Genomic DNA, 56,551 nt, shown 5'->3' with positions numbered 1-56,551 from the left:
CAGCGCCACCCTCAAGGGCAGAAGTACATCTTCAAGCGCGGAGGCCTTAGCGAGTTCGTCCAGTTTGTCCAGCGATATCGCGGACGTGAGGTCGAACGGACCGGCCTTGGTGCGGCGGAGCATTGTGACATGGCCGACCGTGCCGAGGGCGATCGCGATGTCGCGCGCGAGGGAGCGGATGTAGGTGCCCTTCGACACATGCGCGGTAAACGTGACCTCCTCCAGTGGGGAGTGGGGAGGAGGCGCCTCTTGCAATTCCTCCCCGGCACGGGGAGTGGGACCGCCGTCCACTTGGACGGGGGTGGAGGAGGGCTCGCCACCAACGGTACGCTCGCGGAAGCCCCCCTCCACCAGCTGCGCTGGTCCCCCTCCCCGTACCGGGGAGGATAGCGAATGGATCGTCACATCCCGGCTCGCGAGCACCACCTCATGCCCAGCCCGCGCCAGATCATAAGCCCGCTCCCCATCAATCTTCAGCGCAGAGTACGCCGGCGGCACCTGAGAAATCGGCCCGGTAAACTGCGCCAGAACCGCCTCCACCGCCGCCAAAGTCGGCCGCACGTCGGACGTGGCTATGCCCACGCCTTCAGCATCCAACGTATCCGTCTGAACCCCGAACATCACCGTAAAATCATAAATCTTGTCACTATCGAGCATCCGCCCAGCCAGCTTGGTCGCCTCCCCAACGGCGATCGGCAGCACGCCGGTGGCGAGCGGATCGAGCGTCCCCCCATGCCCCACCTTGAACTTTCCATACCCGCCGCTCCGCAAGGCACGCTTCACCGCCGACACCCCCTGCGTCGAGCCAAGCCCCAGCGGCTTGTCGAGAATGATCCAGCCATGCATGCGCGTAAGTCCTAGAATATTGGCCCCCCGTTCGTCCTGAGCGAAGTCGAAGGACATGGGGCAAAGGTGCTTCGACTTCGCTCAGCACGAACGGGCAGGGGAGTAAGGTTCAGCCCAAAGCCTCACAAAAATGGCGCCGACACAGCGCGACATAGCGGTCGTTCCCGCCAATCTCGGTCTGCTGCCCCTCGGCAATTGCCCGCCCGTTCCCATCGACCCGAAGGTTCATCGTAGCTTTCCGCCCACACCCGCAAACCGACTTGATCTCCACCAGCGAGTCCGCCAGCGCCAGCAACCGCGCCGACCCCGGAAACAGCGCCCCCTGGAAATCGGTCCGCAACCCGTATGCCAGCACCGGAATCCCGACCACATCACAGATATGCGCAAGCTGATCCACCTGCGCAGACGTCAGAAACTGCGCCTCGTCCACCAGCACGCACGAGATCGCGTCCTCGCCAAGCTGCCGAACCACGCAGGCCCCGATATCCGTCCCCGCATCGAACGCGATCGCCGGCGCCTCCAGCCCGATCCGCGACGTGATAGTCCCCGCCGCGAACCGATCGTCGATCGCCGCCGTAAATAGCATCGTCCGCATCCCCCGCTCGCGGTAGTTGAAGTCCGCCTGCAACAGGTTCGTCGACTTCCCCGCGTTCATCGACGCGTAGTAGAAATACAGCTTGGCCATCAGATCAGCGTCTCGACAGGTACGGGCGATTGCCCTGCATGGGTCGCAATCCCCCGATCGAACGTAACGAAGCCGTCCGCCACGGAACGCGCAGAAACGAGGTGGATCATGTCAGCCCAATCAGCTCCTTCGCGATAGCGCGTGACAGCCCAGGACAGGCCATCGCGATCCGCGGTATGGATAGTTCCCAACTGGAGCAGCGCTTCAATCGCATCGGCCACCATCGCACGACCGAGCGCGGCGCGCTTCGATAGCACCCATCCGAGTTCGAGCCAGACGGTCAGGCTCACCCAGACTGGTGCGCCAAGTATTTCAGATGCCATTGCCGACTGATGCTCGTCGTCTGCCAGGATAAAACGCGCGAGAATATTGGTATCAACGGCCTTCACGCGGAAAGACCGTCCTCGTCGAAATCGGGCGACCAACTCAGTTGCTCGATAGGAATGGCCGGCCCCTCGTACCGAACGCGCGCACGCAGATCGGCCATTACCTCGGCGACGCTCTTTCCGGTCGTCCTACCCGTCGGTCGCAACACGATGTCACCACCCGCTTGCAGGACCTCGAACTGCTGGCCAGGGTTCAAGCCGAGCGAGTCGCGCACATCCTTTGGGATTACGACTTGGCCTTTTTCCGACATTTTCGTCTGGGCATTCATCACGGTAAGATGCGTCTTACCGTGATCAAAGTCAATCTTCGGTCAGATCCCGCGCAACATGTGGATTGCGCAACAACGTGTCGATATGCGTACCCTCGTCGAAGCTCTCGTCCGCGAGGAACTTGAGCTTGGCGGCATACCGCATCTGTACCCGGTTCGCGACTTCGCGCTGGAGGTAGGCGGTGTTGGTCCGCAGCGCCTTCAGTACCTTTTCCTCGTCCTTGCCGAGCAACGGCTTCACGAAGACGGTGGCGTGGCGGAGGTCGGGGGACATGCGGACCTCGGTGATCGTCACGAGGTGCTTTTCGAGCACCGGATCGTGAACGTCGCCGCGCGCGAGGATGTCGGACAGCGCATGACGCGCCTGTTCGCCGACTCGTAGCGAGCGGACGGCTTTTGCTTCTGGGGTATCGGTCTTCATTCTTCTAACTCCCTCGCCCCTCCGGGGAGAGGGTGGGGGTGGGGGGCTGCCACGAACGCTGTCGCGCGGTACTGCCCCTCACCCAACCCTCTCCCCGCAGGGGAGAGGGCTCTCGGCCTCAAAGCGTGCGTTCGCGCATCTCGACTTCGAACGTCTCGAGGACGTCGCCGGCCTTGATGTCGACGAAGTTCGACGTGAACGTCACGCCGCACTCGAGCCCAGCACGGACCTCCGCGACATCATCCTTGAAGCGACGCAGCGATGCGATTTCACCCTGGTAGATGATGACGTCGTTGCGCGTGATACGTGCCTTGAGCGCCTTGCGGATGTTGCCCTCGGTGACGAGCAGACCTGCTGCCTTGCCGTGCTTGCCCGCCGAGAAGACCTCGCGGATATCGGCACGACCGACGACTGTCTCGAACGCTTCCGGCCCAAGCTCGCCTGCCATCCCCGCCCGGATCTCGTCGATCAGGTCGTAGATCACGTCGTAATACTTGAACGCGACCTTCTGGCGCTCGGCGATCTCGCGTGCCTTGGCATTCGGGCGAACGTTGAAGCCGATGATCGGAGCCCCCGAAGCGGCCGCCAGGGTGACGTCCGACTCGGTGATGCCACCAACGCCCGAGCTCAACACGCGCGCCTTGATCAGGTCGGTGGAGATCTTGTTGATCGCCCCGACGATCGCCTCGACCGTACCCTGCGTATCCGCCTTCACGACCAGCGGATATTCGATCGCCTGCTTTTCCTTCAGCGCCGAGAACATGCTCTCGAGGCTGGCAGGAACCGATGCGGTCCGCTTGTCGGTCTTCACGCTGCGACGATATTCCGCGACTTCGCGGGCGCGTGCCTCGTTCTCGACGACCTGGAACGGATCGCCCGCCTGCGGAACACCCGACAGACCGAGGACCTCGACCGGCATCGCCGGACCCGCTTCCTTGATCTGCTTGCCCTTGTCGTCGACCAGCGCACGGACCTTGCCGCTCTCGCCACCGACCACGAAGATGTCGCCGACCCGCAGCGTACCGCGGTTGACGAGGATCGTCGCGACCGGGCCACGACCCTTGTCGAGCTTGGCCTCGATCACCGTACCCTCGGCGGCGCGATCCGGATTGGCGCGCAGTTCGAGCAGTTCGGCCTGGAGCTGGATCTTCTCGATCAACGCATCGAGACCGATCTTCTTGGTCGCGGAGACTTCGACGTCCTGGACGTCGCCGCCCATGTCCTCGACCACGATCTCCTCACTCAGCAGGCGCTCGCGCACCTTCTGGGCATTGGCGCCTTCCTTGTCGATCTTGTTGATCGCGACGATCATCGGCACGCCAGCCGCCTTGGTGTGGGCGATCGCCTCCACCGTCTGCGGCATCAGGCCGTCGTCCGCCGCCACCACCAGGATGACGATGTCGGTGACGTCCGCGCCACGCGCACGCATCTGCGTGAACGCCTCATGGCCTGGCGTGTCGAGGAAGGTGATCTTCGACTTGTCCTTCAGGGTCACCTGATACGCGCCGATATGCTGGGTGATGCCACCCGCTTCGCCGCGCACCACGTCGGTGCCGCGCAGGGCATCGAGCAGCGACGTCTTGCCGTGATCGACGTGACCCATGATCGTGACGACCGGGGCACGTGGCTTCAGCGTCTCCTCGGCATCGTCGATCGTGTCGTTGGCCAGATCCTGGTCGACATCGCTGACGCGCGTCAGGTTGTGGCCGAACTCGGTGACGAGCAACTCGGCGGTATCCTGGTCGATCGTCTGCGTCATCGTGACGGGCATGCCCATCTTGAACAGCGCCTTGACGAGGTCGGCACCCTTCTCGGCCATGCGGTTCGCGAGTTCCTGGACCGTGATCGCCTCTGGGACGACGACGTCGCGGATCTGCTTGGCCTGCGCCTCGCGCGGACCACCGGTACCACGACGCTCCTTCTCGCGCGCGCGCTTCAGCGCGGCGAGCGAGCGAGCACGTGCACCATCACCATCGCCGAGCGCGCGGTTAACGGTGAGCTTGCCCGAAGTGCGACGATCGTCACCCTTGCGGTCACGCTGCTGCGGACGCGCTGGCACTGCGTCGCGACGGACACCACCAGCCGGAGCATTGACGCCGGTCGCGCCGGGGCGCGCCGCGGTCGTGCCGGCATTCGCAGCCGTGGTCGGCGCTGCGGCAGCGGGTGCTGCGACAGGCTTCGGCGGCGGCGGAGGACGCTCTGGACGCGCCACCGGCGAGAACCGGCGCGGTGCCGGGAACGCCGGATCGCGGGTCAGTTCGATGACGGGCGGCGGTGCCGGCGGAGCAACGGGGGCGGGCGCGGGCTTGGGAGCCGGTGCAGGAGCAGCCGCGACTGGAGCCGGCGCGGGCTTCGGTGCAGGTGCAGGCGTTGCAGCAACTGGAGCCGGGGCAGGAGCCGTAGCGACGGGCGCTTCGACCGGAGCCGGCGCAGGCGCCGGCGTCGGTGCAGCGACCGGAGCGGGAGTCGCTTCGACCACGGGTGCCGGTGCGGGCGCAGGGGCCTCGACGGGCTTCGGCGCCTTGGCTTCGGCCTCGGCGCGCGCACGATCGGCGACGCGATTACGCTCGTCTTCGATCGCCTTCGCCCGCTCGGCTTCCTGGCGACGACGCCCTTCCTCGAGCGTGTTCATGCGCTGCTCTTCAGCCTCGCGGAGCAGCTTGGCCTGGCGCTCCTGCGGCGACAGATTGCTCTGCTGCTGACGCACGGGGGCGGGCGCAGGCTGCGGTGCGCGCGCCTGTGGTGCCGGCGCTGCAGGTGCAGCCGCCGGGGCGGGCGCAGCAACCGGTGCGGCATCCGCGACCTGCACGTCGGGCTCGCCCGGACGGCGCAGCACGCGCGCGCGCTTGGTTTCCACGATCACCGTATTCGATCGGCCGTGGCTGAAGCTCTGCTTCACCTGGCCGGTCTCGACCGTGCGCTTCACACCCAAAGGTGCGCGCATGCCAAGTTTCGGCTTCTCGTTGTCCGTGTCGCTCACTCAAATTCCTCAGTCATGTCCACGGCCGGGCGTGTTCCGGTCGATCCGGACGCCTGTTGTATCGGTGGCGCCCCATTTTGTGGTGACGCCGATGCGCCCTGCGAGGCCGTTTCGCAAGACACGGAAGAAGGTTCGGGGCCGATAAAATGCAGCCAACGGTCGAGCGCTTCGCTCACCCGCTTTGCTGCAGCGCGGTCGGTCAGGCCAATGTGTACCACATTTTCCCGCCCCAGCGCCAACGCCAATATGGTGCGTGACACAGGGAGTGCCAACCCCCGCAAACCCGAGCCCTCGACATCGTTGCCGATGCGCCACGCCTGATCGAGCTTCCGGTTGCCGTCCTCGGCCGCATCGGACGCGTGATACAGCGCCTTCAGCTTGCCCTGGCGTGCGTTCTGCTCGATCCGGTCGGAGCCGATCAGCACCGTGCCGGAGCGCGATTCGAGCCCGAGCCGGTCGAGCGCGTTACGCTCCAGCGCGGCTTCGATCTTGGCCGGAAGCTCGGGATCGATGGTGAACTCGCCGGTCTTGAACGCGCGGGAAAGAGCGCCCTTGAGCTTGCCCTTCTTGATCGCGGCTTCGAGCTCGACTCGAGTCACGCCGATCCACGCGCCACGGCCGGGAGCCTTGGCGCGAACGTCGGGAAGGATCTGCCCATCGGGCGACAACGCGAGACGCACGAGATGCGGCCGCACGTCGCGCTCCCCCGAGAGGATGCATTTGCGAACGGGCAAGTCGTCATCCCCCTCCCGCATGCGGGAGGGGCTAGGGGTGGGCTCGCGCTCACCTCCATTGCCGCCCTTAGCTTTAGCCTTGGAAGCGTGAGACTTAGCTGAAGCGTCGCCTTTAGCCGAAGCCGGGCGCCCACCCCTCGGTCCCCTCCCGCTTGCGGGAGGGGAGGAAGGTAGGGTTTCGGTAGCGCCTAGCGTCTCATCGGGAGGGTTCCGCATGTGCGTCCTCCTGCGCCGGAGTCTTCGGAGCGTCGCGGTCGACCAAGAGCTGACCCCCCGCGCCATAATTCTCGGTCGAGACCTCTTCGATAACGATCTGCACCGCAGCCGGGTTCTTTCCCAGCCGCTGCACAAGCGACTGGGTGACGTCGGCGACGATGCCGGACTTCTGGTCCTTGGTGGCGGACCCCGAGATGCGGATGCTGACGAAGGGCATCAGGCCTTGTCGCCCTCGCTCTTCGCGTCGGTCTTGTCCGCCGCGTCTTCATCCGAAGCGTCGTCCGCCGAAACGTCCTCAGCAACGGCTTCGTCGGCAGTCGTCTCTTCAGTCGCAACGTCCTCGACCACGGCGTCATCAGCCGAAGCCTCTTCCACCGGAGTCTCGTCCGCCTCGACTTCGTCAGCCGAAGCCTCCGGAGCCTCGTCCTCGAACCAGTGCGCGCGAGCGGCCATGATGATCTCGTTGCCCTGCTCGTCGCTCAAACCATACTCGGCGAGAATCCCGCCCTTGGGCTCGGGACGCTTCGGCGCGTCCTCGTTGCGACGGCGTGGCTCGACGCGCTTCTTCTCGACCAGTTCGTCGGTCGCGAGATCGGCGAGGTCGTCGAGCGTCTTGATGCCCGCCTTGCCGAGTGTGACCAGCATCGCCTCGTTGAGATACGGCATGCCAGCAAGCGCATCCTCCACGCCGAGCGCGGTACGCTCTTCGCGGCTCGCGGCGTCGCGACGCTCCAAAGCCTCGGTAGCGCGGTTCTGCAACTCGCCCGCCAAATCCTCGTCGAAGCCTTCGATGCCGGCGATCTCCTCGACCTCGACATAGGCGACCTCTTCGAGGTTCGTGAACCCTTCGGCGACCAGCAGCTGTGCGAGCGTCTCGTCGACGTCGAGCTCCTTCTCGAACATCGCCGAACGCTCGACGAAGTCCTTCTGGCGCTTCTCCGACGCATCCGCCTCGGTAAGGATGTCGATCGCCTTGCCGGTCAGCTGCGACGCAAGCCGCACGTTCTGGCCACGACGACCGATCGCCAGCGAAAGCTGGTCATCGGGAACGACCACCTCGATGCGCTCTTCTTCCTCGTCGATCACGACGCGCGACACCGACGCCGGCTGCAACGCGTTGACGACGAAGGTCGCGATATCGGGCGACCAGGGGATGATGTCGATCTTCTCGCCCTGCATTTCCTGGACGACGGCCTGGACGCGGCTACCCTTCATGCCGACGCACGCGCCGACCGGATCGATGCTCGAATCATGCGAGATGACGCCGATCTTCGCGCGTGAACCCGGATCGCGGGCCGCGGCCTTGATCTCGATGATGCCGTCGTAGATCTCGGGCACTTCCTGCGCGAACAGCTTCTTCATGAAGTCGGGGTGCGCGCGGCTGAGGAAAATCTGCGGCCCACGGTTCTCGCGACGGACGTTCAGGATCAGCGAACGGATGCGGTCGTTGACGCGCACCACTTCGCGCGGGATCTGCGCGTCGCGGCGGATCACGCCCTCGGCGCGGCCCAGGTCGACGACGACATGGCCGAACTCGACGCGCTTGACGACGCCGGTGATGATCTCGCCCGCGCGGTCCTTATACTCTTCGAACTGGCGCTCGCGCTCGGCGTCGCGGACCTTCTGGAAGATGACCTGCTTGGCGGCCTGTGCGGCGATGCGGCCGAACTCGATCGGGGGCAGCGGATCGACGATGAAGTCGCCGAGAGCGGCGTCCTTCTGCAGCTTCTGCGCGCCCTTGACGTCGACCTGCTTGAAATAATCGTCGACCGCCTCGACCACTTCGACGACGCGCCACAAGCGCAGATCGCCCGTGTTCGGATCGAGCTTCGCGCGGATGTCGTTTTCGGCGCCGTAGCGCGAGCGGGCGGCGCGCTGGATCGCGTCCTCCATCGCCTCGATCACGATCGCCTTGTCGATCATCTTCTCCGACGCGACCGAATTCGCGATCGCGATCAGTTCCGCGCGGTTTGCGGTGACTGCCGTGGCCATCAATGCTGTCCTTCTTCGGTGTCGGCCTCGTGAGCATCGGGCTCATCGGTGGGCGTATCTTGATAGAAAACCTCGTCCGCGCCTTCGATCGAAAGCGGCGCGGTCGCGGCGATGAGTCGGTCGGTCATGACGAGCTTGGCGTCGGCGACCTGCGAAAAGTCGATCGTCATGAGCTTGTGCTTGTTGACGTCGACGGTGATCTTCGTCCCCTCGACGCCCATCAGATTGCCCGAGATCTGCTTGCGGTCCTCGAACGGCTCGACGAGGCGGATGCGCGCCTCCTGGCCTTCCCAGTCGGCAAAGTCCTGAAGCCGGGTCAGCGGGCGATCGATACCGGGGCTCGACACTTCGAGACGATATGCGTCCTCGCCGACCGGGTCCTTGCCCTCGGCTTCGAGCGCATCGAACTTGTCCGAGATGCGGCGCGACAGCTCGGCGCAATCCTCGATCACCAGCTGGCGGGTGTCGGGGCGCTCGGCCATCACCTGCAACGTCGGATCGGACTTGCCGCCCTGCATGCGCACGCGCACGAGGCTGAGGCCGAGCGCGGTCGCCTCGGGTTCGATCAGGTCGGTCAGCAGGGCGATATTCGCCATCGAAATTCCAAACAGGGCCAAAGCACAGGTGATTGCCGCCGCGGAGCAAGCCCCGCAGCCTCTTCATCTGGCGATGTAGAGAAGTGGTGCCTCTATACGCGGGGTAGCGCCCGTCCGCAAGCGGGAGCAACCTTCGTTTAGTACGCTGCGTTAGCGCAGGGATTTCCGGGAGAAGATCATGATTCGCAAAACGCTGTTCGCCACTGGGTTGCTGACAACCACGCTGCTCGCCTCGACTGCCTGTTCCGCGCAACCGGCAGCGGCGGACAAGCCGTTCAAGGAGACGGTGGTCGCCGATTTCGATTCGCCCTGGGCGATGACGTTCCTGCCCGACAAGCGCATGCTCGTCACCGAGAAGAAGGGGCAGATGCTGCTGGTCTCCGCCGACGGCAAGTCGCGCCAGACGGTCGCGACGCTCACCGTCGATTCGGCAGGGCAGGGCGGGCTGATGGACGTCGTCCTCGCGCCCGACTTCGCGACCAGCAACCGCGTGTATTTCAGCTATTCGACCGCTGGCGAGGGCGGCAAGGGCGTCGTCTTGGCGCGTGGTCGCCTGCGTCCGAACGGTGGCGGTGGCGAGCGTCTCGGCGAGATCGAGGTGATCTTCAGCGCGCGGCCCTTCGTAGAGGGCAATGGCCATTACTCCGGCCGCATCGCCTTCTCGCCCGACGGCAAATATCTGTTCTTCACCAACGGCGAGCGCCAGAAGTTCACCCCCGCCCAAGACCCCAAGATGACGCTCGGCAAGGTGCTGCGCCTCACGCTCGACGGCAAGCCCGCCCCCGGCAACCCGCTAGTTGCGAAAGGTTTCGCACCCGAAATCTGGAGCTACGGCCACCGCAACCTGCTCGGCATCGCGTTCGACAAACAGGGCAATCTCTGGGAGCAGGAGATGGGTCCGAAGGGCGGCGACGAGGTCAATCTCATCAAGCCGGGCCTCAACTATGGCTGGCCCAACGCCTCGAACGGCAGCAACTACGACGGCACCGACATCCCCGATCACAAGCCCGGTGACGGTTACGAACCGCCCAAGGTATTCTGGAACCCGGTCATCTCCCCCGGCGGCCTGATGATCTATTCGGACAGCATGTTCCCGCAATGGAAGGGCGACGCGTTCATCGGCGGCCTGTCCTCGAAGTCCCTCGTCCGCGTGCACTTGACCGGCACGAACGCCGCCAAGGGCGACCAGTGGGACATGGGGGCAAGAATCCGCGAAGTCGAACAAGGCCCCGACGGCGCGATCTGGGTCCTCGAAGACGGCGGCGACTCACAAGGCCGCCTGATCAAACTGACCGCGAAGTAACCGAAATTCCCCTCCCGCTTGCGGGAGGGGTTAGGGGAGGGCGCGACGTACGTACTGGCGTCCGGTCTGTGAGGCACGCCCCTCCCCCGACCCCTCCCGCAGGCGGAAGGGGAGCAGAAGCAGCTAGTCGCGCACGATCAGGTAGTTCATCCGCGCAGCCGCAATCGGCTTGTCGCGCTCGTCCTGCCAAGCGGTCGCCTCGACATTGGCCACCCGCGTGCCCAACCGGGTCACAACGCCCGCCGCCCGCGTAGGCTTGTCCCGACCACCCCGCATGAAATCGACCGTGACGTTCACCGGCTTGATCCGCCCGCCACCCTCAGCCTCCAGCGCATGTTGCAACGCCGCGATCGCCGCCATTTCCAGCAGCCCCGAGATCGCACCGCCATGCAGGAACCCCGGCCGCCCCAACACGTCATCCGCAAACGGCATCAGCAATACCGGCGGCGCGCCGTCCTCGGCCTCGACCGACACGCGGAGGATCTCCGCATAGGGCGGCAAACCGATCGTCACGCCTCGATCCTTCTGTTGAGACCCATGCCGGCGACGTCGCCCACCACCATGAACGTCCCCGCGACATGCGCCAGCGGATCGCCCGGGTCGCCGTCATGCGCCTGCCCGCGCACGAACGCGATCGACCGCGTGATTCGGTAGCACTCCCCGCGCCCAATCACCGTCTTTCCCGGAGTCGCCGGCCGCAGGTAATCCACTCGCAGGTCGAGCGTCGCGTGCGGCACGAACGCCTTGCGCTTGATCCAGATCGCCAGACTCGTCGCCATGTCCATCATCGTGATGATCGGCCCCGACGCGATCACGCCGCTCGCGGGATCGCCGATCAGCCGCTCGTCATAGGGCAGCGCAAGCTCCGCCCAGTCGTCGCCATGCGCGTGATAGCGCATCCCCAGCGCGGCGCCGTGCCCGCCGAACCCGCGCGTCGCAAACCATTGTGGATCAAAACCAGCCATTGCCCGCCTCTACACGCCGGGTGGCCGCGCGCAACATTGCGGGCGGGCCCAGGCGCGGTTAGCGTTCGCGCAAAGATCGAGAGGATCGCCACTATGAACGACCGGGTCACCATCACCGTCACGGACGGCATCGCCGACGTCCGTCTCTCGCGCGCCGACAAGATGAACGCGATCGACCCCGCAATGTTCGAGGGCATCGCCGCGGCAATCGACCAGCTCAAGGGAATGACGGACGTCCGCTGCGTTGTCCTTTCTGGCGAAGGCAAGGCGTTCTGCGCCGGTCTCGACATGGCCTCGATGGCGAACGGTGGTTCCGGGCTGGCGCTCGGCGACCGGACAGGGGAGGGCGCGAACCTCGTCCAGCAGGTTGCCTGGGGCTGGCGCACCTTGCCGATGCCGGTCATCGCCGCAGTCCACGGCGTCGCATTCGGCGGCGGCTTCCAGATCATGTCCGGCGCCGACATCCGCATCGCGCATCCGCAAGCCCGCTTCGCGATCCGCGAGGCGTATTGGGGCTTGGTCCCCGACATGGCCGGCATCGCGTTATGGCGCACGCTAGCCCGCGACGACGTGCTCCGCGAGCTCACCTACACCGCCCGCGAATTCGACGGCGCGGAGGCACTACGGCACGGCTTCGTTACGCGTCTATCCGAAGACCCGCTCGGCGAGGCGATGATGCTCGCCCGCGAGATCGCGGCGAGGAACCCCCACGCGATCCGCGGGTCGAAGGCGCTCTACAACCTCGCGGCGGATGCGGACGCGGCGGCAGTGCTTCATGCAGAAACCGAAGAGCAGCTCAAGGTCATCCGCACGCCCAACCAGGTCGAACAGGTACGGGCCAACCTGGAAAAGCGTGCGGCGGTGTTCGAGGACTGAGCCCTTCCGTCATCCTGAATGTCGTCAGGATGACGGAAGGGGGGCGACGTTCCGCCCCACTTCTACCACCCCGGCGCAGGCCGGGCTCCAATTGGAAAGGTCGATCTACCGGGGCGCCGTCCTCAGTCAGCACCGTCCCCCAATTGGGCCCCGGCCTCCGCCGGGGTGGTGCAACAAACGGGGCGGCGCGTTGAGGCGGAACGAGCCTCCCTACTTCACCTTGTCATACGGCGTGAAATCCCGAAACCGGCAGTACCCCGATGGGATCGACATACCCACCGACACCGTCCGAAACCGGTCGTTTCGGCACAATTGCCCGCCGTAAACATCAACGATCAACGTATCGAGCGGCCGCAGCGAAGGGCATTCGCCGACCGGCCCAGTCTTCCAGATCCGCTTGCCCGACTGCCGATACAGGATCGTCTGCGAATCGACGATCTCAGGCCCGTTGAGCTGTTGAAGATCGATGCAACGCACCGGCGCCCCCGCAGTCCGTCCCGCCAACGGGTCCGACTTGCCCGCCCCGAGCATCCCCACCGTCAACAGCGCCGCCGCCGCCAGAACCGCTCCGCGCATCAAGGCTTCCGATACGGCACGAAGTCGCCGAAGCTGCAACTCCCGGTCGGGAAGCGCGAGGCCTGGTCGAACGTCTGCGCAATGTCGCCGCGGCACAGTTGCCCGGTCGGCGTCCGCGTCACGAGGATATCGCCCCGCGCGATCCCCTCGCATCCGCCGACGGTATCGCTGCGGTACACGAGCCCGCTATTCACCCGGTACAGGATCGTCGCGCCGTAGCCCGAACTCTGCTTCTGCGGGAACTGGCTGATGCACGACTCGGGCTTGCCCGGCACGAGCCCAGCGAGTTCCTTAGCCAGTTTCTCCTGCACGCCCGCCTCGCGCACCTGCGCGCGCTCGACCTCCGCCTGGGTCTGCGTACACGCAACCAGCAAAATCGCCGGCAGCATCAAGAGTGGCAGGGTCCGCATACGCATCGCAACGCTCCTCAAAATCCGATCACCGTTGTACGCGCTTTACCCGCGAAACGCATCCTTGGCCGCACGATAGTCCGCGAACTGCTCAAGCGAAGTTGCGCGCAGGAAAGGATTGGTCGCCCGCTCGCGCCCGATCGTCGTCGGCACGGTCGGCTCGCCCTTCGCCCGCGCCGCATCGACCTCGATCATTCGCGTCGCGATGTCGGCATTGTCCGGCTCGGCAACCAGCGCATAGCGCCCGTTGCTCTGCGTATATTCATGCCCGCAGAACACCTCGGTCTCGTCCGGCAGCGTCGCATAGCGCTGCATGTTCGCGAACATGTCGGCGGGCGTCCCCTCGAACAGCCGCCCACACCCCATCGCGAACAGCGTATCCCCGGTGAAGATCGCCGCATCATCGGCAAAGTGGAACGCGATATGCCCCTGCGTATGCCCCGGCACCGTCATCACGGTCGCCTCGTGCGCACCAAGACGCACGACATCGCCTTCGCCGACCTGCTCGTCGAGAGACGGGATCTTGTCCGCCTCCGCCGCCGGGCCGACTATCGTCGCGCCATAGGCCTTCATCTCGGGGTTCCCACCGGTATGATCGGGGTGCCAGTGCGTCGTCCACACCCGGTCGACCCGCCAGTCGCGCTTCTTCGCGGCGGCGATCACCGGCCCGGCCTCGCCCGGATCGACCACCAGAGTCTCGCCCGAGACGGTGTCGTGGATCAACCAGGCATAATTGTCGGAGAGGACGGGCACGCGGACGATATCGAGCATCAGCGGGTCACCACTTGCCGGTGTTCGGCATCGACGCCCAAGGCTCGACCGGATCGAGCGCGCCATCGGCCTGCAACAGCTCGATCGAGATGTTGTCGGGCGTCCGCACGAACGCCATGTGGCCGTCGCGCGGCGGCCGATTGATCGTGACACCCGAGTCCATCAGCCGCTGGCAGGTATCGTAGATGTTGTCGACACGGTAGGCGAGGTGACCAAAGTTGCGACCCTCACCATACTCCTCGGGGTCCCAATTGTGCGTCAGCTCGACTTCTGCGCCCTCGTCGCCGGGGACCGACAGGAAGATCAGCGTGAACCGACCCTTCTCGTTCTCCATCCGGCGGACCTCCTTCAGGCCCAGCGTCTCGAAGAACGCGATCGTCTTCGCCGGGTCGCTCACGCGGATCATCGTGTGGAGATATTTCATGCTGGCTCCGAGGGTTGTTCGGAACCGCAGATAGGGACGGGGGCGGTGGCGTGAAAGGGTGTGACCGACCTGCGGCGTCCTATTCCTCCGACCGGATCAGCACCGCCTCGCCAATGAAGAAGAACAGCAGGAACGGCGCCCAGGCGGCGAGGAACGGCGGGTAGGCGCCGAGATTGCCCATCGCGAGCGCAAAATTGTCCGCGACGAAGAACGCGAAGCCGAGGCCCATGCCGATCACGGCGCGCACGAACAGCTTGCCCGATCGCGCGATGCCGAACGCCGCGACCGCGCCCAGCAGCGGCATCAGCACCGACGACAGCGGCCCCGACAGCTTGTGCCACAACGACCCTTCAAGCGCCTTGGTCGGCCGCCCCGCGTCGGACAGGTCCGCGATCGCCGCCTTCAACGCGCCGAACGACAGTCCGTCCGCATCGACGCTCGCCAGCGTGAACTGGTCCGGCCGCACGTCCTTTGCGATCACGACGGCGCCCAAGGGGCGGACGGTGCCGCTCTTCACATCGAACCGGTTCGCAGGGCTCACCTCCCAGCCGTTCGCGACTCGCCTGCCGTGATCCGCACGCAGGATCGCCACCAGGTTGCCGCCGGTACGATCGTACAGCGTGATCCCGCCAAGCCGAGTCGCGTCACCGCGCCCGCGAATCTGCGCGACCTCGATCAGGTCGTCGCCGTCGCGCACCCACACGTTCGCGCGGTCGCCGCGATCGATCGGCAACTTGCCGTAATTTACCTTCTGCCACTGGTTCAGCGTCGCCGTCGCTCGAGCCACGACCCGGTCGTTGAACACGAAACTGATCATCGCCACACCCAGGCTCGCGACCAGCAGCGGTGCGAGCACCTGATGCGCGGAGAGGCCCGAGCCCTTCAGCGCGATGATCTCGCTGTTCTGGTTCATCGTGATCAGCGTCAGGATGGTGCCGAGCAGGACCGAGAAGGGCAGGAAGCGCGAAACGATCTGCGGCGCCCGCAACGAGACGTAATGCCAGACCTGCGCATCGCCATTGCCGGGGAAGGCGAGGATATCGCCGGAGTTGCTCAGCAGGTCGAGCGCCTGGAGCACCAGCACGAGCGCGGCGAGCACTGCGAACGTCCGCACCAGGAACATCCGTCCCATGTAGATCGCGACCGTGCGCGACGGGAAGAAACTGACGAGGTTCATGCGGCTTTGCTCTTACGGAAGCCCGGGATACGCTTGGTGATCGCCTTGAACGTCTTCGAGAAGACGCGTTCGAGCGCACCGATCGGTTGCCCGCCGGGGACATAGGCGATCGTGTAGTACATCCACAGGATCAGCCCGGCGAAGATCGTGAACGGCACCCACAGCGCGATGATCGGGTCGATCCGCCCGAGTTCGCCGACGTCCGCCGCGTACTGGTTCACCTTGTGATAGGTGACGATCATCACGATCGACAGGAATACGCCGAGCGCGGACGAGGATCGCTTGGGCGGCACGCCGAGCGCGAGCGCGAGCAGCGGTAACAGGAACATCGTCGCGACTTCGGCAAGCCGGAAGTGGAACTCCGACCGGCTGCCGTCGCGTTGCTCCAGAGTCGCGCCACGCTGGCCCTGCTTGGCGAGTTCAGGCAGCGTATATTCGAGATTGCGCCCGCCGCGACTGCGGAAGCTCTCGAACTTGGGCAGGTTGATCGGCAGATCGTGGCTGCTGAAAGTCAGCACGCGCGGCGTCTTGAACTCGGGCCGGTTGTGGATCAGCGTCCCGTTCGCAAGGCGGAAGATGATGACGTTGGGATCGTCGGTCGCGAGGAACTTGCCCTTCTCCGCGGTCACCCCCAGCCAGTCGCCATTCTGGCTCGACGCATGGACGAAGATCCCGGACAGCTCGCGGCCCTTGTCCTTGCTCTCTTCGATCCGCAGCGTCATCCGGTCGCCCAGATTGGTGAACTCGCCGACCTTGATCGACGCGCCGAGCGCACCCGTGCGCAGCTCGAACCGCAGGCCCTCGTAATAATAGCGTGCGATCGGCTGGACATAGCCGACGATCGCGAGGTTCAGCAGCGCCAGCGCGATCGTGTACATGTACGGCACGCGCAGCAGCCGGTTGTAGCTCATCCCGACGCCGCGCAGCACGTCCAGCTCGGACGAGGTCGACAGCCGGCGGAACGCGAGCAGGATGCCGAGCATCAGCCCGATCGGGATGCCGAGCCCCAGATATTCGGGCAGCAGGTTGGCGAGCATCCGCCACACGACGCTGATCGGGCCGCCTTGCGTCGCGACGAAATTGAACAGCCCGAGCATGCGATCGAGCACGAACAGCATGACGGCGATCAGCAGCGTCGAAAATAGCGGCACCGCGATCAGCCGGGCCATGTAGCGGTCGATGGATTTCATGCGCGGGTTGGGCTCGGTATGCTGGGTCGCGCGGGTATAGGGGCGCACGCGCTAGGCGTCATCCTCAATCGCAACGCATCAATGAACGATCATTCCGCGGCGATCGGGTGGTTCGTCTCGCGGCGCTCCGCGGCCATCGCCGTCACGACCGCGCGCTCCAGCCCGTTGAGCGTGAAGGGTTTACGCAGCACCTCGTGTCCGCCGAACTGCGCGACGTTCACCTCGCCGGCAAACCCCGTAACGAACAGCACCGCGACGTGAGGATATAGCGGGGAGAGCGCCGCGATCATCTCCGGCCCGGTCTGGCGCGGCATCAGCACGTCGGAGATGATCAGCCCGATCCCCGGGTTCGCCGCCAATAGCGCGGGCGCCGCGAGCGGATCGTCGCACGCGATCGGATGATGGCCGATCTCCTCCAGCGCGCCGGTCGTCGCGGCCAGCACGCGCGGATCGTCCTCGACCACCAGGATCTGCAACCTCTCGGGCATCGTCGGCGCGATCGGCTCGACCATCGCGATCGGCACGGTCGGCAGGGGCGTTGCGACCAGCTCCGCGGCGCGCGGGAAATAGAGCGTCACGGTCGTCCCTTCGCCCGGCGCGGAGACGATGCCGACCTCGCCGTGCAACTGCTGGACCAGCGCGAAGATCTGGCTGAGCCCGAGCCCGGTACCCTTGCCGACGTCCTTTGTGGTGAAGAACGGCTCGAACACGCGCTCGGCGACGTCGGGCGCCATCCCGCAGCCGTCGTCGCCGACCATGATCGTGACGTAGTCGCCCGCCGCGCACCGTCCGACTTGGTCCGCCGCTAGCGTCGTCGCGCCGGTCGCGACAGTCAGCGTGCCGCGCCCGTTCATCGCGTCGCGCGCGTTGACCGCGAGGTTCAGAACCGCGTTCTCCAGCTGGACGCGGTCGGCGCGGACGCACCCGCCTGCCGCATCGTCGCGCACGATGACGGTGATCGCGTCCCCTAGCGTGCGGTCGAGCAGGTCCGACATCCCCGCGACCAGCGCGGCGGCGTCGATCGTCTCCGCCTTCAGCGAATCCTCGCGACTGAAGGCGAGCAGCCGGCGGGTCAGCGCCGCCGCGCGGTTCGCGCCCTCGGTCGCGCTGTCGATATGGCGACGGACGCTGGCCGGATCGCTCGCGAGGTTGCGCCGCGCGAGTTCCAGGCCGCCCAGCACCACCGCCAGCATGTTGTTGAAGTCATGCGCGATCCCGCCGGTCAGTTGTCCGACCGCCTCCATCTTCTGGATCTGGCGAAGCTTCGCCTCCTGCACGCGCAGTTCGGCGGTGGCGGCGGCGACCGCGGTGGTCAACTCGTCCGCGCGCTCGCGTTCGAGTTCTGCATCGGCCAGCGCGGTCGCCCGCTCGCCGACCGCGCGGATCGTGAACCAGCCGAGCAGGATCGCGCCCAGCACGATCAGCACGCCGAATATGGCCAGCACCCCCGCGACCCAGCTCGACCGCTCGACCGACCCCAAGGCCGCCGCCGTCCGGTCGTCGAGCAACGCGCGCTCGCGTGCAATCAGCGTGTCGAGCGTCGTGTTGATCTCGATGAGCGTCGGCGCCTTTCGCCCCTGGTAATAGCGTGCGAGCGCCTGGCCGTTCTTGCCGTAGCGCGTGTTGAGCGCGGTCAGCGACAACTCCAGCCCGCGCGCGTCATAGGCGGCGCGAAGGCGATCGACTCGCGGCTGCTGCTCGGGATTGTCGTTGGTGATCTGGTCGAGCCGGTCGATCTGCGTCCCCGCGAGCAGCCATTCGTCGAAATAGAGCTGCCCCAGCTGCTTGTCGCCGCTGATGACATAGCGCCCCAGCGACGCCTCCGATCGCGCGATCGTCCCGGACAGCGTCCGCGCGAGGATCATCACGTCATAGCTGTGCGCCTGAAGTTCGAGTGCCCGATCGCGCTGGCGATTGGCGTGGCCGAGCGTCACGATCAGCGCAATGAGCACTGCAGCACCGAGCAAGCCCATCACGACCAGCATGGCTATGCGCCATCTCGCCCCGCCCCCCTGGGCCGCAGTCTCGACCTCGTCTTGCGTCACGGCCGGCATCCTAACGCGTCGTTGCCCACACGCAATGACCTGGAATGCCGGTACCGATCGAACATTTCACGGATGTTTCCTCCCCCGCGGGGGGAGGAAACCGTCAGCCGATCACGCCGACGGCGCGGCCAGCGGTCTCGAACATGCCCAGGATCGTCGTGATCTGCTCGTCGGTATGTTCAGCGCACAGCGAACACCGCAGCAGGAACGTCCCCGCGGGCGTCGCGGGCGGGCGCGCCATGTTGACGTACAGCCCCCCCTCAAGCAGCGACTGCCAGATCGCGATCGCCTGTTCCTGGTCGGTCAGGATCACCGCGATGATCGCCGAGTCGGACGTCTCGGTGCCGAGCTTGAACCCCATCGCCTTCAGCCCGCCGTGCAGCCGACGCGCGTTCTTCCAGAGCTGCGCGCGCTTGTCGTGCGCGGTCATCAGCTTGCGGATCGAGGTCGCGGCGGTGGCGACCACCGACGGCGGCAGCGAGGCGGTGAAGATGTACGGACGGCAGGCGAACCGCACCATCTCGAACTTCGGGTGGTTCGACACGACGAACCCGCCGACCGTGCCGACCGACTTCGAGAAGGTGCCGACGACGAAATCGACCTCGTCGGTCAGCCCCATCTCCTCGTACACGCCGCGGCCATTGGGGCCGAAGAACCCCATCGAATGCGCCTCGTCGACCAGCACCATGCAGCCATGCTTCTTGGCGACCGCGACCATTTCCTTCAGCGGCGCGATGTCGCCAAGCATCGAATAGACGCCCTCCAGCACCACCAGCTTGCCGGCTTCCTTGGGCAGGCGACCGAGCCGCTTGTCGAGATCGGTGACGTCGTTGTGGCGGAAGCGGACGATCTCGGCGTTGCCTTGCTTGCAGCCGTCGTAGATCGACGCGTGGCTGTCGGCGTCAAGGATGACGTATTCGCCCTTGCCGGCGAGCGTCGAGATGATCCCGAGGTTCGCCATGTACCCGGTCGAGAACACGATCGCGCCGGTCATGTCGTAGAATTCGCGCAACGCCTGTTCGACGTCGATATGATCGTGGAACGTGCCGTTGAGCATCCGGCTGCCGTTGGTGCCCGACCCGAACGCGTCGAGCGCGTTTTTACCCGCCTGGATGACGTCGGGGTCGAACGTCATGCCCATGTAGTTGTACGTGCCGAGCAGGATCGTGTCCTTACCGCGGATCACCGCCTGCGTCGGCCCCTTCACCTCGTCCATCACGATCGCGAACGGATTGCGCACGCCGCTCGCGATCAGCGCCTCGCGCTCGGCGATCAGCGCGTCGAATTTCGACATGAGGTCGCGTTCGGGGGCGACCTCCGGAGCGTCGACGGGGAGGGCGTGGGCGGTGGTGGCGGCTTCGGTCATTCTAAGGATTCCATGAGGTTGGAATGTGTATCCCAACCGTTCGTCCCGAGTAGCCGTCGAGCTTGTCGAGATGGCGTATCGAAGGACATGTACCTCGATACGGGCTCTCGGCTACGCTCGATCCCTACTCGGCACGAACGGCAAGGGGGGTCAGGCCTTCAACTTCGCTACCGCGTCGACCAACTGGCCGACCGTCTCGATCTCGGCCTGCATGTTCATCGTGATGATGATGTCGAACTCGTCCTCGATCGCGGCGACGAAATCCATGACGGTCAGGCTGTCCCACTCCAGGTCGCCCTGGAACGTCGTCGCATCGGCGAGGGCGACGCCCTTCTTGTTGAACGGCTCGATCTGCGCGGTGACGGTGTCGTAGATCTGCTGGCGGTCGCTCATGATAATCCCTTCGGTGTCGCGGCACTCCTGACAGGGAATTGCGGCGGCTTTTCGGCGCTATAGCAGCCCGGCGGCGCGATACCACGCCGCGGTTTGCGCGAGCGCCTGCGGTGTCGCGACGGACGGCGTCCACAGCGCGGGCGGCGGCGGCTTGTGCGAGACCCAGTCGGGGTGGCAGAAATAGCTGACCCGGTCGCGTGTCAGTTTGGCCTTGCGTCGACGGACGAGTCGATCGGCGGCGGACGCGAGTTTCAGGAGCGCACGGGGTGTGGAGAACACCTTGACCGGCTTGCCCACGGCCACGCCGATCGCGCGCGCAAAGTCGCGGTTGTCCCAGCCGTTAGGCACGCCGTCGTCGGGCTCCATGATCGACGGCGCGTCGGCACTCTCGGCAAGCACCAGCAGCAGCGCGGTCAGGTCCTCGACGTACAGCAACGAGACGCGCGTGCCGGCCGGCGGCATCGGCAGATAGCCCGACCGCGCCGCCTTGAAGAGATCGAGGATATCAAGATCGCGCGGACCAAAGATCGCGGGCGGGCGGACGATCGTCCAGTCCAGCCCAGACGTCTGCACGCGCGTTTCCGCCTCGGCCTTCGACCAGCCATAGTTCGACAGCGTCGGCTCGCGCGCGGCAAGCGAAGAGACGTGGACGAACCGGCGGATGCCCGCGGCCCGCGTTGCCTGGAGGATGCCTTCGGTGCCGGCGACATTGCCCTCCGCAAAGCCCGCACGGTTGGCCGCGTTGACGACACCGGCAACGTGGATCACCACGTCCGCGCCTTCGACCAAGGTCGCGAGGCTCTTCGGCCGGTCCAGCGCACCTTCGATCCAGGTCACGCCGATGCGCTTTGCCTGCGGCTTCCGCGCGAGCGCACGGACGGTGTGCCCGGTCTCCAGCGCGTGGTCGATCAGGTGGCTGCCGACGAACCCGGTGCCGCCGGTGATCGCGAGAATCATGAGCCCATTCCCCAGGTGAACAAGGCTTGGCCGATCATACGAGCGCCAAATGATTGCGGTGCACCAGCGCAGACCGAGGCGCATAGCCAAGGATCGCGGCATGATCGTCGCTATGCCGACCAAGCAGGCGTGCGGTATCCGCCGCATCATATTCCGCAAGGCCCCGTGCGACAGTCCCGGCAGGCCCCTCGATCGTCACCAAATCACCGCGCGCGAAACCCCCGTCGATCCGAGTGGCCCCAGTCGCCAGCAAACTCCGCCCCCGTCCAAGCGCAGCCGCGGCTCCCGCATCGACATGGATCGCCCCCTTCGCGGTTAGCCCGCCCGCCAACCAAGCCTTTCGCGCAGACGCCGTCCGCTCGGCCGTAAAGATCGTATGGCGGGCAGGGGTGGACAGCGGATGCTCGATCCGCCCCGAAGCGATCGCCAGCGGAATGCCCGCACCCGTCGCGATCCGCGCCGCAGCAATCTTCGAGGCCATCCCACCCGAACCCATCCCCGAGCCCGACCCGTCATCCGCCATCCCCGCAACCGCATCGATCCGCGGCACGCTGGCGATATGAGTCGCGGATGGATCGGCATGCGGATTGGCGGTGTAGAGCCCGTCGACGTCGGACAGCAGGATCACCCCCTGCGCGCCGGCGGCCTGCGCGACGCGGGCAGCAAGGCGGTCATTGTCGCCGAACCGAATTTCCTCGGTCGCGACGCTGTCGTTCTCGTTGATGACCGGCACGACCTTGAGCGACAACAGCCGATTGAGCGTCGCGGCGGCGTTGAGATAGCGTCGCCGGTCTTCGAGATCGTCTAGCGTGACAAGAATCTGCGCGGCGTTCAGCCCTTGGGCAGCGAGGAGTTCGGCCCAGACCTGGCTAAGCGCAATCTGGCCGGTAGCGGCTGCGGCCTGCGCGTCTTCAAGACTTGCGCGGCCGCCCTTCGAAAGACCAAGCCGGCGTGCGCCCAAGGCAATCGCGCCGGACGACACGATAGCGACCTGCTGGCCTTCACCAGTCCGAGCGGCAATGTCGGCGACGAGACCGGTCAGCCACTCCCGCCGAACGCTCCCATCAGGGTCGACAAGTAACGCCGACCCGATCTTTACGATCAGCCGGGGGCAAGACGAAGGTGGAAACATCACGCATTCCCCTCCCGCTTGCGGGAGGGGTTAGGGGAGGGGCGGGCGTGACCTGTCGACAAGAAAGCCCTTCCCCGACCCCTCCCGCAAGCGGGAGGGGAGAAATCTGGAACCAACCCTCTCCCCGCAGGGGAGAGGGCTAAGACGACGCCTACAGCGGCGACCATGCGACCGGCACTTCGCCTTCTTCCAGTTCCTTCGCCGCGCCCGCCGCCGGCCCGATCGCCTCGATCAGCTGGTCCAGCACCGCCTCGATACCAGCACCACTCGCCCCCGAAATCGCCATAACCTCGGCACCGCTGGCTTCCGCCAGCTCCGCCGACAACGCCGCGATCAGTTCGGGATCGAGCATGTCGATCTTGTTCAGCGCGACGATCACCTTCTTGTCGGTGAGCCCCTCGCCGTAATTCTCCAGCTCGTCGCGCACGATCCGGTACGATTCGGCCACGTCACGGTCATTCGCATCGACCAGATGTAGCAGCACCCGGCACCGCTCGATATGCCCGAGGAACCGGTCGCCGATCCCGGCACCTTCGGCCGCTCCCTGGATCAGCCCCGGAATATCCGCGACCACGAACTCGCGCTGCTTGTGGCGCACCACGCCCAGTTGCGGCCGCGTCGTCGTGAAGGCGTATTCGCCGACCTTGGCCTGCGCGTTCGTCACCTGATTGATGAAGGTCGACTTGCCTGCATTCGGCAGCCCAACGAGGCCCGCATCGGCGAGCAGCTTCAGCCGCAGCCAGACCCACGCTTCGCCGAACGGCCAGCCGGTGCCGTGCTGGCGCGGGGTGCGGTTGGTCGAGGTCTTGTAGCTCGCGTTACCGCGCCCGCCATCGCCGCCGCGGAACAGCACTTCGCGCTGGCCAACTTCGGTGAAGTCGATCAGCACCTCTTCCTTGTCCTCCGACAGCACCTGCGTGCCGAGCGGAACGCGGATCACGAGGTCCTTGCCGCCCGCGCCGGTGCGGTTCGAACCCGACCCGCCCGAGCCACGCGGCGCGCGGAAATGCTGGGTGTAGCGGAAGTCGATCAGCGTGTTCAGGCCGGCGATGCATTCGAACACGATGTCGCCGCCTTTGCCGCCATTGCCGCCATCGGGGCCGCCATATTCGATATATTTCTCGCGGCGGAAGCTGACGGCACCGGGGCCGCCCTCGCCCGAACGTACGTAGATCTTGGCTTGGTCTAGAAAATGCATCGCCGCCCCATAGCGAAATTGGCGAAAATCTCCACCCTCTGCGATTCGCCTCGCGATTCGAGCCCAGATCCGGTGTGCTCAGCAGCGGGCAGGGGCGGCGGCGTCCTTGCTGGCGAGCAGCGCGTCGAGCGCCAGTTCGCGTGCCTTGCCGACCGGGAGGCCGAGCGCGCGCGCCATCGGTGCCCCCATCAGCGCATCGCCGAGCGCCATCAGCACCAGAGTCAGCGTCTGTTCCTGGATCGGTTGGTCGCCGGGCATGTCACCCTCCGCCAGTTCGTCGACGAGATCGTGGATCGCGGTCAGGATCGGGTCGAGCGCGTTGGTATTGCCCGACAGGATCATCCAGCTCGCCAGCGCACCCGCGCCGCCCTTGCCGAACGCGTCGAAGGTCATCTCCACCACCTCACGCGGGTCAAGTTCGCCTGCCCGCACGCGCAGCACCGCTGCACCTATAGTGCCGACGATATCCGCCGCCATTCGCGTGATCAGCGCGGTATGCAGCGCCTCGGCCGAGCCGAAATGGTGGAGCAGGTTGGCGTGCGTCCGCCCGACGCGGCCTGCTACGGCCTTCAGCGTGACGGCACTGGGGCCGCTCTCCACGAGCAGGGCCCGCGCGGCCTCGACGGCGGCTTCACGCGATTCGGTGGGGGAGAGGCGCTTGCGCGGTGTTGACGTCACGGACCGGGAAACCTATTTACATCAATGTAAGTAACGAGTGTTCATTCCTGTTTGGAGGTTTCCGTGGCGAAAGCAACCACGCCTGCCGATCTGACGATCACCCCGCGCGACCGCCGCTTCGGCCGCGGTGCCGCGATTCGCCGCTGGTGGCTGAACGACGATGCCGTCGCGACGGCGTTCTACAACGCGCTGTCGGTGACGTTTCCGAAGGGCGAGGGCTATTTCGTCGACAGCGTCCGGAAGTTTCGCGAGGGCACGCCGCCGAAACTCCACGCCGAAATCAACGCCTTCATCAAGCAGGAGGTGATCCACACGCGCGAGCACGTCGCGTTCAACCGCCACGTCACCGACCAAGGGTACGATGTCGCGCCGCTGATCGTGGATGTCGACTCGGCACTCGCGCTGACCAAGGGGCGCCCGGAGATCGCGAGCCTCGCCGCCACCACCGCACTCGAACATTTCACCGCGATGCTGGCGCACGAACTGATCGCCAACCCGAAGCATCTCGCGGGCGGTGATCAGCAGGCGGCGGCGCTCTGGCTGTGGCATGCCGCCGAGGAGATCGAGCACAAGGGTGTAGCGTACGATACGTGGCTGCATGCGACGCGCGACTGGCCACGCTTCACGCGCTGGCGGTTAAAGTCGCTGGTGATGCTGATCACGACGTGGCGCTTCTTCACCGGGCGCGCACGGGGGATGGCGGAACTGCTGCGGCAGGACGGGCTGACCGGGCCGAAGGTATGGGCGCGGATGGCGTGGTACGCGTTCGGCAACCCGGGGATGGCGCGGAAGATCGCCGGCGTCTGGGCCTCGTATTTCCTGCCGGGCTTCCACCCGTGGAAGCATGACGATCGCGCGCTGATTGGGCTGGCGGAGAGCGAGTATGAGGCGGCAGTGCTTCCGGTTGCGAAGCGGGTTGTGGCCGTGGCCTGAGTATCGGACTCCAGGCCTCCCTCTTACGTCCTAGTTCTCCCGCGAAGGCGGGAGCCCAGGATACCAAACGCCACCGCCCGCGATCCCTGGACCCCCGCCTTCGCGGGGGAACAGCTAGTGCTAGAGTAGCAACTCACCTGAACTGAGGCACCACCCAGGCGAAGGCCGGGGCCCAATTGGGGAGCGTTGCTAACGGAGTACATCGCTCCGTTACTGCGACCTTTCCAATTGGGCCCCGGCCTTCGCCGGGGTGGTGTGCGATCGTACGGCGACGGTCCTGCGAATCACGCCGCCAACGGCATCGGCGCACATCGATCGTCATCCAGATCCAGCTCGAACATCACCGCAGGAGCCTCACCCCCACGCCCATGCAAATTCCGCGGCTCGACCCGCCCCGTAGGCCGAAACCCGAGCTTCGCCAGCACGCGCCCCGACGCCGGGTTGTCGACGAAATGAAAAGCATCCAGCCGGTGCAGGCCCAGCGCATGCCGGGCCATCGCCACCACTGCCTCGCCAGCCTCGGTCGCATAGCCGCGGCCCCACGCGTCCGGCGCCAGCCAATAGCCGAGTTCATGCCCCGCGTCCGCCGCACGGATACCGATCCCGCCGACGAGTCGCGGCGCACCCGCCTCCATCGTCTCGATCATGAAATGTGGGTCGTGCGGCCCACGTGGCTGCGCCAGGAACGCCTCGGCATCGCCCAGCGCATAAGGCCAAGGCGCACGCGCCAGCTTGGCGACCACCGACTCATGGCCGATCGCCCGCGCCAATGCAGGCGCATCTTCCGGCCAACCTGGCCGCAATGTCAGTCTCTTGGTGCGCGCGAACACGGCTCTCTCCTATCGCGTCATTGGCTACGCGCATGCCACGTCGGGATGACGGGACCGCGACAGCCGCGTGGAGGGAGCAATAAAAAAGGGAGCCGGGGTGACCCGTCTCCCTTGTTCAGGTTCGCTTTCGCGACCCGGGTCACCCTGGTGGGCAACCCGGATGGTTACCCGATGTTATTCGGCGGCTGCTGCCATGTCGGCAGTGTCGTTCGCTGCCAGCTCGACCGAGCAGAACTTGCGCCCGAGTTTGCCCTGGCTGAACACGACGCGGCCATCGACCAGCGCGAACAGCGTATGGTCGGTACCGATGCCGACGTTCGTGCCGGGATAGAACTTCGTCCCGCGCTGACGCACGAGAATGTTGCCGGCGACGCACGCCTGGCCACCGAACTTCTTCACGCCGAGGCGACGACCGGCCGAATCGCGACCGTTGCGCGAAGAGCCGCCTGCTTTCTTATGTGCCATCTGAAGCTACTCCTTATGCCTGAGCGGCCGGGGCATCAGCCTCGGTCTGCTTGGCGGTCTGGCCACCCACGGACACGATCTTCAGGATCGTGTGCTGCTGGCGATGGCCGTTCTTACGACGATAGTTATGACGACGACGCTTCTTGAAGACGATGACCTTGTCCGCCTTCGCCTGCGCGATGATCTCTGCAGCGACGACGAAGCCCTCGACGGACCGCAGCTCGGAGCCTTCGCCCGCCAGCAGAACGTCACCCAGCGTCACCGACGCACCTGCATCGCCCTCGATCTTCTCGATGACGATCTTATCTCCGGCGGCGACGCGATACTGCTTGCCGCCCGTGCGCACGACTGCGAACATGGCCCTTGTCACTTTCCAAATACGTGTATCCCACGAACGCAGGGTCCGCCGGAAGAAGCCGGGCAGCTAAGCGAGGGTAGGAGAGTTGTCAACCGCGAAGGGGCGGGAAAGAGGGGCGCGCGTAGGGTCGTCCACCACAGCTGCACAAGATTTTCCCCGCGAAGGCGGGGCCCAGACTGGCCCCCCGTCTTCGCGGGAGAACAAACTTCACTGGATCAAAGTGATTCGCCCTTAGTGCCGATGAACCTGCCGCAGCGCGTACCGACCATCCGCATAGTCACTGAACAGCCCGTCGATCGCCGGATGGTCGACCGGTTCGTCGCTGTCGTCCGGCACCAGGTTCTGCTGGCTCACATAGGCGACGTAGCTCGACTCCATGTTCTCCGCGAGCAGGTGGTAGAACGGCTGGTCCTTGCGCGGACGAATGTCCTCGGGAATCGCCGCATACCATTCGTCGCTGTTCGCGAACACGGGATCCACATCGAATATCACCCCGCGAAAATCGAACAGCCGGTGCCGCACGACGTCGCCGATCGAGAAATTCGCGTGCGAGATCGGCGGTGCGACCACCTCGGCGGGCACGATTGGGCGGGTGATGTCGTGAGCGATACTGTCGTGTCGGGGCATATCGGCCAATTTAGGGTTTGTTTTGCGCCGCACAAGGAAAACGCGTCGAGCGGTGCCCGGAGCGCTCAAAACCCTCTTGCATCGCTGGGGCCCTTTCATTAGAGGCCGCGCTTCGACCGATCGGAGGCGCTGTTCGCAGAGCTTCGGATGACCTGCGGAGAGGTGGCAGAGTGGTCGAACGTACCGCACTCGAAATGCGGCGTACCCGCGAGGGTACCGTGGGTTCGAATCCCACCCTCTCCGCCATTTATTTCCTACAGCATCGAATATCCGCCGCCAGGCGCACCGCCATTGCGCGGTCTCGCGTGCATACGGCGATGGCAATGCCCTCCGTCGCGGCCTAGACGATAGCGGGTACGACCGCCGCCGCGTCGTCGAGAAGGATGCTGCACCAAGCCTATGATATCGACCGACCAGGCACTGGCAGACCTTGGCTGGACTGCGCATTTCGCGGACCAGCTTGCCGAAGACGAGCAGCAATATTGCCACCCTGTCCGCGTGATGGCGGTGCACCGCGGCAAGATCGCGGTGTCCGGCGCCAAATCGGACGGTTTCGTCTCGCCCTATATCGCAGGCGCGCAGCCCGAGGACGATCACCCGACGGTCGGCGACTGGCTGCTGATCGACGATCGCACGCAGGAGGCGACGCGGGTCCTTCGGCGCATGAACCTGTTCAAGCGACGCTCGCCGGCCGATCCGCGGAAGGATCAGATGATCGCGGCCAATGTCGACACCGTCTTCATCGTCGCATCGTGCAACCAGGATTTCAGCATCGCCCGGCTCGAGCGCTATCTCGTGCTGGCGCGCGAGGTGGGGGTGCCCCCGGTCGTCGTCCTCACCAAGGCTGACTTGACCGACACGCCCGAGGAGTTTGCCGCCGCCGCGCGCGCGATCGAGCCGGGATTGCTGGTCGAAACGGTGGACGGGCGCGACCGGGCCGACGTCAAGCGGTTGGCGGCGTGGTGTGGGCCCGGCAAGACCGTCGCGTTCCTCGGCTCGTCCGGCGTCGGCAAATCCACGCTCGTCAACGCTTTGCGGGGATCGGACAGCATCGGAACGCAGGCGGTGCGGGTCAAGGACGGTACCGGCCGTCACACGACGACGGTGCGCGAGATGCACCGGCTCGACCAGGGCGGCTGGCTGCTCGACCTGCCCGGTATGCGCGAACTGCAATTGTCGGAGGCCGCGACCGGGCTGGCCGAGGTGTTCGACGATATCGCGCTGCTCGCGCAGGAATGCCGCTTTGCCGATTGTTCGCACGGCGTCGAGCCGGGATGCGCGATCCAGGCGGCGATCACTGCGGGGACGCTGGCACCTGACCGCTTCGAACGCTGGCGCAAGCTCAACGCGGAGGAAAACGGCGCCGCGTCACGGCTGACGAAGCGCCGGACGCGGTAACGCAGGCGCCGCGCCGCGACGTTTTCAAGGGATCGGACGCGGTAGAGCATCAGACCGCAGCGTCTCGACTGTATTGTCGAGGCGGCCGCGACAGCAGCTCAAGATCTGATCAAGTATAGATCGCTGCGGTGAACTATGCCGGACAAGCAAACGCCCGGACCGTCGCCGATCCGGGCGCCTGCGTGACGATCGCTCGTCAGCCCCCATTTTTTTGCTCTCGCATCTCGTCTTGCGACGGAGCGGAAAAGCAGTCCCCGAACCACGGCCGTTGCCTGTGTCTCAGCGAGTTTGTTGCTAGTTATGTCCGTGGATTTTGTCACGGTCTTTGCGCGGGGCGGCTCACGATTGAACTGCGCCTGTGGCGATTACGCAACAGACCAATCTAGACACTTCCGGATCGGGACTGACCCGGCCCTGCACGAGGGGGGCGTCGCACGCCGGGCACACCGCCACGCGCCGGCCTCAGAACCGGCCCGACAGTTGCCTCGCAACGGGCCGCGTCCTAGAGCCGCTGCACTCTATCCCTAACGATCGAACCTGGCCGCCCATGATCCTGTCCCGCTACGAACGGATGATAGCCCGCCGCTATCTGCTGCCGGGCAAGGGCGAGGCGTTCATCTTCCTCGTCGCCTCTATCAGTCTGGTCGCGGTCATGCTCGGCGTCGCCGCGCTGGTGATCGTGATGAGCGTCATGAACGGCTTCCGCGCCGAGTTGTTCGACAAGATCGTCGGGCTCAACGGGCATGCGGTGGTGCAGGGCGTCGGCAACCGGCTCCCCGACTGGCGCGAGATCGTCGCGCAGGCGCAGAAGACGCCGGGCGTCACCAGCGCGCTGCCACTGATCGAGCAGCCGCTCGCCGCCACCTATAACGGCCGTGCCGAGGCGGTGCTGGTGCGCGGCATGCGCGTCGAGGACATCCGCCGCAATTCGACGATCAGCAACAAGGTGATCATGGGCTCGCTCCAGTCGATTACGCAGGGCAGCGGCCGGATCGCGATCGGCTCACGCCTCGCCGAATCGCTCGGGGCGCAGGTCGGCTCGGAAATCTCGCTGTTCAGCCCGCAAGGCCAGACGACGCCGTTCGGCACCGTGCCGCGGATCGTCAGCTACACGGTCGGCGCGATCTTCGAGATCGGCGTCTATGATTACGACAAGGCGTACATCATCATGCCGATCGAGGACGCGCAGACGCTGCTCCTGATGGGCGACGCGGCCGGCATGGTCGAGCTGAAGACGGTCGATGCGGACCGCGTCGGCGAGATCCTCAAGCCGCTCGCCGACAAGATCGGTGGCAACGCGGTGATCGCCGACTGGCGGACGATGAACGCGCAGCTGTTCGAGGCACTGGCGGTCGAGCGCGTCGCGATGTTCACCGTGCTGTCGATCATCATCCTGGTCGCGGTGTTCAACATCCTCTCGTCGCTGATCATGCTGGTCCGCGCCAAGACCCGCGACATCGCGATCCTGCGAACGATGGGCGCGACGCGTGGCTCGATGATGCGGATCTTCATCGTCGTCGGCACCACCATCGGCGCGCTCGGGACGGTCGCGGGCCTCGTGCTCGGCTTCATCTTCCTGTTCTACCGACAGGGCGTCGTGAACTTCGTCCAGCTCCTCACCGGCCAGAACCTGTGGGATCCGTCGATCCGCTATCTGACCGAACTCCCATCGAAGACCGACCCCGTCGAGATCGTCGTGATCGCGCTGATGGCGCTCGTTTTCAGCTTCCTCGCGACGCTCTATCCGGCCTGGAAAGCGGCGAGTACCGACCCCGTGCAGGTGCTGCGTTATGAATGAAGGCCTCAAAATCGATCGTCAGATCGAGAAGTTCGACGATTACGTCCTCCAGACCAGCGGGCTGACCAAGAGCTTCACGCAGGGCGGCGCGACGATCGACGTCCTGCGCGGTGTCGACCTCGCGATCGCACCGGGCGAGATCGTCGCGCTGCTCGGGCCATCGGGCTCGGGCAAGTCGACGCTGTTGCAAGCCGTCGGCCTGCTCGAGGGCGGCTTCCAGGGATCGATCAGGATCGCCGGCACCGAGGCGGCCAAGCTCAACGCGCATGAGCGGACGGTCGTACGCCGCGACAGCCTCGGCTTCGTCTACCAGTTCCATCACCTGCTGCCGGACTTCAATGCGACCGAGAACGTCGTCCTCCCACAGCTCGTCCACGGCGCGACGCGGGCCGAGGCGGACGCGCGAGCGGCGGAATTGTTGACCCAACTCGGCCTCGGCCACCGCCTGACGCACCGCCCGAGCCAGCTCTCCGGCGGCGAGCAGCAACGCGTCGCAGTCGCCCGCGCGCTCGCCAACAAGCCCGCGCTGGTGCTGGCGGACGAGCCGACCGGCAACCTCGACGAACACACCGCCGACATCGTCTTCGCCGAGTTCATCCGCTTGGTCCGCGAACAGGGCACTGCCGCCGTGGTCGCGACGCACAACGAGCGGCTCGCGGCCCGCATGGACCGCGTGCTGCGGCTGCACGAGGGACGGCTGGCGTGAGCTGGGGCGAGACGCCGACGCTCACCGGGCGTCACGTCACGCTCCGCCCGCTCGTCGCCGATGACATGGACGCGCTGGTCGCGGCGGCGTCGGCGGACAATTTGTGGGACACTTTCTACGCCAACGTCGCGATGATGAAGGCTCCGGATCGCTGGCTCGCCGCGGCGTTGCGCGAGGAAGACTTTGGGCGGGCGCGACTGTTTGCGGTGGTGGCTGGCGGGACCGTCGTCGGCACCACGCGGTTCATGCGGATGAACGAGGCGAACAAGCGGCTCGAGATCGGCGGCACCTTCTACGCGAAGGCGGTCCAGCGCACCGGCGTCAACACCGAAGCCAAGCTGATGTTGCTGACCCACGCGTTCGACGTCCTCGACTGCGAATGCGTCCAGATCCGGACCGACTCACTCAACAAGAACTCCCAGCGCGCGATCGAACGCCTCGGTGCCAGGCGCGACGGCGTGCTGCGCGGGCACCAGGTCATGGCGGACGGCCGCTTGCGCGACACCGTCGTCTACAGCATCCTCCGCCACGAATGGCCCGGCGTGCGTCAGAACCTGACGTATCTGCTTGCGCGACACCCCGCCTGACTGGAGAACCGCCCATGACAGCGATCACCGACTTCACCGTAAAGACCGCCGACGGGACCACGGCTTCGCTCGAACCCTATCATGGCAAGGTGCTACTGATCGTAAACACTGCGTCGAAATGCGGCTTCACCCCCCAATATGACGGACTCGAAGCACTCCATCGCGATTATTCCGATCGGGGTTTCGAAGTGCTCGCGTTCCCCTGCAACCAGTTCGGCGGGCAGGAGCCGGGCGACGCAGCCGAGATCGCCAACTTTTGCACGCTGACCTACGACGTGACGTTCCCGGTCTTCGCGAAGGTAGACGTCAACGGCTCGGACGCGGACCCGCTGTTCGAGCGCTTGAAGTCGGATGCACCGGGCGTGCTCGGGTCGAAAGCGATCAAGTGGAACTTCACCAAGTTCCTCATCGGGCGCGATGGGGAGGTCGTGGATCGCTACGCCCCAACGACCAAGCCCGAGGACATCCGCAAGGATATCGATAAGCTGCTGTAGATTTCGGCTGCCACCCGTCACGTCTGCTACCACCCCGGCGAAGGCCGGGGCCCAATTGGGGGAAGGCAGTGAAGACCGCTACGCTCCGTTACTGCAACCTCTCCAATTGGGCCCCGGCCTTCGCCGGGGTGGTGCTTGAGGAGGTAAGCTGGCGTATCCCAAAACAAGCTTGTTCCCCCGCGAAGGCGGGGGCCCAGACTGGACTCCCGCCTTCGCGGGAGAACAATCCGTTCGCGGGGAAAGTCAGGCGGTCACCGAGAAAGCCGGCGCCCCCTTCTTATGCGCCAACGCCGAAGCAACCGAGGTCACCCCACCAAACAAGAAGCTGATCCCCAAAACATACCCCGGCAACGTCAACGCCGACCAAGGCAGCGTAGCCAACACGATCACCGCCAGCAGTATATTCACCACCCCCAGCGCGATCATCAGCCCCTTGCCACGCTGAAACCGCGCCCCGAGCCCGATCTCCAGCGCCCCACGCACACCCAGCCAAACCGCAATCAACAACGTCAGCGATATGGCCCCCGTCGCAGGCTCGAACGCCATGATCAGCCCGATCACCAGCGACACCAGCCCGAACCCGATCGCATAGCCGCGCCCCTCATGCCCCTTGCCGGCAAACCCCGACACGATCGACACGATCCCGGCCGCAATCAAGAACGCCCCGATGACCAAAGTCGCGGCATAGGTCGCGGAAAACGGTGACGCGAACGCCATCACCCCCAGCACCACCGACAACACGCCATAGGCCAGGATCCACCCCCAGCCGGCACCCGCACGAGGCGTACCCGCAGCCGTGGTTTCAGTATCGGCAAAGTGCCCGCGTGGATCGGTCATGTAGAATGCTCCCAGAAGTCCCCGCCGCAACGGCTCGTCGTGTCCTCAGTTCCGATCGGACTCATCCCGGCTGGTCGAATCACGCCGCAGCGCCTACCTCCGGTCGATGCATTCCGGTTACGTCCCCCTCCGCGTTTTCTCCTGCTACACCATGCTCGATGGCGCCATCGATCCGAAAGCGATCGCCAAGCAGGCGCGCGCATTGGGCTTCCCCGCCGCCGCGCTGACCGATCGCAACGGGCTCTACGCGGCGATGGCGTATTCGGACGCCGCCAAGAAGGACGGCGTCCAGCCGATCATCGGCGTCATGCTCGGCGTCGGTCGCCCCGACATGCCCGATGGCGTCGCGACGCAGTTCGACTGGCTCGCGCTCTACGCGCAGAACATGACCGGCTACGACAATTTGTGCGCGCTCGTCTCGATGGCGCATCTCGACCGCCCGATCGAGATGCCCGCGCATGTCGATTTCGCCGCGCTCGAACGCCACACCGACGGACTGATCGCGCTGACCGCAGGCGGCGAAGGCGGTCTCGCCCGGCTGTTCGCGGAAGGGCAACCCGACCGCGCCCGCGCCTATCTCGACCGCCTCCAAGGCCTGTTCGGCGACCGCCTCTACATCGAACTCTCCCGCCGCAACGACGCGATCGAGACGGCGGCCGAAACCGACCTCATCGACATCGCCTATGAGCGCAACCTGCCGCTGGTCGCGACCAACCCGTGCTGCTTCACCGAGAGCGCGTTCGGCGATGCACACGACGCCATGCTCTGCATCGCGCACTCGACCTATGTCGAGACCGAGGACCGCATCCGCAGCTGCCCCGAAGCCTGGATGAAGCCCGCGCCGGTGATGCACGAGATGTTCGCCGACCTGCCCGAGGCGATCGCCAACACGCTGGTCGTCGCACAGCGCTGCGCGGTGATGGCACCGTATCGGAAGCCGATCCTCCCCAGCCTCGCCGGCGATATCGAGGGCGAGGCCAAGCTGCTCCGCGACGACGCCGAAGCCGGACTCGAAGCGCGCCTCGCCCGCATCACCGAACTCCACGGCGAAGGCGAAGACGGCTGGCGCGACGTGTACCGCAAGCGGCTCGCGTTCGAGGTCGACGTGATCGTCCAGATGGGCTTCCCCGGATACTTCCTGATCGTCGCCGACTTCATCAAATGGGCGAAGGATCATGACATCCCGGTCGGCCCAGGTCGTGGTTCGGGCGCCGGCTCGGTCGTCGCCTGGTCGCTGACGATCACGGACTTGGACCCGATCAAGCTCGGTTTGCTGTTCGAGCGCTTCCTGAATCCGGAACGCGTGTCGATGCCCGATTTCGATATCGATTTCTGTGAAACCAGACGTGTCGAAGTAATCCGCTACGTTCAGGAGAAATACGGCCGCGATCAGGTCGCGCAGATCATCACCTTCGGAAAGCTGAAGGCGCGCGCGGTGCTCAAGGACACCGGCCGCGTGCTGCAGATGAGCTACGGCCAGATCGATCGCCTCGCGAAACTGGTTCCGAACCACCCGACCGACCCCTGGACGCTCGAGCGCGCACTCAACGGCGTCGGCGAGCTCGCGAAGGAATACGCCAACGACAACGGCGTCCGGAAGCTGCTCGACCTGGCGATGAAGCTGGAAGGCCTGCCCCGCCACTCCTCCACCCACGCCGCCGGCGTGGTGATCGGCGACCGCCCGCTCGCACAACTCGTGCCCCTGTACCGTGACCCTCGGTCCGACATGCCCGTCACGCAGTTCGACATGAAATATGTCGAGGGCGCCGGCCTCGTGAAGTTCGATTTCCTCGGGCTTAAGACGCTGTCGGTGTTGCAGAAGGCGGTGCAGCTGCTCGCCAAGCGCGGCGTCACGGTAGATCTCGACGCACTCGAATGGGACGACACCGGCGTCTACGCGCTCCTGCAAAAGGGCGACACCGTCGGCGTGTTCCAGCTCGAGTCGGAGGGCATGCGCCGCACGCTGTCCGCCGTGCGCCCGTCCAATTTTGGCGACATCATCGCGCTCGTGTCGCTCTATCGACCGGGCCCGATGGACAACATTCCGTCGTTCGGCCGTCGGAAGAACGGCACCGAGGCGATCGACTACCCGCACCCGCTGCTCGAACCGATCCTGTCGGAGACCTACGGGATCTTCGTCTACCAGGAGCAGGTCATGCAGGCCGCGCAGGTGCTGGCCGGCTTCTCGCTCGGCGGCGCCGATCTGCTACGCCGCGCAATGGGCAAGAAGGTGAAGGCCGAGATGGACGCGCAGCGCGCGGGCTTCGTCGAGGGGTGTCTCACCGTCAACGGCATCAAGAAGGCCGAGGCCAACGCGCTGTTCGACTTGATCGACAAGTTCGCCGGCTATGGCTTCAACAAGAGCCACGCCGCCGCTTATGCGTTGCTCGCGTACCAGACCGCCTGGCTGAAGGCGCACCACCCGCACGAATTTTTCGCGGCGTCGATGTGCTACGACCTCCACCAGACCGACAAGCTCGCGATCTTCACCGACGACATGCGCCGTCTCGGGATCACCGCGCTGCCGCCCTGCATCAACGCGAGCCAGGCCGAGTTCGATGTCGAGGTTCTGCCGGACCTCAAGGAGAACAACCTCGCCGTCCGCTACGCCCTCGGTGCACTGAAATCGGTCGGCGAGGGTGCGATGGAGAAGCTCATCGTCGAGCGCGTCCAGAACGGTCCGTTCGCCGGTCTCGACGATCTCGCCAAGCGAGTCGACCCGCGCCTGCTCAACAAGCGCCAGCTCGAAACGCTCGCCGCCGCCGGCGCATTCGACGGCCTCGACCAGAACCGCGCCGGCATCCACGCCACCGCCGAGACGATCCTCGCGATTGCCGCGCGCACGCACGAACAGAAGACCAGCGGGCAGGGCGGCCTGTTCGGTGACGCCGAGCCCGCAGGCGACGCGATCAAGCTTCCCCCCTCGGTCCGCTGGACGCTCAGCCAGCGCATGGACCAGGAGAAGGAAGCGTTCGGCTTCTATTTCTCCGCGCACCCGGTCGACCGCCATCGTCACATCGCGGTCAGCCACGGTGCCCGCGCCTACACCGCGCTGTCCGAGCTCAACATCCCCGACGACGGCAGCCGCGCCGGCGCGACGATGGCCGTGCTGGTCGAGGACGCGCGCTATCGCACGTCCGCGCGCGGCAAGCGCTTCATGATGGCGCAATGCTCCGACGCCAGCGGCCAGTTCATGGCGACCTGCTTCGACGAACAGGTCTCGCGCGATCTCGAAGAGGCGGCAAAGGCCGGCGGCTGCGGCCTCATCACCGTAGAACTCGATCGCAAGCCCGGCGAGGACACGCCGCGCGTCAGCATCAAGCGCATCCAGCCGTTCGAGGGCCTCGCCAACCTCGCGCGCTTCCAGGTGGTCGTGACGATCTCCGACATGACCGCGTTCGCCGGCCTCGCCTCACTGCTTGCCGAGCATCGCGGCGCGCGCGGCGAGGTTCGCGTCCGCGCGCAACTGCCCGATGGCGAGGTCTGCATCCTGCTGGGTCGCGACTTCCTGCTCGACGGAGAGCTTGTCGAGCACATCGAGTCGTTGCACGGTGTCGCAAAGGTGGAGATGAAGACCTCGGAAACGAGGCTTGCTCTGGTCGGATAACAGCTTGGGAGAGCGCAAAAATGCTGGGTGGAATGCAGGATTTCGAGCTTCGTGTTCCCCGCCTGATCGACCACGCGGCCCGCGAACACGGGCGCCGGGAACTCGTCAGCTACTGGGCCGACGGTCGCGAGACGCGCACCAACTGGGCCGGCATCTCCCGCGACGCCCGCAAACTGGCTCAAGCGCTCGAAAAGCTGGGCGTAGCGCCCGGTGACCGGGTCGCGACGCTGGCGATGAACCACGCGCACCACCTCGTCGCCTGGTACGGCACGATCGGCATGGGCGGCGTGATCCACACGATCAACCCGCGCCTTTTCGACGAACAGCTCGTCTACATCGCCAACCACGCCGAAGACCGCGTGATGCTTTACGACAAGGCGTTCCAGCCGCTTGTCGATCGCCTGCGCGGGCAATGGGGCAGCATCCGCCACTATATCTGCTTCGACGATCTCGGTCCGGACGGCTTCCAGGCGATGCTCGACGCCGAGGACGGCGATTACGAGTGGGTGGAAGGCCCCGAGCGCGAGCCGTGCATGCTCTGCTATACCAGCGGCACCACCGGCAATCCAAAGGGCGTGCTCTACACGCACCGCTCGACGCTGATCCACGCGATGGCCGAGGTCGCGCCGTGGGTGTTCGATCTGTCGCCCAACGCGGTCGTGCTGCCGGTCGTCCCGATGTTCCACGCCGCCGCCTGGGGCCTGCCGTTCGCCTGCGCGCTGTCGGGCGCTAAAGTCGTCTATTCCGCGGTGAACGATCCCGCCGTGCTGTGCCGGCTGATGAACGACGAGAAGGTCACGCATTCCGCTGGCGTGCCGACCGTCTGGCTGGCCATGTTCGGCCACATGGACGCATCCGGCGACGCTCCGCGCCACCTCAAACAGGTAACGATCGGCGGCTCGGCAGCCCCGCGCGCGATGATCGAACGGATCATGGGCATGGGCGCGACCGTCAAGCACCTCTGGGGCATGACCGAGACCTCCCCGATCGGCACCGCGGGCTTCAATCCGCCGCACTGGCACGACATGAGCCATGACGAAAAGCTCGACCTCGTCGGCAAGCAGGGAAGCGTCCCCTTCGGCATAGAACTCCGCATCATCGACGACGAAGGCACTGTGCTAGCCCGCGACGGCAAGGTCGCCGGCAGGTTGCAGGTCCGCGGCCCATGGGTGGTCCAACGCTATTTCGGCGCCGACGAGGACGCGGTCGACGCGGACGGCTGGTTCGACACCGGCGACGTCGCAATGCTCCACGCGGACGGCACGATGCAGATCACCGACCGCTCGAAGGATGTCATCAAGTCCGGCGGCGAATGGATCAGTTCGGTCGACCTGGAGAACGCGGCCGTCGGCTGTCCGGGCGTCGCGGAGGCGGCCGCAATCGGCATCCACCATCCAAAATGGGACGAGCGCCCATTATTGCTGGTAGTCCGCAAGCCCGGCAGCGCGGTCACCGAACAGGCGATCCTCGATCACCTGGCCAAGCACGTCGCCAAATGGTGGCTCCCCGACGCGATCGTCTTCGTCGAAGACCTGCCGCACACCGCGACGGGCAAACTGCTCAAGACCGCGCTCCGCGAACGCTTCAAGGATTTTGCGCTAGCCGCCGCCTGATCAATCCGCTCAGGCCCGTTCAAGGCCGACGCCTCGTGCGATACTATGCCGCGCGGGGCGTCCGCTTGGCTTTTCTGATCCGCGGCTCGATGATCATGTCCGCCGCCGCCTTGATCTCCTGCCGAAGCTCGTCGCGCTTCTCGTGGATCGACGCGATGACGGGGCCCATCGCCACGCCGAGATCGACCAGCACCGCCTCCGCCAACTGCAACGAACTCTCCAACGTCTCCGGCACTGCATCGGTCACACCCGCACGGTACAGTTCGGCCGCATGCGCCGTATCGCGCGCGCGCGCGACGATCGGCAGGTCCGGCGCCAAAGCTCGCACTCGCCGCGCCAGGCGCACCGTCAGCACCGGGTCGTCCATCGTCAGGATCAACGCCTTGGCGGTATGCAGCTTCAATCGTTCGACCAGTTCGGGGCGGGCGACGTCGCCAAACAATACCGGGTGGCCCAGCATGCGGGCCTCTTCCACCGAGTCGATATCCGCCTCGACGGCGACGTATTTCTGCCCGTGGACGGCCAGCATGTCGGCGACCATGCGGCCGACCCGGCCGAAGCCGATGACGACCGTGCCGGGGCCATCATCATCGATCTCGATATCGCCAGCATCGGCCGTCGAGCGGCTTTCGAGCTGGCGCGAGACGGTGCGGCCGAGCTTGGCCAGCAATGGGGTGATCGTCAGGCCGATCGCCGTAACGGTCTGCCAGAAGGACGCCGTCGAAGGGAGGATCAGCTGCGCCTGCGCCGCCGTGGCGAGTACGATCAGCGTGGTCTCCGACGGGCTTCCCATCAGCAGGCCCGTTTCGGCCGCGACCCCGCGCCGCGAATTGGCGACGCGCAGGAACAGGAACGTGACGATCGCCTTGGTCGCAACCACGCCGCTCACCGCGAGCAGCAGCGAAGGCCAGTTCTGCCCGATCAGGCGCAGGTCCAGGCTCATGCCCACGGTAATCAGGAATACGCCAAGCGCGAGGCCCTTGAACGGCGCGGTGATGACCTCGACCTCGCTGTGATACTCGGTTTCCGCGATCAACAGCCCGGCCAGCAGCGCCCCAACGATAGGCGACAGTCCGGCGGCTGTGGTTGCTACGCTGGCGACGATCACCACCAGCAGCGACGCGGCGAGAAACAGCTCAGGGCTCTTGGTCCGCGCTGCCTGTCCGAACAGCCGGGGCAGGACGACCCGCCCGCCGATATACATCGCGATGACGGTCAAACCGCCGCGCAGCGCCACGCCGGCGATGTTCGACCAGCCGTCTGCGCTCGCGGTCGGCGCCAGCGCACCAAGCACGAAGATGATCGGGACGAGCGCCAGATCCTCGAACAGCAGCATCGCGAACGCTCCCCGGCCGACCGCGCCGGTGGTGCCGACGAGCGGCAGGACGAGCGCTGTCGAGGAGAGCGCGAGTGCGAACCCGAGCCCGATAGCGCCCGCCCATTCCTGGCCGATGAAGTGCAGCGCCGTGCCGATGATCAGCGCCGAGCCGATCAACTCGGCCGCGCCGGTGCCGAAAACGAGCCGCTTCATCGACCATAACCGCTTGAACGAGAGTTCGAGGCCGATCGAGAACAACAGCAGGATGATCCCGAACTCGGCGAACGGCTCGATCGATTCCGGGTTCGAGATGGTTAGGTAATAGAGCCACGGCGCGGAGCCGGTGAGCGAGCCGAGGCCCGCGGGACCGACCAGCAGGCCGACCAGGATGAAACCGATGACCGGGCTGACCCGGAACCGTGCGAACGCGGGGATGACGAGGCCCGCCGCGCCGAGAATGACGAGCGCGTCGCTGAAACCTTGATTGTCGAGCCGTAATGCCATGCGTGCGACCTTAGGGGACGCATGACGGAATTGTCACCCGTGGTGACGTGTGCAGCGGGATACGGCTTTGCGTCCGGTTAACCGCCCCCCGTCATCCTGATTTTCGTCAGGATGACGGGAGAGAGAAAACCCCGCCCCCGTTTCCGGGAGCGGGGTGCCAGATCAGGCCCAGTTGGCCATTTCGGTTTCGAGGTTCGAGCGGACCTGCTCGAAGAACTGCTCGGTCGTCATCCAGGGCTGGTCGGGGCCGATCAGGATCGCGAGATCCTTAGTCATGTGGCCGTTCTCCACCGTCTGGACGCAGACGCGCTCGAGCGTCTCGGCGAACTTCGTGACGTCGGGCGTATCGTCGAACTTGCCGCGATACTTCAGGCCACCGGTCCATGCGAAGATCGACGCGATCGGGTTGGTCGAGGTCGCCTTGCCCTGCTCATGCATGCGGAAGTGACGCGTGACGGTGCCGTGCGCCGCCTCGGCCTCGACCGTCTTGCCATCCGGGGTCAGCAGGATCGAGGTCATCAGGCCGAGCGACCCGAAGCCCTGTGCGACCTGGTCCGACTGGACGTCGCCGTCATAGTTCTTGCAGGCCCAGACGAACTCGCCGTTCCACTTCAGCGCCGATGCGACCATGTCGTCGATCAGGCGATGCTCGTAGACGATCCCGGCTTCCTTGAACTTGTCCTTGAACTCGGCCTCGAACACCTCGGCGAAGAGGTCCTTGAAGCGGCCGTCATAGGCCTTGAGGATGGTGTTCTTGGTCGACAGGTACACCGGCCACTTCAGGTTGAGGCCGTAATGCATCGAGGCGCGCGCGAAATCGCGGATCGAATCGTCGAGGTTGTACATCGCCATCGCGACGCCCGCCGACGGGAACTGGAACACCTCGCGGTCGATGACCGTGCCGTCGTCGCCTTCGAAGACGAGGCGCAGCTTGCCCGGGCCGGGGACCAGATAGTCGGTCGCGCGGTACTGGTCGCCGAATGCGTGACGGCCGACGACGATCGGGTGCGTCCAGCCCGGGATCAGGCGGGGCACGTTCTTGATCACGATCGGCTCGCGAAAGATGGTCCCGCCGAGGATGTTGCGGATCGTGCCGTTCGGCGACTTCCACATCTTCTTCAGGCCGAACTCGGTGACGCGCTGCTCGTCGGGCGTGATCGTCGCGCACTTGACCGCGACGCCGTGCTTCTGCGTGGCGAGCGCGCTGTCGATCGTGACCTGATCGTCGGTCGCGTCGCGATGCTCGACGCCGAGATCGTAATAATCGAGCTGGATGTCGAGATACGGCTTGATCAGGCGCTCGCGGATCCATTCCCAGATGATCCGGGTCATCTCGTCGCCATCGATCTCCACGATCGGGTTCTTTACCTTGATCTTCGCCATATCCGGGTCCTTCGGGGGAGGGGTTTGAGGAGCGTCTAGGGGAGCGCGCCGCAGCGATCAACCGTTCGCCAACCGTTGGCGCTGTAAGGAAAAGCCGGTTCATCGTTGTATCGCGCGTCGTGCACGGATAGACCCGCAGGTTATGGCATCGCTCGACAAGCCGCCCGTCACGACCTCCACGGTCAAATGGCGATTTCCCGCAGTCCATCCGGAGGGCCACAAATACATCGCGATCGCGACCGGCATCACGCTGTTGCTGACGATCGTCAGCCACGTGCTGTTCTGGCCGATGGTCGGCGTCGTGATCTGGGTCGCGACGTTCTTCCGTGATCCGATCCGCACCACCCCACAAGGCGAAGGCCTGATCGTCGCCCCCGCCGACGGGCTGATCACGATGATCCAGCGCGTGCCGATTCCGCGCGAGCTCGCCGGCGAGAACGGCCTCGGCGATGCACCGCTGGTGCGTGTGTCGATCTTCATGTCGGTGTTCGACGTGCACATCAATCGCACGCCGATCGCCGGCACGATCCGCCAAGTGGTCTATATCTCGGGCAAGTTCCTCAACGCAGACCTCGACAAGGCGAGCGACGAGAACGAGCGCCAGCATTTCGTCGTTGAAGATCGCCACGGCATGCGGATCGGCTTCACCCAGATCGCCGGCCTGGTCGCACGACGGATCCTTGGTTTCGTCAAGGCCGGCGATATGGTCGCAGTCGGCCAGCGCATCGGCCTGATCCGGTTCGGCAGTCGCGTCGACGTGTACCTGCCCGATCACGTCGTGCCGCAGGTGTGTCTTGGCCAGCGCAGCATCGCGGGCGAGACCGTACTCGGTCGCGTCGGTGGCGTTCCGGTTGGCGGCATCGCCCAGTGATCGATCGCGATTCCGACGATGCCATCGAGACCCGCGAAAAGGGGCGGTTCGGCCGCACCCGCCGTGCGCCTCGCGGACTTCCCTTGCGGGCGGTAGCGCCCAACGCGGTAACCGCGCTCGCGCTGTGCTCCGGTTTGAGCGGCGTGCGGTTCGCGATCGGCGGTCAGTGGGAAAGCGCTGTTGCGATGATCATGGTCGCGGGCGTGCTCGACGGCCTGGATGGTCGGATTGCCCGGATGCTGCACGGTGAAAGCCGGTTCGGTGCCGAGCTCGATTCGCTGTCCGACGCGATCTCTTTCGGCGTCGCGCCTGCGTTGATCGTCTATCTCTGGTCTCTGACCGCATTGCCGCGCGTCGGCTGGCTCTGTTCGCTGATCCTTGCCGTGTTCTGCGCACTGCGTCTCGCGCGCTTCAACGCCAAGATCGACGAGAGCCACCAACCGCATAAATCGGCCGGCTTCCTTACCGGCGTCCCAGCTCCCGCTGGTGCCGGCTTGGCGCTGATGCCGATGTTCTTCTGGTTCTGGACCGACGAGCCGAAATTCGCGTCGCCATATTTCGTGGCGCCTTGGGTCGCGTTTGTCGCACTGCTGATGGTGTCGAGTATAGCGACCTACTCGTGGAGTTCGGTCAAACTTCGCAGCAACATCCGGTTCGAGGCTATCGCTCTCGTCGTGCTGCTCGGCGCCGCTATCGTGAGCGCGCCGTGGCATACACTAAGCATCATCTGCGTACTGTACCTACTCTCGATGCCGTTCAGCATCGCGAGCTACGCCAAGATCAGGCGGCAGCGTTCCAACGGCGGGCGGGCACCGGAGCCGACGTCGAAGCCCAACGCCTGACCGCAATCCGGCGCTCCGCAACGGCCAGCGTGCGGAGCGGCTGGAACGCGGGTTCGACGTTGCCCATCGCGAGGCGGACGATACGGTCCCACTGCGGCGCGATCGACGAGACGATCATCATGCCCGCGACCGCGAATGCACCAGCAAAAACCATGAAGCTCAGAACCAACATCACGTCCGCCTTCCTATGAGTTGCGAACAAATTCCTAATATCCGCAAACACTTGGTCAGAAACATCGTTCCACTCGTCGCATTTCGAATCCCGTCATGCCGGGGTGATTCTGCGCCGAGTCGAACATCTGTTCCCCTCTGAGCCCTTTATGTTCTCATTGCGTTCCATGAGTCAAGCGGGCGTTGCGCGATTGCTTTCCGCGTGAGGCCACGCTAAGGGCGGCGCCTCTAACCCCGCATGGGAGGCATCATAGCCCGGTGCGTCACGGCCATTCGGCCACGACGTCATCCGCTTCCCAGAGGCACAACCGGAAGGATATATCCCTATGGCGGCTCCAGTCGTCTCCATGCAGCAGCTCATCGAAACGGGCGCGCATTTCGGCCACCAGACTCATCGGTGGAACCCCAAGATGAAGCCTTACATCTTCGGCGATCGTAACGGCGTCCACATCCTCGACCTTTCGCAGACCGTGCCGCTGTTCGCGCGCGCGCTTGAGTTCGTCTCGTCGGCGGTTGCCGGTGGTGGCAAGGTCCTGTTCGTCGGCACCAAGCGCCAGGCGCAGGAGCCCGTCGCAGACGCCGCACGGCGCTCGGGCCAGCATTTCGTCAACCATCGCTGGTTGGGCGGCATGCTCACCAACTGGAAGACCATCTCGGGTTCGATCAAGCGTCTCAAGACGCTCGAGGAAATGCTGTCGGGCGACACCGTCGGCCTGACCAAGAAGGAAGTCCTTCAGCTCACCCGCGAGAAGGACAAGCTAGAGCTTTCGCTCGGCGGCATCCGCGACATGGGCGGCATTCCCGACGTGATGTTCGTGATCGACGCGAACAAGGAAGAGCTGGCGATCAAGGAAGCGAACACGCTGGGTATTCCCGTCGTCGCGATCCTCGATTCGAACGTGTCGCCGGACGGCATCGCCTTCCCGGTTCCCGCGAACGACGACGCAGCCCGCGCCATCCGCCTGTACTGCGAGGCGATCGCGATCGCAGCGACGCGCGGCGGCCAGGAGCAGCAGCGCCGCACCGGTGCCGACATCGGCGCGATGATCGAGCCGCCGAAGGAAGAGGCACTGAGCGCAGACCCCGTCGTCGAGGCTTCTGCCGACACGACCGAGGCTGCGGCGAACGCCGATATCGCTGCCGAACTGGCAGCCGAGGGTGAGCGCCAGATCGACGCATAAGCGTCGTCGCCGAACCGTCATGCGGGCGGGGTAGGGCGAAAGCTCTGCCTCGCCCGCAACCATATTCAGACCTAAAAAGGATTAGAGACATGGCCGATATCACGGCAGCGATGGTCAAGGATCTGCGCGAGAAGAGCGGCGCGGGCATGATGGATTGCAAGAAGGCGCTGAGCGAGAACGCCGGCGACATGGAGCAGGCAATGGATTGGCTGCGCACCAAGGGGCTCGCAGCCGCCGCCAAGAAGTCGAGCCGTACCGCGGCCGAGGGCCTGGTCGGCGTTGCCGTGTCGGGCACCAAGGGCGCAGCGGTCGAAGTGAACTCGGAGACCGATTTTGTCGCGAAGAACGACCAGTTCCAGTCGTTCGTCCGTGACGTCACGCAGATCGCGCTCGCAACCGGCGGCGACATCGAGGCGCTGAAGTCGCAGGCGATGCCATCGGGCAAGACCGTCGAGGAAGTCCTGACGAACAACGTCGCGACGATCGGCGAGAACCAGTCGCTGCGCCGCTCGCGCACGCTGGAAGTCAGCAAGGGTGCGGTCGTTCCGTACATTCACAATGCAGCCGCTCCTGGCCTCGGCAAGATCGGCGTGCTTGTCGCGCTCGAGTCGGAGGCTTCGGACGAGGTTCTTCAGGCACTCGGCAAGCAGCTTGCGATGCACATCGCCGCGGCCTTCCCGAAGGCGCTCAACGAAGCCGACCTCGACGAGTCCGAGATAGAGCGCGAGCGCGCGATCGCGACCGAGAAGGCCGCCGAGTCAGGCAAGCCTGCCGACATCATCGCCAAGATGGTCGAGGGCGGCATCGCCAAGTACCGCAAAGAGCATGCCCTGGTCAGCCAGTTGTTCGTGATGGACGGCAAGACTAAGATCTCCGACGTCGTCGCCAAGGCCGGCAAGGATGCGGGCGCCGAGATCAAGCTGGTGGACTATGTCCGCTTCCAGCTCGGCGAGGGCATCGAGAAGGAGCAGTCCGACTTCGCAGCCGAGGTTGCTGCTGCTTCGGGTGTGCCACAGGCGTAAGCTGACTTCCTCCCTCGCCCCTCCGGGGAGAGGGAAGGGGCCCGCCGCGCTTGCGGTGGGAAGGGTGAGGGGAGTGGTAAGGTCTCGAACCTCACTCCCCCTCATCCGGCCCTGCCGGGCTACCTTCTCCCCGAGGGGAGAAGGATCGCGGGGCAGCCTTGGTGCTGCTCCGTCATCCCCGCGTATGCGGGGATCCATAAACTCCGGCGCCGGTGATCCATTAAGACGCCAGCCAGTATGGGTTCCCGCCTCCGCGGGAATGACGATCGTTCTCCGTTGCGCGTTTCTGCGAACGACGATTTTCCGTCTCATCTCCATCGAGTTTCGATGCACGCGCCGCACGGCGCTTCACATCCCGGGCCTCGCCGCCTAAGGTCCGCGCCGCCCCGCCAATCACAATTCGAGATTTATGACGCCTCCGCGCTACAACCGTATCCTGCTGAAACTGTCGGGCGAAGTCCTGATGGGGCCATCGGGTCTTTCGATCGATCCGACCGTCACCGCGCGCGTCGCGCAGGAGATCGCGGACATCAAGGCGAAGGGCTACGAAATCTGCATCGTCGTCGGTGGTGGCAACATCTTCCGCGGCATGGCGGGTGCGGCACGTGGGATGGACCGCGCGACCGGCGATTACATGGGCATGCTCGCGACGGTGATGAACGCGCTCGCCGTGCAGAACGCGCTGGAGCAGATCGGCGTCGACACGCGCGTCCAGTCGGCCATTCCGATGGCGTCGGTCTGCGAGCCGTTCATTCGCCGTCGCGCCGAGCGTCACCTGGAGAAGGGTCGCGTCGTGATCTTCGCGGCGGGCGTCGGCAGCCCCTATTTCACCACCGATTCGGGCGCCGCGCTGCGTGCTGCCGAGATGAAGTGCGACGCGCTGTTCAAGGGCACGTCGGTCGACGGCGTCTACAACGCCGACCCGAAGACGCACCCCGACGCAGTGCGCTACGAAACGGTCACGTACAGCCGCGTGCTGTCCGACGACCTCAAGGTCATGGACGCGAGCGCGATCGCGCTGTGCCGCGACAACAACATCCCGATCGTCGTCTTCAACATCCGCGAACCCGGCAATCTTGCCGCGGTGCTGGCGGGTGATGGCGTGTCGACGATCGTCCAGAACGAGCAGGAGCTTTAAGATGGCTGCATACGACAAGACCGACCTCGAACGCCGCATGGCGGGTGCCGTCGAAGCGCTGAAGAGCGATCTCGCAGGCCTGCGCACCGGCCGCGCATCGACCGCGTTGCTCGATCCGGTTATGGTGACGGTTTACGGGTCGTCGATGCCGCTGAACCAGGTCGCGACCGTCTCGGCGCCCGAGCCGCGGATGCTGTCGGTACAGGTCTGGGACAAGTCGAACGTCGGCCCGACCGACAAGGCGATCCGCTCGGCAGGGCTGGGGCTCAACCCGATCGTCGACGGCCAGACGCTGCGCCTGCCGATCCCCGACCTGACCGAGGAGCGCCGCAAGGAACTCGCCAAGCTCGCCGGCCAGTATGCCGAGAAGGCGCGCATCGCGGTCCGCAACGTCCGTCGCGACGGAATGGATTCGCTCAAGGTCGACGAAAAGAAGGGTGTGTTCGGCGAGGACGAGCGCAAGCGTCACGAGACCGAAGTGCAGAAGCTGACCGACAGCATCATCGCCGAGCTCGATGCGACCGCGACCGCCAAGGAAAAGGAAATCCTGGGCAAGTGAGATTGCAGGCCTCCTCGGCCGCGGCGCTCGCTGCTGTTCCTGTGGGCGCCGTTCCTGCAGGCGGGGCGGTGCCGCGTCATGTCGCGATCATCATGGACGGCAATGGCCGCTGGGCAAAGAAGCGGTTTCTGCCGCGCTTCGCCGGGCACAAGGCCGGCGTTGAGGCGGTCCGGAAAGTGACGCGCGCGGCGCGTGCGATGGGGATCGAGGCGCTGACGCTGTACGCGTTCTCGTCCGAGAACTGGCGGCGCCCGGCCGAAGAGGTCAGCGACCTGATGGGTCTGCTGCGGCATTTCATCCGCAGCGACCTCGACGAACTCGCACGCGAGAACGTCCGGCTGCGCGTGATTGGTGATTACCATAGCTTTTCGCCCGATCTGGTGGCGATGGTCGACGATGCGATCGCGCGGACGGCGGGCAATACCGGGCCGATTTTGGCGATCGCGCTGAATTACGGCGCGCATGCCGAGTTGGTGACGGCCGCGCGGCGTCTGGCGGAGCGGGCGCGCGATGGTGCGCTGGATCCGGCGAGCATCGACGAGGCGACGATTGAGGCGGAACTCGACACGCACGATCTGCCGCCGCTGGATTTGATGATCCGGACGTCGGGCGAGCAGCGCTTGTCGAACTTCCTGTTGTGGCAGGCGGCGTATGCGGAACTGCTGTTCGTCGACACGCTCTGGCCGGATTTCGACGCAGCAGCGCTCTCCGATGCGGTCGCGGCGTTCGGTCAGCGCCAGCGCCGCTACGGTGGTCTGTGAATCTTACCGACCCTGAAAAGGCGCCCGATCAGGCGTTGCGCACGCCGTCCAATCTTCAGCTCCGGATGATCGCCAGCGTTGGGATGATCGCGGTGGCGAGCCTTGCGCTGACGCTCGGCGGGATCGCGTTTTGGGTGCTGGGCGTGGTCGCCGCGCTGTTCATGATGGCGGAATGGTCGATGCTCCAGGGCGTCGATGCGAAGACCAAGCGGATGACGCAGTTCGCGCTGTCGGTGCCGCTCGCGCTGATGGCGCCGGCGTCGCTGATCCTCGTGATCCACGATTTCTTCACGCTGGGCCTGCTCGCAGGCGCCGCGTTCTTCGTCGTCATCACCACGCGCAAACCCAAGCTGGCGCTGGGTATCATCTATTGTGGTTTGCCAGTGTTCGCGTTGATGATCATCCGGCGGCAGGACGAGGGCATCCTCTTCACGCTGTGGGCGCTGTCGCTGGTGTGGGCGTGCGATATCGGCGCGTTCTTTACCGGACGGACGCTGGGCGGGCCGAAGCTGGCGCCGGTGATCAGCCCTAACAAGACGTGGTCGGGGCTGATCGGTGGCGTCGTGCTGGCGAGCGCGGTCGCGGTGGTGCTGCATACGCAATACGGCCTGCCGATGCGGATGACGCTGGCGACGCCAGTGCTCGCGGTGCTCGCGCAGATGGGCGATCTTTACGAGAGTTGGTTGAAGAGAGTGGCAGGCGTGAAGGACAGCGGCAATATCCTGCCCGGACATGGCGGCGTGATGGATCGGCTCGACGGCCTGGTTCCGGTCGCGCCGGTCGCGGCGTTCCTCGTCCTGCTGCCGCACTTCTACGCATGAAGAGCGTCACGATTTTGGGGGCTACCGGTTCGGTCGGCACCTCGACGCTCGACCTTGTCGAGCGGGAGCCGGATCGGTTTCGCGTCGTTGCACTGACGGCGAATTGCGATGTGGCGAAGCTTGCTGCGGCTGCGATCCGTACCCAGGCCGAGTTCGCGGTCGTCGCGGACGAAAAATGCCTGCCGGAGTTGCGTGAGGCGCTGGCCGGCACGGGGATTCGCGCGGGCGGGGGTGCCGAAGCGATCGCCGAGGCTGCGTCATCGGGCGCCGACTGGACGATGGGCGCGATCGTCGGTTGCGCCGGATTGAAGCCGGTGATGGCGGCGATCGAGCAGGGCGGGACCGTCGTGATCGCCAACAAGGAGCCGCTGGTCTCCGCCGGCGACGTAATCCTTGCCGCTGCCGAGCGGGCCGGTGCGACGCTGTTGCCGGCCGATTCCGAACATAATGCGATCTTCCAGTGCTTCGACGCGACCCGCCCGGAACGCGTCCGCCGGATCATCCTGACGTGCAGCGGCGGACCGTTCCGCGACTGGACGACCGAGCAGATGCGCGGCGTGACGCTCGAACAGGCGGTGAAGCATCCCAACTGGTCGATGGGCGCGAAGATCTCGGTCGATTCGGCGACCTGCATGAACAAGGGCCTCGAACTGATCGAGGCAGCGCGGCTGTTCCCGATTGCGCACGACCGGATCGAGATCGTCATTCACCCGCAATCGGTGATCCACAGCCTGGTCGATCATGTCGACGGGTCGGTGCTGGCGCAGCTCGGGCCTCCTGACATGCGGACGCCGATCGCGCATACGCTCGCATGGCCGGACCGGATGGCGACGCCGATGGCGCCGCTCGACCTCGTTGCGATCGGCCGACTCGACTTCGAGGCACCCGATCCGGTCCGCTTCCCCGCGTTGCGGCTGGCCCGCGAGGCGCTCGACGCAGGTGGCGCACGACCCGCAATTCTCAACGCAGCCAACGAGGTAGCGGTCGAGGCATTCCTGCAGCGGCGCATCGGCTTCCTCGAAATTGCCGCAATCGTCGAACATACGTTGTCGTGTTATGACCCGGCCGCGCCGGACAGTGTCGATGCCGTGCTGGCGATCGATGCCGAAGCGCGGATCTTGGCCGGCGAGCGTGTGAAGGATTACGCGGTTTGATCGAAACACCCGGTGTCCTGCTGACCATATTGTCGTTCGCCGCGGTGATCGGCCCCCTCGTGTTCGTGCACGAGATGGGACATTATCTCGCCGGGCGCTTTTTCGGGATCAAGGCGGATGCCTTCGCGATCGGCTTCGGCCACGAGATCGCCGGCTTTACCGACAAGCGCGGCACGCGGTGGAAGTTCGGTTGGTTGCCGCTCGGCGGTTACGTGAAGTTCGCCGGCGACATGAATCCGGCCAGCCAGCCCTCGGCCGAGTGGCTGTCGCTACCCGCCGAAGAGCGCCAGCGCACGTTCCAGTCCAAGCCGGTATGGCAGCGCGCGATCGTTGTGGCGGCCGGCCCGGTCGTCAACTTTGTCGTCGCGATCCTGATCCTTGCCGGCTTCGCGTTCGCCTATGGTGACATCCGCATGCCGCCGATCGTCGGCGGCACCGTTCCCGGCAGTGCCGCCGCAGCGGCAGGCCTGCAGGCCGGGGATCGGATTACCGGCATCGGCGGCCGGTCGGTCGAGACGTTCGATGACATGGCACGCTATGCCCGCATTCGCGCTGGCGAGCGGACCCGGATCGACGCGGTCCGCGGCGACCGGACGCTGTCGCGCGACATCGTCATCGGCACCGAACTGCAGCGCGATCGCTTCGGCAACGAATATCGAATCGGTCGTCTCGGCATCGCCGGCAGCAAGCCCGTCATCGTCCCCGTCAGCCTGGTCGAGGCACCGGTCGTGGCGGTGAAGCGAACCGGCGAGATCGTCTCCATGATGGTCGAGACGCTGGGGCAGGTCATCACCGGACGCCGTTCGGTGAAGGAACTTGGCGGACCACTCAGCATCGCCAAGGTCTCGGGCGAGCAGATGTCGCTGGGCCTCGACGCCTATGTCTTCCTGATCGCGCTCGTGTCGATCAATCTGGGGTTCATCAATCTGCTGCCAGTGCCGATGCTCGATGGAGGCCATTTGTTCTTCTATGCGATCGAAGCGGTGCGCAGGCGCCCGGTCGAGCCGCAGGTTCAGGAATGGGCGTTTCGAGGCGGTCTTGCGGCAATCCTCGCGCTGATGTTGCTCGTGACCTTCAACGATCTCGGCAATTTTGGGCTGTGGAAGAACTTGGCCGGCTTGATCGGCTGACGACGATAGGGCAGGGCGGGCGCGCCTTGTATGTGCACGTTTTTAAGGTGGGTTTGGTGACAGCGATCAACGGTTACGATTTCGCGCGTAAGGGCGCCCTGCTGCTTGCAGGAACGATCCTGTCGGGCGTTCCCGCCTTCGCGCAGACGGCACCCGCCGCCTCGCCTTCCGCTGGGCCTTCTACCGCGCCTGCCGGAACGGCGACGCGTAACGGTGCGACGCGAGTCGCTCCGCCGGTAGTAACGCCCATCGGCGCGCCGGTATCCGTGCGGACGATAAAGACTTTGCGCGTCGAGGGATCGCAGCGCATCGAGGGCGAGACGGTGCTCAGCTATACCAAGCTGCGCGTCGGCATCCCCTACACCGCCGAGACGCTCGATCAGGCGCTGAAGGATCTCCAGGCCAGCGACCTGTTCGCGGATTACTCGATCGCAGGTGTCGAGGACGGCAATATCGTCCTTCGCGTGCGCGAGAACCCGATCATCAACCGCGTGATCATCGAGGGCAACAAGGCGCTCAAGAGCGACAAGATCACCAAGGAGATCAAGCTCGCGCCGCGTCAGATCTTCACACGCACCGCGGTCCGCCAGGATATCGCGCGGATCATCGAGCTGTATCGTCGCCAGGGCCGCTTCGCCGCGGTGATCGATCCGAAGATGGTCAACCTCGACCAGAACCGCGTCGACGTGGTGTTCGAGATCAGCGAAGGGCCGAAGTCGAAGGTCCGCCAGATCAACATCCTCGGCAACGAGGTGTTCTCCGACGACCAGATTCGCGGCCAGATGGCGACCAAGCAGTCGCGCCTGTTCCGTCTGCTGTCGTCGGCGACCAGCTACGATCAGGATCGCCTGTCCTATGATCAGCAGAAGCTTCGCCAGTTCTACCTGACGCAGGGCTATGCGGATTTCCGCGTGACGTCGGCAGTCGCCGAGCTGACGCCGGACAAGAAGGACTTCATCATCACGTACGTGGTGGAAGAGGGCAAGCGCTACAAGTTCGGTGATGTCACCGTCGACAGCCAGATCCGCGACTTCGACAACACCAAGCTGGCGGCCACGCTGCCGCTGAAGAAGGGCGACTGGTACAACGCCAAGTTGGTCGAGGATTCGGTCGACAATCTCAGCCAGACCGCGGGCCTGTTTGGTTACGCGTTCACCGAGGTGAACCCGGAGTTCCAGAAGGACGCCGAAACGCTGACGATGGGGATTAATTTCAACATCGCCGAAGCCAAGCGTACCTATGTCGAGCGGATCGACATCAACGGCAACACGCAGACGCAGGACAAGGTCGTGCGTCGCGAGATACGTCTGGCCGAGGGCGACGCGTTCAACAGCTTCCAGGTGAAGCGTTCGCAGGATCGCATCAACTCGTTGGGGTATTTCGCCGACAAGATGGAGATCAAGCAGCTGCCGGGCTCAGCGCCCGACCGCGTGATCCTCGAAACCAACCTCGAAGAGAAATCGACTGGCGAGCTTCAGCTATCGGCGGGCTATTCGAGCCTCGAGCGCTTCATCATCCAGGCGAATATCACGCAGCGCAACTTCCGTGGCAAGGGCCAGGAACTGCGCGCTGGCGTTAACTATTCGAGCTACTCGAAGTCGATCGAGCTGGGCTTCACCGAGCCTTATCTGTTCGACAAGAACATCGCAGTCGGTGGCGACATCTTCCGCCGCGACTACAACTCGTTCAACTATGTCGGCAACGATCGCCAGACCAACTATTCACAGGTCTCGACCGGCTTCCAGCTTCGTGCCGGCGTGCCGTTGACTGAATTCTGGTCTCTTTCCGCACGTTATGGCTTGTCCTACGACGAGGTTAGCCTCGACAGCCAATATTTGAATGCAGACGGTTCGTGTAACCTCGAAGTGGCGGGTCGATATCTGTGCGAAGCGATCGGCAATCGTTGGACGTCCTCGGTCGGCTACTCGATCAGCCGAGATACGTTGAACAGCCGCCTTCGTCCCACGGCAGGGTCACGTTTTTCGTTCAGCCAGGATTTTGCCGGGCTGGGTGGCGACGTGAAATATCTGCGTACGCGACTCGAGGGTTCGAAATATGCGAACCTCGGCAGCGGGTTTATCGGATCGATCGTCGCAGAAGGCGGGTACATCCATCCTCTGGAGAGCAGCCCAGGCCCTGGGCGAGACCCGATCCGTATCACCGATCGCTTCTACCTTGGTGAGCCACAGTTCCGCGGCTTCGACATTCGCGGCGTAGGCCCCCGCGTGTTGCGCGCCGGCTACGTGATCGCCGCCGATGGTTCGCAGTCGGTCCAGACCGATCGCGATCAGATCCAGGACGATGCACTTGGTGGTCGTGCCTACTACCTTGCGCGTGCTGAAATCGAGATTCCGTTGGGATCCGGTGCACGCGAACTGGGTTTGAGGCCGTCGATCTACGCTCAGGTGGGTAGCCTGTTCGGTATCAAGAAGCCGCTTCCGACGTTCAACTATGATCAGGCTAAAAGCGCAGCCGGTGCGTTGCTGTTCAATGCGGATGGTTCGCCGACGTTGCTGCAAAACCAGTATAAGGACAGCGGTGGCAATCCGCTTTACTTGACCCCAGAGGTTCCTGCGACTGCGACGACGCCAGGCATAGCGTCTGTCCAGACGATCTGCCCTGCAGGCGTGATAGCCGCTGGGGCGACGACGTGTTCCGGTACAACCGCCAACGCGCGGTATCTCAACCCGAACATTTATCAGGAAACGTTCCTGGGCAACTCTGCCAAGCCGCGTCTGTCGGTAGGTATCGGTGTCAACTGGAACTCGCCATTCGGTCCGCTCCGGATCGATCTCGCCAAAGCCTTGCTCACCCAGAAGGGTGACGACCCCAAGCTTATTACTTTCAACGTAGGGACACAGTTCTGATGACGACGTTCAAGACGCTTCTCCTCGCCGCAGCGCTCGTTGCGCCTGCCGCCATGACCGCGACCGCTGCCGATGCACAGGTTTCGGGCATCGCCGTCGCCGACGCGCAGGGTGCGATCGCCAACTCGAAGGCCTGGAACGCCGCGCGCGCCCAGATCGAGACGACCTACAAGGCCCAGCTCGACCAGGCCGAGACGCGCCGCCAGGCCGTGGCTCGCGAGCTCCAACCGCTGGTGACCGCGTTCCAGACCGCACAGCGTGCACCCGGCGCGACCGACGCGTCGCTGCGTCCGCAGGCTCAGGCGATCCAGACGCGTGAGACCGCGGCGAACCAGGAGCTTGCTCGCCTGACGCAGCCCGCTCAGCGCGCGCAGCAATACGCGATCGAGCAAATCCAGGCGAAACTCAGCGACGCCGTGACGGCCGCAGTTCGTGCCAAGAACGTCAGCCTGTTGCTGCGTCCCGAGGCCGCGCTGTTCGCGCAGCCGACCGCCGACATCACGCCTGCGATCACGACCGAACTCGACCGTCTCGTACCGTCGGTCAGCACCGCCGTGCCGGCAAACTGGCAGCCGAACCAGCAGGGTGGCCAGCAGCAGCCGGGCGCCGCGCCGGCTCCTGCCGGGCGTTCACCTGCCGCCACGCGCACGCCGCAGGGTCGTTAAGTCATACCGATGAGCGAGACTGTGAACGACACGGCAAAGGCTAGTTTGGGTCCGCTCGATATCGAGCGGGTCATGGCCGCGTTGCCGCATCGCTATCCGTTGCTGCTGGTCGATCGTGTCGAGGATTTGATCCTCGACACCTCGATCACCGCGATCAAGGCGGTGTCGATGAACGAGCAGTTCTTCCAGGGACATTTCCCTGGACGCCCGATCATGCCGGGCGTGCTGATCGTCGAGGCGATGGCACAGGCGGCGGGGATTCTCGCCGTCGAGTCGCTGGGTCTCGCGGGCTCGGGCAAGCTCGTCTATTTCATGGCGATCGACGGGGCCAAGTTCCGCAAGCCGGTCGAGCCGGGCGTGTTGCTCAAGCTCGAAGTGACGTTCGTCCAGAAGCGTAGTTCGGTGTGCAAGTTCGCCGGCCGCGCGCTGGTCGACGGGCAGTTGGTCGCCGAGGCGAACTTCACCGCGATGATCGCCGACCCGCCGAAAGCCTGATGTGAGGCTTTAGCCTCGCATTGTTGTAAATTCGGGCGCGTCCGTGTACGGGCGCGCCTTCCTTTTCAGGCTGGTCGGAACCAGCCACATACGGAGAATTCCCATGAAGGCCGATACGCACCCCGATTATCACATGATCACCGTCCAGATGACCGATGGCAGCAAGTACCAGACTCGCACCACCTGGGGTAAGGAAGGCGATGTGATGACGCTCGAGATCGATCCGCTCGCGCATCCCGCATGGACCGGTGGCCGTGGCACGATGCTCGATACGGGCGGCCAGGTCGCGCGCTTCAACAAGCGTTTCGGTGGCGGTCTCACGCTCCGTAAGTAAGCTAAAGCCCCGGAATGGATTGATACTAATTCATTCCGGGGCCTTTTATTAAGACGGCGTTAGGGGTCGACGGCTAATTTGGACTCGCAAGGACGAGGACCCCATGTTCGCCGCCGACTTCGAACCCGCAGAGCGTAAGTCCCGGCGCAGCGCACTTCGCGCTCCCGTTTCGCTCGATGTCCGGATCGGTAAGACCGGCCGCACACTTTGCAGAGTGATCGACATCTCGGTCCACGGTGCACGACTTCAAACTTATTCGGCGCTCAAGCGCGGTACCAGCATCTGGCTCAACCTTCCGCAAATCGGGCAGGTCGTTGCCGAGGTGATGTGGGCCGATGACTATACGGCGGGTTGCAAGTTCCACACTCCCCTGCCGACAACCGTATTCGAAGCCTTGGTCGCTACTGCGTCCGCACGCTGACGCGTTGCCGAGTGGACGTGCCGCCGTCCGCCGCATTTCTCCTCACGTCTCCTCACGAAATTTCCATGCGGATTG

The 56,551-nt window shown here is 65.1% G+C and carries 58 protein-coding genes and 1 tRNA gene (1 of these 59 cut by a window edge); 26 read left to right on the top strand and 33 right to left on the bottom strand.

Annotated features, from left to right (window positions below; translation table 11 throughout):
* The 10 genes from truB to rimP form a co-directional block, all read right to left on the bottom strand.
* A protein-coding gene (truB, locus tag E5673_RS19015; protein ID WP_136191196.1) for a tRNA pseudouridine(55) synthase TruB crosses the window boundary here: on the bottom strand, positions 1–846 show its 5' portion. Its footprint begins 180 nt before the window's first position; the window shows 846 of its 1,026 coding nt (coding positions 1–846); the start codon lies at positions 844–846; its stop codon lies beyond the left edge, outside the window.
* 109 nt (positions 847–955) lie between these two features.
* Positions 956–1,531, bottom strand: a complete 576-nt coding sequence (locus E5673_RS19010) for a thymidine kinase (protein WP_136191195.1) — start codon at positions 1,529–1,531, stop codon at positions 956–958.
* Complete coding sequence (locus tag E5673_RS19005; protein WP_168711677.1) at positions 1,531–1,920, bottom strand: type II toxin-antitoxin system VapC family toxin; 390 nt, start codon at positions 1,918–1,920, stop codon at positions 1,531–1,533. Before E5673_RS19005 ends, E5673_RS19010 begins: the two co-directional genes overlap by 1 nt.
* On the bottom strand, positions 1,917–2,186 hold the full coding sequence (locus E5673_RS19000) for an AbrB/MazE/SpoVT family DNA-binding domain-containing protein (protein WP_056066108.1): 270 nt from the start codon (positions 2,184–2,186) through the stop codon (positions 1,917–1,919). Before E5673_RS19000 ends, E5673_RS19005 begins: the two co-directional genes overlap by 4 nt.
* 31 nt (positions 2,187–2,217) lie before the next feature.
* A complete protein-coding gene (rbfA, locus tag E5673_RS18995; protein WP_093398796.1) occupies positions 2,218–2,607 on the bottom strand; it encodes a 30S ribosome-binding factor RbfA in 390 nt (129 codons plus the stop codon).
* Positions 2,608–2,725: 118 nt separating this feature from the next.
* Positions 2,726–5,587, bottom strand: coding sequence for a translation initiation factor IF-2 (infB, locus tag E5673_RS18990; protein WP_136191193.1), 2,862 nt, complete (start codon positions 5,585–5,587; stop codon positions 2,726–2,728).
* The gene (locus tag E5673_RS18985; RefSeq protein ID WP_120301364.1) at positions 5,584–6,321 is read right to left on the bottom strand and encodes a DUF448 domain-containing protein; all 738 of its coding nucleotides are present in this window, start codon (positions 6,319–6,321) and stop codon (positions 5,584–5,586) included. The genes infB and E5673_RS18985 overlap by 4 nt, the downstream gene beginning before the upstream one ends.
* A gap of 196 nt (positions 6,322–6,517) precedes the next feature.
* The gene (locus tag E5673_RS18980; protein WP_136191191.1) at positions 6,518–6,754 is read right to left on the bottom strand and encodes a 4-oxalocrotonate tautomerase family protein; all 237 of its coding nucleotides are present in this window, start codon (positions 6,752–6,754) and stop codon (positions 6,518–6,520) included.
* Positions 6,754–8,529 carry a transcription termination factor NusA gene (gene nusA, locus E5673_RS18975; RefSeq protein WP_136191190.1) on the bottom strand — a complete coding sequence of 592 codons (1,776 nt, stop codon included), beginning with the start codon at positions 8,527–8,529 and terminating at the stop codon, positions 6,754–6,756. Before nusA ends, E5673_RS18980 begins: the two co-directional genes overlap by 1 nt.
* The gene (gene rimP / locus E5673_RS18970; protein WP_056051561.1) at positions 8,529–9,125 is read right to left on the bottom strand and encodes a ribosome maturation protein RimP; all 597 of its coding nucleotides are present in this window, start codon (positions 9,123–9,125) and stop codon (positions 8,529–8,531) included. The genes nusA and rimP overlap by 1 nt, the downstream gene beginning before the upstream one ends.
* Positions 9,126–9,303: 178 nt before the next feature.
* Here rimP and E5673_RS18965 point away from each other — a divergent pair, with 178 nt between their 5' ends.
* Positions 9,304–10,428, top strand: a complete 1,125-nt coding sequence (locus tag E5673_RS18965; RefSeq protein WP_136191189.1) for a PQQ-dependent sugar dehydrogenase — start codon at positions 9,304–9,306, stop codon at positions 10,426–10,428.
* A 123-nt stretch (positions 10,429–10,551) separates the two neighbouring features.
* Here the strand turns inward: E5673_RS18965 and E5673_RS18960 are convergent, their stop codons facing one another.
* Both E5673_RS18960 and E5673_RS18955 read right to left on the bottom strand, forming a co-directional pair.
* Complete coding sequence (locus E5673_RS18960) at positions 10,552–10,935, bottom strand: PaaI family thioesterase (protein WP_136191636.1); 384 nt, start codon at positions 10,933–10,935, stop codon at positions 10,552–10,554.
* Positions 10,936–10,937: 2 nt separating this feature from the next.
* The gene (locus E5673_RS18955; RefSeq protein WP_136191188.1) at positions 10,938–11,393 is read right to left on the bottom strand and encodes a PaaI family thioesterase; all 456 of its coding nucleotides are present in this window, start codon (positions 11,391–11,393) and stop codon (positions 10,938–10,940) included.
* A gap of 93 nt (positions 11,394–11,486) precedes the next feature.
* Here E5673_RS18955 and E5673_RS18950 point away from each other — a divergent pair, with 93 nt between their 5' ends.
* Complete coding sequence (locus E5673_RS18950) at positions 11,487–12,269, top strand: crotonase/enoyl-CoA hydratase family protein (protein WP_136191187.1); 783 nt, start codon at positions 11,487–11,489, stop codon at positions 12,267–12,269.
* A gap of 210 nt (positions 12,270–12,479) precedes the next feature.
* Here the strand turns inward: E5673_RS18950 and E5673_RS18945 are convergent, their stop codons facing one another.
* The 13 genes from E5673_RS18945 to E5673_RS18885 form a co-directional block, all read right to left on the bottom strand.
* Positions 12,480–12,845 (bottom strand): hypothetical protein, encoded by a 366-nt coding sequence (locus tag E5673_RS18945; RefSeq protein WP_247599481.1) that lies wholly within the window; start codon positions 12,843–12,845, stop codon positions 12,480–12,482.
* Entirely contained in the window at positions 12,845–13,261 is a 417-nt protein-coding gene (locus tag E5673_RS18940; protein WP_247599480.1) for a hypothetical protein, read from the bottom strand. The genes E5673_RS18945 and E5673_RS18940 overlap by 1 nt, the downstream gene beginning before the upstream one ends.
* A 39-nt stretch (positions 13,262–13,300) precedes the next feature.
* Positions 13,301–14,026 carry a hydroxyacylglutathione hydrolase gene (gloB, locus tag E5673_RS18935; protein WP_136191186.1) on the bottom strand — a complete coding sequence of 242 codons (726 nt, stop codon included), beginning with the start codon at positions 14,024–14,026 and terminating at the stop codon, positions 13,301–13,303.
* A gap of 7 nt (positions 14,027–14,033) precedes the next feature.
* Positions 14,034–14,450 carry a VOC family protein gene (locus tag E5673_RS18930; RefSeq protein ID WP_136191185.1) on the bottom strand — a complete coding sequence of 139 codons (417 nt, stop codon included), beginning with the start codon at positions 14,448–14,450 and terminating at the stop codon, positions 14,034–14,036.
* Positions 14,451–14,529: 79 nt separating this feature from the next.
* Positions 14,530–15,627: an LPS export ABC transporter permease LptG gene (gene lptG / locus E5673_RS18925; protein ID WP_136191184.1), complete on the bottom strand. Its 1,098-nt coding sequence runs from the start codon at positions 15,625–15,627 to the stop codon at positions 14,530–14,532.
* Complete coding sequence (gene lptF, locus E5673_RS18920; RefSeq protein ID WP_175518216.1) at positions 15,624–16,817, bottom strand: LPS export ABC transporter permease LptF; 1,194 nt, start codon at positions 16,815–16,817, stop codon at positions 15,624–15,626. The genes lptG and lptF overlap by 4 nt, the downstream gene beginning before the upstream one ends.
* 89 nt (positions 16,818–16,906) lie before the next feature.
* A complete protein-coding gene (locus E5673_RS18915) occupies positions 16,907–18,802 on the bottom strand; it encodes an ATP-binding protein (protein ID WP_136191633.1) in 1,896 nt (631 codons plus the stop codon).
* Between the two features lie 163 nt (positions 18,803–18,965).
* Positions 18,966–20,228, bottom strand: coding sequence for an aminotransferase class I/II-fold pyridoxal phosphate-dependent enzyme (locus tag E5673_RS18910; protein ID WP_136191183.1), 1,263 nt, complete (start codon positions 20,226–20,228; stop codon positions 18,966–18,968).
* 150 nt (positions 20,229–20,378) lie between these two features.
* Entirely contained in the window at positions 20,379–20,621 is a 243-nt protein-coding gene (locus tag E5673_RS18905) for an acyl carrier protein (protein WP_056055832.1), read from the bottom strand.
* 57 nt (positions 20,622–20,678) lie between these two features.
* Complete coding sequence (locus E5673_RS18900) at positions 20,679–21,578, bottom strand: NAD(P)-dependent oxidoreductase (protein WP_136191182.1); 900 nt, start codon at positions 21,576–21,578, stop codon at positions 20,679–20,681.
* Positions 21,579–21,612: 34 nt separating this feature from the next.
* Positions 21,613–22,710 carry a glutamate 5-kinase gene (gene proB, locus E5673_RS18895; RefSeq protein WP_136191632.1) on the bottom strand — a complete coding sequence of 366 codons (1,098 nt, stop codon included), beginning with the start codon at positions 22,708–22,710 and terminating at the stop codon, positions 21,613–21,615.
* A gap of 151 nt (positions 22,711–22,861) precedes the next feature.
* On the bottom strand, positions 22,862–23,908 hold the full coding sequence (obgE, locus tag E5673_RS18890) for a GTPase ObgE (protein ID WP_093399629.1): 1,047 nt from the start codon (positions 23,906–23,908) through the stop codon (positions 22,862–22,864).
* A 78-nt stretch (positions 23,909–23,986) separates the two neighbouring features.
* Positions 23,987–24,586 (bottom strand): TetR/AcrR family transcriptional regulator, encoded by a 600-nt coding sequence (locus E5673_RS18885; protein WP_056055838.1) that lies wholly within the window; start codon positions 24,584–24,586, stop codon positions 23,987–23,989.
* Positions 24,587–24,649: 63 nt separating this feature from the next.
* Here E5673_RS18885 and E5673_RS18880 point away from each other — a divergent pair, with 63 nt between their 5' ends.
* Positions 24,650–25,519, top strand: coding sequence for a metal-dependent hydrolase (locus tag E5673_RS18880; protein ID WP_136191181.1), 870 nt, complete (start codon positions 24,650–24,652; stop codon positions 25,517–25,519).
* 284 nt (positions 25,520–25,803) lie between these two features.
* Here E5673_RS18880 and E5673_RS18875 read toward each other — a convergent pair whose 3' ends face one another.
* The 4 genes from E5673_RS18875 to hspQ all read right to left on the bottom strand — a co-directional run bounded on the left by E5673_RS18875 (position 25,804) and on the right by hspQ (position 27,799).
* A complete protein-coding gene (locus E5673_RS18875; RefSeq protein WP_210731776.1) occupies positions 25,804–26,349 on the bottom strand; it encodes a GNAT family protein in 546 nt (181 codons plus the stop codon).
* Positions 26,350–26,523: 174 nt separating this feature from the next.
* On the bottom strand, positions 26,524–26,814 hold the full coding sequence (rpmA, locus tag E5673_RS18870) for a 50S ribosomal protein L27 (RefSeq protein ID WP_056055842.1): 291 nt from the start codon (positions 26,812–26,814) through the stop codon (positions 26,524–26,526).
* A gap of 13 nt (positions 26,815–26,827) precedes the next feature.
* Positions 26,828–27,172, bottom strand: coding sequence for a 50S ribosomal protein L21 (rplU, locus tag E5673_RS18865; RefSeq protein ID WP_056065957.1), 345 nt, complete (start codon positions 27,170–27,172; stop codon positions 26,828–26,830).
* A 231-nt stretch (positions 27,173–27,403) separates the two neighbouring features.
* A complete protein-coding gene (gene hspQ / locus E5673_RS18860) occupies positions 27,404–27,799 on the bottom strand; it encodes a heat shock protein HspQ (RefSeq protein WP_136191180.1) in 396 nt (131 codons plus the stop codon).
* A gap of 156 nt (positions 27,800–27,955) precedes the next feature.
* On the opposite strand from hspQ, the gene E5673_RS18855 reads away from it, so the two are divergent.
* The 6 genes from E5673_RS18855 (at position 27,956) to E5673_RS18830 (ending at position 32,782) form a co-directional block, all read left to right on the top strand.
* Positions 27,956–28,045, top strand: a tRNA-Ser gene (locus E5673_RS18855).
* Between the two features lie 153 nt (positions 28,046–28,198).
* A complete protein-coding gene (gene rsgA, locus E5673_RS18850) occupies positions 28,199–29,197 on the top strand; it encodes a ribosome small subunit-dependent GTPase A (RefSeq protein WP_136191179.1) in 999 nt (332 codons plus the stop codon).
* A 547-nt stretch (positions 29,198–29,744) separates the two neighbouring features.
* Positions 29,745–30,995, top strand: coding sequence for a lipoprotein-releasing ABC transporter permease subunit (locus tag E5673_RS18845; protein WP_107954771.1), 1,251 nt, complete (start codon positions 29,745–29,747; stop codon positions 30,993–30,995).
* Entirely contained in the window at positions 30,988–31,701 is a 714-nt protein-coding gene (locus E5673_RS18840; RefSeq protein WP_056489548.1) for an ABC transporter ATP-binding protein, read from the top strand. The genes E5673_RS18845 and E5673_RS18840 overlap by 8 nt, the downstream gene beginning before the upstream one ends.
* A complete protein-coding gene (locus E5673_RS18835; RefSeq protein WP_136191178.1) occupies positions 31,698–32,288 on the top strand; it encodes a GNAT family protein in 591 nt (196 codons plus the stop codon). Before E5673_RS18840 ends, E5673_RS18835 begins: the two co-directional genes overlap by 4 nt.
* A 14-nt stretch (positions 32,289–32,302) precedes the next feature.
* The gene (locus E5673_RS18830; protein ID WP_136191177.1) at positions 32,303–32,782 is read left to right on the top strand and encodes a glutathione peroxidase; all 480 of its coding nucleotides are present in this window, start codon (positions 32,303–32,305) and stop codon (positions 32,780–32,782) included.
* Between the two features lie 243 nt (positions 32,783–33,025).
* On the opposite strand, the gene E5673_RS18825 is transcribed toward E5673_RS18830, so the two are convergent.
* The gene (locus tag E5673_RS18825; RefSeq protein WP_136191176.1) at positions 33,026–33,619 is read right to left on the bottom strand and encodes an HdeD family acid-resistance protein; all 594 of its coding nucleotides are present in this window, start codon (positions 33,617–33,619) and stop codon (positions 33,026–33,028) included.
* 106 nt (positions 33,620–33,725) lie between these two features.
* Here E5673_RS18825 and dnaE point away from each other — a divergent pair, with 106 nt between their 5' ends.
* Both dnaE and E5673_RS18815 read left to right on the top strand, forming a co-directional pair.
* Entirely contained in the window at positions 33,726–37,226 is a 3,501-nt protein-coding gene (dnaE, locus tag E5673_RS18820; RefSeq protein WP_136191175.1) for a DNA polymerase III subunit alpha, read from the top strand.
* A gap of 20 nt (positions 37,227–37,246) precedes the next feature.
* Positions 37,247–38,839: a long-chain fatty acid--CoA ligase gene (locus E5673_RS18815; RefSeq protein WP_136191174.1), complete on the top strand. Its 1,593-nt coding sequence runs from the start codon at positions 37,247–37,249 to the stop codon at positions 38,837–38,839.
* Positions 38,840–38,882: 43 nt separating this feature from the next.
* Here the strand turns inward: E5673_RS18815 and E5673_RS18810 are convergent, their stop codons facing one another.
* Both E5673_RS18810 and E5673_RS18805 read right to left on the bottom strand, forming a co-directional pair.
* Positions 38,883–40,661, bottom strand: coding sequence for a cation:proton antiporter (locus E5673_RS18810; RefSeq protein ID WP_136191173.1), 1,779 nt, complete (start codon positions 40,659–40,661; stop codon positions 38,883–38,885).
* A 162-nt stretch (positions 40,662–40,823) separates the two neighbouring features.
* Entirely contained in the window at positions 40,824–42,044 is a 1,221-nt protein-coding gene (locus tag E5673_RS18805; protein WP_056055940.1) for an NADP-dependent isocitrate dehydrogenase, read from the bottom strand.
* Positions 42,045–42,186: 142 nt separating this feature from the next.
* On the opposite strand from E5673_RS18805, the gene E5673_RS18800 reads away from it, so the two are divergent.
* Entirely contained in the window at positions 42,187–42,915 is a 729-nt protein-coding gene (locus E5673_RS18800; RefSeq protein ID WP_136191172.1) for a phosphatidylserine decarboxylase, read from the top strand.
* Between the two features lie 23 nt (positions 42,916–42,938).
* A complete protein-coding gene (locus tag E5673_RS18795) occupies positions 42,939–43,757 on the top strand; it encodes a phosphatidylcholine/phosphatidylserine synthase (protein ID WP_348769902.1) in 819 nt (272 codons plus the stop codon).
* Here E5673_RS18795 and E5673_RS18790 read toward each other — a convergent pair.
* Complete coding sequence (locus tag E5673_RS18790) at positions 43,696–43,929, bottom strand: hypothetical protein (protein WP_056489532.1); 234 nt, start codon at positions 43,927–43,929, stop codon at positions 43,696–43,698. The two genes, E5673_RS18795 and E5673_RS18790, sit on opposite strands and share 62 nt — an antisense overlap.
* A 325-nt stretch (positions 43,930–44,254) precedes the next feature.
* On the opposite strand from E5673_RS18790, the gene rpsB reads away from it, so the two are divergent.
* The 13 genes from rpsB to E5673_RS18725 all read left to right on the top strand — a co-directional run bounded on the left by rpsB (position 44,255) and on the right by E5673_RS18725 (position 56,476).
* Positions 44,255–45,109, top strand: coding sequence for a 30S ribosomal protein S2 (gene rpsB, locus E5673_RS18785; protein WP_107954782.1), 855 nt, complete (start codon positions 44,255–44,257; stop codon positions 45,107–45,109).
* 89 nt (positions 45,110–45,198) lie between these two features.
* A complete protein-coding gene (gene tsf, locus E5673_RS18780) occupies positions 45,199–46,131 on the top strand; it encodes a translation elongation factor Ts (protein WP_056055945.1) in 933 nt (310 codons plus the stop codon).
* A 409-nt stretch (positions 46,132–46,540) separates the two neighbouring features.
* Positions 46,541–47,269 carry a UMP kinase gene (gene pyrH, locus E5673_RS18775; RefSeq protein ID WP_056066004.1) on the top strand — a complete coding sequence of 243 codons (729 nt, stop codon included), beginning with the start codon at positions 46,541–46,543 and terminating at the stop codon, positions 47,267–47,269.
* A gap of 1 nt (position 47,270) precedes the next feature.
* Positions 47,271–47,828 carry a ribosome recycling factor gene (frr, locus tag E5673_RS18770; RefSeq protein ID WP_056055952.1) on the top strand — a complete coding sequence of 186 codons (558 nt, stop codon included), beginning with the start codon at positions 47,271–47,273 and terminating at the stop codon, positions 47,826–47,828.
* Positions 47,829–47,896: 68 nt separating this feature from the next.
* Positions 47,897–48,589 (top strand): isoprenyl transferase, encoded by a 693-nt coding sequence (locus E5673_RS18765; protein WP_281727876.1) that lies wholly within the window; start codon positions 47,897–47,899, stop codon positions 48,587–48,589.
* Positions 48,590–48,654: 65 nt separating this feature from the next.
* The gene (locus tag E5673_RS18760; protein ID WP_136191629.1) at positions 48,655–49,410 is read left to right on the top strand and encodes a phosphatidate cytidylyltransferase; all 756 of its coding nucleotides are present in this window, start codon (positions 48,655–48,657) and stop codon (positions 49,408–49,410) included.
* On the top strand, positions 49,407–50,564 hold the full coding sequence (locus E5673_RS18755) for a 1-deoxy-D-xylulose-5-phosphate reductoisomerase (protein WP_136191170.1): 1,158 nt from the start codon (positions 49,407–49,409) through the stop codon (positions 50,562–50,564). The genes E5673_RS18760 and E5673_RS18755 overlap by 4 nt, the downstream gene beginning before the upstream one ends.
* Positions 50,561–51,694, top strand: a complete 1,134-nt coding sequence (rseP, locus tag E5673_RS18750) for an RIP metalloprotease RseP (protein WP_136191169.1) — start codon at positions 50,561–50,563, stop codon at positions 51,692–51,694. Before E5673_RS18755 ends, rseP begins: the two co-directional genes overlap by 4 nt.
* A gap of 53 nt (positions 51,695–51,747) precedes the next feature.
* On the top strand, positions 51,748–54,561 hold the full coding sequence (bamA, locus tag E5673_RS18745) for an outer membrane protein assembly factor BamA (protein ID WP_247599703.1): 2,814 nt from the start codon (positions 51,748–51,750) through the stop codon (positions 54,559–54,561).
* Positions 54,561–55,226 carry an OmpH family outer membrane protein gene (locus E5673_RS18740; RefSeq protein WP_136191167.1) on the top strand — a complete coding sequence of 222 codons (666 nt, stop codon included), beginning with the start codon at positions 54,561–54,563 and terminating at the stop codon, positions 55,224–55,226. The genes bamA and E5673_RS18740 overlap by 1 nt, the downstream gene beginning before the upstream one ends.
* Before the next feature lie 9 nt (positions 55,227–55,235).
* A complete protein-coding gene (gene fabZ, locus E5673_RS18735; protein ID WP_136191166.1) occupies positions 55,236–55,721 on the top strand; it encodes a 3-hydroxyacyl-ACP dehydratase FabZ in 486 nt (161 codons plus the stop codon).
* 103 nt (positions 55,722–55,824) lie between these two features.
* On the top strand, positions 55,825–56,055 hold the full coding sequence (rpmE, locus tag E5673_RS18730; protein WP_055880673.1) for a 50S ribosomal protein L31: 231 nt from the start codon (positions 55,825–55,827) through the stop codon (positions 56,053–56,055).
* Between the two features lie 103 nt (positions 56,056–56,158).
* Positions 56,159–56,476, top strand: coding sequence for a PilZ domain-containing protein (locus tag E5673_RS18725; protein ID WP_136191165.1), 318 nt, complete (start codon positions 56,159–56,161; stop codon positions 56,474–56,476).
* The last annotated feature ends 75 nt before the right edge of the window (positions 56,477–56,551 follow it).

It is taken from the genome of Sphingomonas sp. PAMC26645 (genome assembly GCF_004795835.1).
In the GTDB taxonomy this organism is placed as follows: domain Bacteria; phylum Pseudomonadota; class Alphaproteobacteria; order Sphingomonadales; family Sphingomonadaceae; genus Sphingomonas.
The sequence above is the reverse complement of the archived record's forward strand: the minus strand, read 5'-3'. Positions and strand labels throughout refer to the sequence as shown.

Excerpts from the sequence above, each read along its gene's own strand:
- E5673_RS18830 (WP_136191177.1), top strand. The coding sequence starts at position 32,303 with ATGACAGCGATCACCGACTTCACCGTAAAGACCGCCGACGGGACCACG.
- E5673_RS18980 (WP_136191191.1), bottom strand. The coding sequence starts at position 6,754 with ATGCCCTTCGTCAGCATCCGCATCTCGGGGTCCGCCACCAAGGACCAG.
- E5673_RS19000 (WP_056066108.1), bottom strand. The coding sequence starts at position 2,186 with ATGAATGCCCAGACGAAAATGTCGGAAAAAGGCCAAGTCGTAATCCCA.
- E5673_RS18965 (WP_136191189.1), top strand. The coding sequence starts at position 9,304 with ATGATTCGCAAAACGCTGTTCGCCACTGGGTTGCTGACAACCACGCTG.
- rimP (WP_056051561.1), bottom strand. The coding sequence starts at position 9,125 with ATGGCGAATATCGCCCTGCTGACCGACCTGATCGAACCCGAGGCGACC.
- rpmE (WP_055880673.1), top strand. The coding sequence starts at position 55,825 with ATGAAGGCCGATACGCACCCCGATTATCACATGATCACCGTCCAGATG.
- E5673_RS18790 (WP_056489532.1), bottom strand. The coding sequence starts at position 43,929 with ATGTTGGTTCTGAGCTTCATGGTTTTTGCTGGTGCATTCGCGGTCGCG.
- E5673_RS18825 (WP_136191176.1), bottom strand. The coding sequence starts at position 33,619 with ATGACCGATCCACGCGGGCACTTTGCCGATACTGAAACCACGGCTGCG.
- E5673_RS18800 (WP_136191172.1), top strand. The coding sequence starts at position 42,187 with ATGGCATCGCTCGACAAGCCGCCCGTCACGACCTCCACGGTCAAATGG.
- lptG (WP_136191184.1), bottom strand. The coding sequence starts at position 15,627 with ATGAACCTCGTCAGTTTCTTCCCGTCGCGCACGGTCGCGATCTACATG.
- frr (WP_056055952.1), top strand. The coding sequence starts at position 47,271 with ATGGCTGCATACGACAAGACCGACCTCGAACGCCGCATGGCGGGTGCC.
- rpsB (WP_107954782.1), top strand. The coding sequence starts at position 44,255 with ATGGCGGCTCCAGTCGTCTCCATGCAGCAGCTCATCGAAACGGGCGCG.
- lptF (WP_175518216.1), bottom strand. The coding sequence starts at position 16,817 with ATGAAATCCATCGACCGCTACATGGCCCGGCTGATCGCGGTGCCGCTA.
- E5673_RS18845 (WP_107954771.1), top strand. The coding sequence starts at position 29,745 with ATGATCCTGTCCCGCTACGAACGGATGATAGCCCGCCGCTATCTGCTG.
- hspQ (WP_136191180.1), bottom strand. The coding sequence starts at position 27,799 with ATGCCCCGACACGACAGTATCGCTCACGACATCACCCGCCCAATCGTG.
- rsgA (WP_136191179.1), top strand. The coding sequence starts at position 28,199 with ATGATATCGACCGACCAGGCACTGGCAGACCTTGGCTGGACTGCGCAT.
- E5673_RS18810 (WP_136191173.1), bottom strand. The coding sequence starts at position 40,661 with ATGGCATTACGGCTCGACAATCAAGGTTTCAGCGACGCGCTCGTCATT.
- E5673_RS18755 (WP_136191170.1), top strand. The coding sequence starts at position 49,407 with ATGAAGAGCGTCACGATTTTGGGGGCTACCGGTTCGGTCGGCACCTCG.
- gloB (WP_136191186.1), bottom strand. The coding sequence starts at position 14,026 with ATGCTCGATATCGTCCGCGTGCCCGTCCTCTCCGACAATTATGCCTGG.
- E5673_RS18900 (WP_136191182.1), bottom strand. The coding sequence starts at position 21,578 with ATGATTCTCGCGATCACCGGCGGCACCGGGTTCGTCGGCAGCCACCTG.
- E5673_RS19010 (WP_136191195.1), bottom strand. The coding sequence starts at position 1,531 with ATGGCCAAGCTGTATTTCTACTACGCGTCGATGAACGCGGGGAAGTCG.
- E5673_RS18740 (WP_136191167.1), top strand. The coding sequence starts at position 54,561 with ATGACGACGTTCAAGACGCTTCTCCTCGCCGCAGCGCTCGTTGCGCCT.
- rpmA (WP_056055842.1), bottom strand. The coding sequence starts at position 26,814 with ATGGCACATAAGAAAGCAGGCGGCTCTTCGCGCAACGGTCGCGATTCG.
- proB (WP_136191632.1), bottom strand. The coding sequence starts at position 22,710 with ATGTTTCCACCTTCGTCTTGCCCCCGGCTGATCGTAAAGATCGGGTCG.
- tsf (WP_056055945.1), top strand. The coding sequence starts at position 45,199 with ATGGCCGATATCACGGCAGCGATGGTCAAGGATCTGCGCGAGAAGAGC.
- E5673_RS18815 (WP_136191174.1), top strand. The coding sequence starts at position 37,247 with ATGCTGGGTGGAATGCAGGATTTCGAGCTTCGTGTTCCCCGCCTGATC.
- fabZ (WP_136191166.1), top strand. The coding sequence starts at position 55,236 with ATGAGCGAGACTGTGAACGACACGGCAAAGGCTAGTTTGGGTCCGCTC.
- nusA (WP_136191190.1), bottom strand. The coding sequence starts at position 8,529 with ATGGCCACGGCAGTCACCGCAAACCGCGCGGAACTGATCGCGATCGCG.
- E5673_RS18905 (WP_056055832.1), bottom strand. The coding sequence starts at position 20,621 with ATGAGCGACCGCCAGCAGATCTACGACACCGTCACCGCGCAGATCGAG.
- E5673_RS18840 (WP_056489548.1), top strand. The coding sequence starts at position 30,988 with ATGAATGAAGGCCTCAAAATCGATCGTCAGATCGAGAAGTTCGACGAT.
- rbfA (WP_093398796.1), bottom strand. The coding sequence starts at position 2,607 with ATGAAGACCGATACCCCAGAAGCAAAAGCCGTCCGCTCGCTACGAGTC.
- E5673_RS18915 (WP_136191633.1), bottom strand. The coding sequence starts at position 18,802 with ATGCTGGTCGTGATGGGCTTGCTCGGTGCTGCAGTGCTCATTGCGCTG.
- E5673_RS18945 (WP_247599481.1), bottom strand. The coding sequence starts at position 12,845 with ATGCGCGGAGCGGTTCTGGCGGCGGCGGCGCTGTTGACGGTGGGGATG.
- E5673_RS18760 (WP_136191629.1), top strand. The coding sequence starts at position 48,655 with ATGATCGCCAGCGTTGGGATGATCGCGGTGGCGAGCCTTGCGCTGACG.
- rplU (WP_056065957.1), bottom strand. The coding sequence starts at position 27,172 with ATGTTCGCAGTCGTGCGCACGGGCGGCAAGCAGTATCGCGTCGCCGCC.
- E5673_RS18805 (WP_056055940.1), bottom strand. The coding sequence starts at position 42,044 with ATGGCGAAGATCAAGGTAAAGAACCCGATCGTGGAGATCGATGGCGAC.
- E5673_RS18910 (WP_136191183.1), bottom strand. The coding sequence starts at position 20,228 with ATGACCGAAGCCGCCACCACCGCCCACGCCCTCCCCGTCGACGCTCCG.
- pyrH (WP_056066004.1), top strand. The coding sequence starts at position 46,541 with ATGACGCCTCCGCGCTACAACCGTATCCTGCTGAAACTGTCGGGCGAA.
- E5673_RS18725 (WP_136191165.1), top strand. The coding sequence starts at position 56,159 with ATGTTCGCCGCCGACTTCGAACCCGCAGAGCGTAAGTCCCGGCGCAGC.
- E5673_RS18930 (WP_136191185.1), bottom strand. The coding sequence starts at position 14,450 with ATGAAATATCTCCACACGATGATCCGCGTGAGCGACCCGGCGAAGACG.
- E5673_RS18955 (WP_136191188.1), bottom strand. The coding sequence starts at position 11,393 with ATGGCTGGTTTTGATCCACAATGGTTTGCGACGCGCGGGTTCGGCGGG.
- dnaE (WP_136191175.1), top strand. The coding sequence starts at position 33,726 with ATGCATTCCGGTTACGTCCCCCTCCGCGTTTTCTCCTGCTACACCATG.
- obgE (WP_093399629.1), bottom strand. The coding sequence starts at position 23,908 with ATGCATTTTCTAGACCAAGCCAAGATCTACGTACGTTCGGGCGAGGGC.
- E5673_RS18940 (WP_247599480.1), bottom strand. The coding sequence starts at position 13,261 with ATGCGTATGCGGACCCTGCCACTCTTGATGCTGCCGGCGATTTTGCTG.
- E5673_RS18950 (WP_136191187.1), top strand. The coding sequence starts at position 11,487 with ATGAACGACCGGGTCACCATCACCGTCACGGACGGCATCGCCGACGTC.